Here is a 57,671-nt window from a genome sequence, read left to right on the forward strand (position 1 = left end):
CTCTCGAACGGCCCCTCCCACGAACTGACCGAGCAGACGTGGGGCGACATGATCGACATCAACCTGAGCGGAGTGTGGCGCACCTGCAAGGTCGCCATCCCGCACCTGCTGGCCACCGGCGACGGCGGCTCGCTCATCCTGGTCAGCTCGGTCGCCGGACTGCGCTCCTACTCGGGCGTGAGCCACTACGTCTCGGCCAAGCACGGGGTCGTCGGCCTGATGAAGACCCTGGCCCAGGAGCTGGCCCCGAACCGCATCCGGGTGAACACCGTGAACCCGACCCAGGTCGACACTCCCATGATCCAGAACGAGAGCATGTACCACCTGTTCTGCCCGGACATCCCCAACCCCACCCGGGAGGACTTCGGCAAGGCGTCGTCGGAGACGATCCTGCTGCCCATCGACTGGGTCGAGTCGATCGACGTGAGCAACGCCGTCCTCTTCCTCGCGTCGCAGGAGGCCCGCTACATCACCGGGGTCGCCCTGCCGATCGACGCCGGCGCCCTGGTCATCTGACCGGCGCGCCTCGGAGCGAGGCCGCTCAGCGGCGGGTTCGCGCCGGGGCAACGCGCCGGGGCAAGAGGTCAGGACAGGCTGGCGGGCAGGCGGCTCCAGCCGCGCAGGACGCGGTTCGCGCGGCGGCGGGCGCCCGGGAGCAGCGTCGCGTCCGGGTAGCGGTCGAAGAACGCGCGCAGGCCGACCTCGCCTTCCATCCGGGCCAGCGAGGCTCCCAGGCAGAAGTGCCGGCCGGCGGAGAAGGAGACGTGGTCACGGGCGTTCGCGCGGGCGACGTCGAACGTCGCCGGCTCGGCGAACACCTTCGGGTCCCGGTTGGCGCCGGCGAGGACGGTCACGACGTAGGTCCCGGCCGGAACGGTGACGCCGCGAAGGTCTAGCTCGCGGGTGCTGATGCGCCCGGTAAGGAGCACCGGCGGATCGATCCGGAGGATCTCCTCGACCGCGCCCGGCCACAGTTCCGGCTGGCCGCGCAGCCGCCCGAGCTGCTCCGGGTGCCGGCTCAGCAGGGTGATGCCGTTGCCGAGCAGGTTCACCGTGGTCTCGAAGCCGGCCGCGAGCACCAGCCCGGCGATCGACTTCAGCTCGCTCTCGTCGAGCCCGCCGTCCTGGTCGCGGGCCACGATGAGCTGGCTGAGCAGGTCATCGCCCGGCTCGTGCCGCAGCCAGGCGAGATGCCCGGTCAGCCACGACTCGAAGTCACGCATGGCGGCGGTGACGGACCGGAACTGCCGGAGACCCAGCCCGAAGTCGAGGCTCGGCGCGACGGCGGATCCCAGCGCCAGCACTCGGGGCCGTTCGCCGGGCGGGACCCCGAGAATCTCGGAGATCACGGTGACCGGCAACAGGGCGCAGTAGGTGGCGACCAGGTCAACGGGCTCGGCCGTGGCGAGGCCGTCGAGGAGCTCGGACGCTATCTGTTCGGTGCGCGCCCGCAGGTTCTGGACCGCCCGCGCGGTGAACACCCGGCTGACCAGCTGGCGGTGCCGGGTGTGCGTGGGTGGCTCCGTGACCAGCAGCGACGGCGGCTCCATGGGATGCAGCACGTCGGGCGCGGTCCGGGCCATCAGAGCACCGAGGAGGCCACCGGCCCGGGCCGGGCTGCCGGCCCGGAAGTCACCGCTGGCGAGAACCTCCCGTGTGACGGCATGGTCCACGGTCAGGAACGCGAACCGACCGCGGTACAGCGGCCCGGCGGCGCGCACCTGTTCGACGGCCTCCCAGACCTCTCCCCCGCCGGCACCCGCGACGATCAGCCGGCCCTGCAGGTCCCCCCGCCGCGCCGCCGCCCGCACGGCGACCCGGGGAAGCCCGTGGGCCGCGCCCCAGTACACGGCCGACCGGGCGTCATCACGCACCCGTCCCAACGGCCGCGGACACCGCTCGGCCGGCGGCGTCACCGCATGATCCTCGGTGGGAGTCGGTCGAATGCCCTGGTCCGTGGACATATGACCAAACTAGCCGGCACCCGCGGCTACGGGGAGGAATCGGGGCTGTCGGCGCCGGCGATCAGCGAGAACGCGCGCTCACGTCGTCTGCCCCACCGCGCGGCCCGCTCCCCGGCTCGCGCCATCTTCCCCTGGTCGTAGTGGCGCCGCGCCCACGGGCTTCCCGGGGCGGCGAGCCGCAGGACGCCCCAGATCCCGACAACGGTCACGAAGACACTGAACATCGCCACCCAGGGTTTTCCCTTGATCGCGGTCAGCACGGTAAGGGACAGATTGAACAGCACAAGTGCCACAAGGGTCCAGCGGGCGGAGCGTTCGTCGTCACTGATGTCATCCAGCCCGAAGGGTGCGGCGCGGACCAGGAGGAGCCCGGTCAAAGCCGTGGCAACGATGACGGCATCGACGGAGGAGCGGCCTTCCTTCGTCCAGTAGACGTCCTTCAGGTGGAGCAGGAGCGCGAATTCGTCGAGAACGAGGCCGGCCCCGATCCCGAAGACGAGCGCAAGGATGTCACGCCACGGGTGGACGGCGCTGGGAGCGAAGCCGATGGTGCCGGCCGCGAGCATCATGAGAACACCGAAGAACTCGTGGTGCACGTGCACCCCGCCGGCCGAAATGTTTCCCGGCCACCATCGAACGTTCGCCCGGATGAGGCGGGCGGAGGTCCTGATGAACAGGAACCCGCCGACCAAGCCCACGAGAAGAAGCAGCAACGGCTGACGGCCGGTTCTGATGAACTGCTCGTGATATGAGCCGGTGAGCCAGGACCACTCCATGCCCGGAGTCTGTCAGCACACGGCGATACCGCCGCTCGTCCCGCGCCGGGTCCGCGGACGCATCGCCGCCGCCGGCGGAGCGGAGCGGTCGCGCTCCTGCGCAGCAGCGGCTCGGCCGCCGGGCCACCCGGCTACCTGCCAGCTCCCGGGGGTTGGGTACGGGCGTCTTCGGAACCGATGCTGGCCAGCAGCGCCGGGAGCTGGCCAAGCGCCACCGCCATGCCAAGGACGTTCTGATACTCGCGCAGGTGAACGATCCGACCGTCACGAACCCTGAGGACGAGGACGAACGACGCCGAGGCCTGACGGTTGATGGTGGTTATCGTTCCGGCGAGGTCGTACTCCACGATGATCACTTGCGGGTCCGCCGTGTCGTGGATGACCACATTGCGGAATCCCTCGAACCGCACCGGCAGAGAGGCCCGGCCCGCCGCGGCGAAGGCGCCGAACACCGCTCGCCCCTCGAAGCGGCTCGGCATGCCCGGCCGGGCGAACGGGAGCTCGATGATGACGTCCTCGGCGTACAGCTCGTCCGCGCGTTCGGGGGCGTTCCCGAGAAGTGCCTCCTGGAAACGGGCAAAGGCCTCGCGTGGGGTCATCTCGGCGCTGGCGGACGGTGACACCATTCGGTTCCCTCCAGACTGGGCGCGCGACCGACCGGTCTAGGCCGTCCCGCGGAGCTAACATGAGTCGCGACTCAGAATATGATGAGTCTTGACTCATGTTGTCAATCCCAGGAGGACGCCACCCATGTCGGAAGGCAGGTCCTCAGCGGCCGATCGGGGCGTCGTGCCAGCAAGCCAGGGTCTGCGCGCCGACGCACGGCGCAACCGAGCGCGGATCCTGGATGCCGCCGAGGCGGTCTTCGCCGAGAAGGGCGCCTCGGCGTCGACGGAGGAGGTCGCCCGGCGGGCCGGGCTCGCGATCGGCACCGTCTTCCGGCACTTCCCGACCAAGGAAGCCCTGCTGCGGGCGCTGGTCAGCGACCTCGTGGTTCGGCTGGACGACGAGATCAAGACCTTGGTCGACGATGGCGATCCGGCGACCGGTCTGTTCGTCTTCTTCGCGAGCATGGTCGAGCAGGCGGCGGCCAAGAAGACGGTCGTCGATCTCCTGGCCGCCTCGGGGATCAACCTCCCGGTGGCCAAACCGATCCACACGCTGCGAGAGTCGATCGACGCGCTGCTCACCCACGCTCAGGACGCCGGCGCCGTACGCGACGACGTCCGCGTTCCGGAGGTGCTCGCGCTCCTCACGGCCGCCTGTCAGGCAGCGCTGCAGGCAGGCTGGGACGACGAGCTGCAGGCCCGGACACTCACCATCGTCTTCGACGGGCTACGTCCACCCGCACGCAGATGACGCGGGCCCCGGCCGTCCCCGCGAACAGGCGGCGACCGGTACCCGGCCCGGCAGGAACCGGCGAGCGGCCCGCCCGACGAGCGACGCGGGCTCAGGACAGGCCGGCGGCGGCGGCGGCCTCGGCCAACGTCGGCCAACCGGAGCCGATCAACACCCAACCATCGTGGCCCGCGCGCGGGCTCTTGGGGTCGTGGACCTTGACCTGCCAGTTACCAGGGCTGGTCTCCCTGGCGAACGCGGACTTGCCGTCGCAGGTGCCGTAGCGGCTACCGAGCACGCCTACGGCCGTGGATGACCCGGAGGCGGAACCGTACTGAGCGGACATGAGGTGCCTCTCCAAGGGAGTTCACCGACGTGCCCGGGCTGAGCCTGAGGCTCGTAGAGCCGCGACGCTGATGCGCGGCAGGCCGGATTGTTTCCCAGTGACCTAAGCTTACGCCGCCTCTGCCCAACTGCCGACCCGGGACCGTACTGAACCGCGACCGCCAGAGCCAGCGCCATTGGCGTGATCGCCGGTAACGCCCCGCGGCGGTCGTGAAACGGCAACGGTTACCGCCACCGGAGGACCTAAATCGCGATCAAAGGGCCGCCAATCGACCGCGGCAAAATCGGCCAGGTGCAGATCGGAATGCTTGGGCCATTCGAGGTTCGTACGGACGAAGGCGTCCTCGCTGACCTGCCGGGCGCCCGGTCGCGCGCGCGGTTGATCGCTCTCGCGCTCGATCCAGGTCACGAGGTCCCGAAGGCGACGCCCGTCGACCGGATTTGGGGTGAACGTCCGCCGTCAGAGGCGGCGAATGCCCTGCAACGCCTGGTTTCCCGGCTGTGGAGGGCGCTGCCGGAAGGGGCGGTCGAGGGCAGACGGACGGCTCCCTGCTGAGGGTGGAACCCGGCGCCGTCGACGCCGTGCGGTTCGAACGCCTCGTCGACCAGGCCCACGATGACGGGGACCCGCGGTGGGTACGACTGCTGCGTGAGGCCCTTGCCCTGTGGCGCGGTACGGCCATACAGGACGCCGGGCTGCAGGACAGCGCGGCGTTTGACGCGGCGCGCAGGTGTAGCCCGCCGACGACCGCCTGATCGGCCGAGCCCGCCGGTCACCGCACTACCGCTCCTTCGTCACCTGCCACGCCATTTGCCGGCCTCCTCCCCGTCGATCAGGAGCGAAGCGGGGTGTCGACGTGACCGGCTGACGCGGTCCGGGGAGGCTCACCCGGTATGAACGGTCGAGCAGGGAGAAGAGGCACCAATGGTACAGGTGGCGGCCGGTCTAGCAAGATCATGGTGGATCGGTCGGAGGGATTCGGTGAGCGACTGCTGGGTGTGCTGCTGGACCGCGCTCACGAGATGCCGCCACAGCTGATTGCCCCACTGGTGGCGGAAGAGATCGGCAGGATCGGCGGGCGAGACATCTCGATCCTTCTGCAGGACTATGAGCAGCTGATACTCACGCCGCTGCCGGGCAGGAGCCTCGCGGTCGGGAAGCCCGAGCCGATCGACGACTCCCCCGCCGGCACGGCATTCCTCCGCGCGATGACTGTCGAGCAGCCACAGGCTGACGGTACGCGAATGTACCTGCCGCTGCTGGACGGTAGCGACCAGGTGGGGGTACTGGCGTTTACTCTCGACACGGTCGATGATGATGACCGCCGGTTGCTGGGGCGACTCGCCGGCCTTGTCGCCGACATGTTGGTGACCAAGAGCAGCTACACCGACCAGTTCTTCCAGGCCCGGCGTCTCGAACCGATGAGTGTCGCCGCGGAGATCCAGTGGTCGCTGCTGCCTCCGCTGACCATGATCACCCCGCAGGTCGCGGTGGCCGGCATTCTCGAACCCGCCTACAACATCGCGGGCGACAGCTTCGACTACGCCCTCAACGACGACATCCTTCACATGGTCATCATCGACGCGATGGGCCACGACCTGGACGCCGCGGTGCTGGCGACGGTCGCGATCGGCGCCTACCGGCACGCCAGACGTGCCGATATCGGGCTTGCCGACCTGTACACGTTCATGGACGCAGCCATCCACAAGCAGTTCGGTACCGATCACTTCGTCACAGCGCAGATGATGCGTCTGGATATCGGAACAGGTCACTTGCAGTGGGTTAACGCAGGCCATCCGGCGGCGTTGCTGATCCGCGATCGCAAGGTTATCCAGGCGCTGGAGAGCCCTGGGACCCTGCCGATCGGCTTCGGTGGTGACATACCGCAGGTCAGTGAGCAGACGCTCCTACGCGGCGACCGGGTGCTGTTCTTCACCGATGGCCTCGTCGAGGAGCATGAGACGGGCGGGCAGCAGTTCGGCGAGGAACGCCTGATCGACTTCGTCGAGAGTGCCCACGGAAACAGTGTGCGGGAGACGGTGCGGAGTCTGTCCCACGCGTTGATGCGGGAACGGCGCGGGATCACGACCGACGACGCGACGCTCTTCCTGGTCGAGTGGTGCGGGGGCACCGCCGACCATCTCGCGAGCATAGATATCTAATCTGGCAAGAGCTGGTCCCGCCCGGCTGTCCCATGCCGGTCACCGGCGCGAGGGCTCGCATCCGGCCACCGTGGTGGACGACCTGAGGTGAGGGCCGCGGATGTCAGGCGGGGCGCAATGTGTTGGCGGTCTTCGCCGCGTCGATCCAGGCTTGAATCTGCCGCTCGGAGAGCCCGACAACCGGCCCGTGCCGGTCCTCGATCATCTTCTTCAGGTTGGCGGCGTTGCGACGCCCCAACTCCCTGATCGAGGCGACACCGATCTCCTCAAGGATCGTCCGATATCGGGCGCCGATGCCCTTGATCCTGTCGAGATCGCCTTCGCGGGCCTGGTGGCCACCGCTGTTGGTCGTGGTCATGGTGCTCCCCCTTTCCTGGGGAGTTCGGCGTGCGGGATGGACGTCGAGCACCGCGACCAGACCGGCCGCGACGAGCTGCTCGAAGACGGCGGGCCGGGCGCCGCGCACACTGATCCATTTCTGGCGGCGAGCCGCCAGGGAAGCGGCGCCGGCCAGCACATCCAGGCCCGCCACGTCGAGGACCGGCACGTCGCCGAGGTCGACGACCAGCAGCGGCTCCCCCGCGTGCATTCCATGGTCGAGGGCGGTCTGAAGCGCGGTGCCCGCGGCGCCGGCCATGCCGCGAACGTGGATGGTCGTGACCTGATCACGGTGCGAGGTGAAGATCCGGGCTCCTGCCGCGGCCGATACGACCTCACCATAAGTGACCTTGAGACGTTGAGTGTCGTTGTACGTCCCGAGCTGGGCAAGGGCGCGGGCCCGGTCAGTGTCGCCGAGTGGTCCCAGGAGAACATCGAGGAGGTCCCGTCGATACTCCACTACGCTCGCCAGATCCCATCGGACGGGCGATGGCTGGGATACAGCGGATCGACCGGCGGCAGGCCCCACGCGGACCATGGGAAAACCTCGACGGGGATAGCGATACCGAGGCACTCGAAACGTTCGGGCAGGCTCACAGGCAACGTCCCATGGACGATCACCGATGGCGCCCGAGCGTGAGCGGAACACTCGCGGTCTCGCGGCAGTTACGCGGCGTTTCCGATCCCGAGCCGGCTATTTGCCTAGCTGGTTCAGCATAGCGCGAAAATTCCTGATTGTCGACCGGCGCAAAACGCCTCGCAGGATCCCGCGGCCCTGATCCGTGCCAGCTGATCGAGAACCAAAAACCATCATCATACAAGGGCGGACGCACTGTGGTACAGTGAAGATCGGCCGGAATCCTACGAATCCGGAATTCTGCGAATGTCGACGCCAGGTTGGTGTCAGCACCGGCCGTGGCCATCCGGCGGCTCTTATCGCCGGAGTTAGGCGGCCGTCATGACGACGGGCCGAACTTCCGCACTTCTCGACGAGGTCGACGCCGCGCGCTTCGACGGCGACGGCGGCGCACCCACCAAGCTCCAGGTCACCCTCGCGGACATGCGTCCCGAGCCGGTCGGCGGCGGTGAGCTACGGCTGTCACTGGCCCCGGCCCGCGGCCGGGAATCCTTCGACGGCGCCTGGTGGCCACGGACCTGGCACCTGGCCAGCGAGCTTCCCCCGCTCGTCGCCGCGTTGTCCGCCACGGGTGAGGCGCCCGGCCGGATGTCGGTCAACGGTGACATCTGGACCGACATCCCCCGCGTGCTTCCACGACCGGGCCGCCCGCCGCTGCGGATCAGCTGGTTTCGCGCCCTCGACCCCCACACGGTCACGCTGGGCGGCGCCAACCGAACACGCCTCTTCCTTCTCGTGATACCCCCCGACGCTGCCCCGGAGGCGGGGGAAGAGGTGCTCCAGATGGCCGCCACCGGCCGGCTGTCCGGCCCAGCTGGCCAGATACTGCGCCACGCGGGCGCCGCGCCATCACCAGAATGACCACGGACCGCCCCGCCCGCTGACAACGGTCCGGTCCTCGCCGGCTGATCAGGCGGAAAAGCGCTCGCCAGACCGGCGCGACGCGACTCTCGAGATGTCATGCTCGGCACGAACCTGGGGGCAACCCATGCTGGTAACCCGACCATGACCGTGTTCGACGATGGCATCGCCAGGCCGACCCAGGAGCTGAGTTCCGAGCAGGCGCGGGCGGATGCCCTCGACCTGCGGGCGGGCCTGGCCGGTCTCGCTGGTCTGGTGTCCGGTTCCCTGGACCTTCAGGAGCTGCTGACCCGGGTGGCGAGCTTCGCCGCCCAGGCCATCCCAGGCGCCGACGGCGCCGGGGTGACGTTGCTGCGTCTCGACCGGGATGACGACCGTATCGAGGCACTGGCGGCCAGCGCGCCGTTCGTCCGGGACATCGACGAGATCCAGTATGCGGTCCTCAACGAAGGTCCCTGTATCACCGCGACCCTCGACCGGCGCACGGTCCGCTCGGGATCACTGGGCGGCGAACGGCAGTGGCCCCGCTTCGGCCCCCGGGTCGGCCGCCTCGGTGTGCACAGCGTGCTGTCACTGCCGTTGTTGCTACCCGACCAGGTGGTTGGCGCGATCAACGTCTACGCCCACGGCAAGGACGTCTTCGACGACCACGCCGCCGAACTCGGCGAGCTGTTCGCGGCCCCGGCCGCGGTCGCGGTGCACAACGCCCAGGTGCTGGCCCAGGCGCTGAACCTCACGATCCAGCTGCAAGCCGCCCTGTCGACCAGGCCGGTCATCGATCAGGCCATCGGGCTGCTGCGCGGCCGCACCGGCGGGACCGCGGAAGAGGCATTTGCCCGGCTGCGCGCGATCAGCCAGCGCGAGAACGTCAAACTCGCCGCCGTCGCCCAGCGCATTGTCGATGAGGCGGTCCGCCGGGCCCGAGCCCGCAATCGCGAGATATAGCTCGGTCCTCGGTGCCTCCGCGGCGGCGCGGCCGGCTCGACCGAGTAGCCTGAAGATGGCACCCACGGATCCGGGGCCCTGACTCGTGTCCGGTGCCCCACCAAGCACCGCGACCCGCGGTACTCGGCTTTGTGGCCGAAAAGGGCGTTCGGGGACGCCGTTTCGGAGTACCCCCGTCGTGGATATTTCCACTGCTTTGGCGGCGGACCTCGCCGCTCTCACCGAATCGCTCGACGAACCGGGCGCGGATATCTCACGAACCCTGCGACAACTCGCCGCCGACGCCAAGAGCGCCGTAGGATCCTACCTCGGTCTCTCGGCCATACTCTCCGCCGGAGAGAATTCCCTGATTTTCACCGTGCTCGAGGACGATGCCGAGCGCGAAGACATCCGTGCCTCGCTAAGAATGTCCCTTCCCCCGAGTACTCCCGCAGCTGAGGATCCGGCGGCTACGACTTCTCTGATCCTCTTCGCCGCGGCTCCCGGAGCGTTCCTCGACCTCGCGACCGACCTGAGCTGGCTGACCAACGACAGCGGCGGCCTCGGCACCACCGGATTCGTACTCGACGAGGACCTCACGGTGCCGCGCGACCCGGCCGCGCCCAGCGGGCTGAAGACCCAGTCGACAATCGACCAGGCCGTCGGCGTGCTGATCGGCAGAGGCAACACCCCCGAGCAGGCATATCAGCACCTCGACATGCTGGCCGCCGACGCCCGCGTCGGCCGGCCCACCGCGGCCGAGGCGATCCTTGCCGAGCTGGACGGGCCGAGCTGGACAGATCTGGGTGCCGACGACGGGCGCCCGGCGCACCCACAAGGGCCCGACGGCGAGGCGATACCGACCCTGCCGCCACGGGACCCATAGCGCCATCCGGCTGTCGGGACCAACTGTCATCCTCAGTCAGATGTCAGACCGTGCCGGCGGGGGCGCGGGAGACTCCTGTCGAGCCACGTCGATCGCGCGCAGCGCGAGAACAGCGATGTCGTCGGCATGGGGGCCACCGGTGAAGGCGAGCACATCCGCCTCAACGGCATCCACGAGGTCGTGCGCGCTGAGCTGCCCCGTCGCGGCGAGGAGAGCTCGGAGGCGTTCCTCGCCGTACTGTTCGCGGCCCCGTCGAGCTTCGGTGACACCGTCCGTATACAGCAACAACGTAACTCCCGGCCGCAGGGTCACGCGCACGTTCTTCAGGCCGGAGTTGTCGAACAGACCCAAGGGCAGACCGTGATGCCCGATGGCGCGCACCGAACCGGCGGCGCTTCTCAGCAGCGCGGGCATATGCCCCGCCGACGCGAGGAGCGCGCGGGCTCCACCTGGGCCGGGAAACAGCATGACGTAGGTGGCGGTGAGGAAACGCTCGCTACCAGGACTCCGGGTGAGAAGCGCCGTATTCAGGCGGTCGAGCACCCGCGACGGAGTCTTCTCGGTCGTCGCGACGGCGCGGATCGTGTAACGCGCCAACGCCGCGATCATCGCTGCTTCCGGGCCATGGCCGCTGACGTCCCCGATCACTGCATCCCACCGTTCCGACTCCGGTTCACGCCGTACGTGTACTCGGCCTGTGCTGCTCCTGGAGCCGGTGTCGCCGCGCGTCCGCACCGGGAACACGTCGTAGAAGTCGCCAAGCGCCCCCAGGCCGTCAGCCGCCGGCAGGCTACGCGCGGCGACCTCCATGCCTGGAACACCAGTCGTCCGTGGCGGCAGCAGACCCATGTGCGGGGCCAACCCCTGGGCCACAAGCACTCCTAGCCGCTCCGCCGCGCGGCCCGCGCGCGCGGTGTCCTCGCGCCGTCCCAGCTCCCCCGCCGCGACGGTCGCGAGACCTTCGGTTGAGCCGCCACTTCCTTGTGCCACGCGCGATCCGGACCGAACGGCGGCCGCACGCGCCACCGTCGCGTCGGCCCGATCATGGGGCAGCACGGCGCGGGCTCAGGTCAGGCCGGTAGCGGCCAATGCCTCGGCCAACGTCGACCAGCCGGAGCCGATCAGCAACCACCCGTCGTGGCCCACGCGCGGACTGGTGGGATCGTGCACCTTGACCTGCCAGCTGCCAGCGCTGGTCTCCCTGGCGAACGCGGCCCTGCCGCCACACCTGCCGTATCGGCTACCGAGCACGTGCGTCGGCGTGGGCATGGAGAGCGCGGATGTGGAACCGTTCTCAGCGGACATGAGGTGCCTCTACAGAAGAGATCACCGAGGCGCCCGGCGCTGAGCCTGAGGCTCGTGGGGCGGCGACACTGACGCGCGGCGACCCCAGCCCGAGCTGGCTGTTTCCCAGCGGGGTCATCGTACGCCGTCCCTATCCCGTTGTCCGGCTCCGGACGGAACGATCAGACCTCTGAAATGCCAGAGGGCGGCGGGAAATCCCGTCTCGACAGCCACGTCAATGGCCGCTCGTAGTCTTCACGTGCTCCGTGCTGAACGGATCGCCGGACGACCGCCGAAGGGCGCCGGGCGATCGTACTCGCGGCCAAGGCCAGTTCGAGTCCGCCCGGCCGGCGAGGCTGTTGCCGCCGGGGCTGCGATCGTCCGGAGGCAGCGCGGCGCATCGCCGGTCAACGCTCTGCTCGACGACGCCGCTGTCGCCGAGCAGAGCAGCTGGAGGCCGGCGGGGCCCGCACCACCGGCGAACCCGGGGACCCAGCTCGTCGAAGGTCAGGGGTACCGCGGCGCACCGTCACCTGCGTGTCCATGCTGTAGGGAGGAGCCGAGTCGGATCGGGTTCCGTCCGCCCGGAAGTGCCCGGCTACTGGCCTACGGACATTGCGGAGACCAGCCTGCGGGCCTGGCCGACGAAGCGGTGTTCGATCAGGACCTCGTATTTTGTCGCGACGACCCGGCTGATCGAGGAGAAGTCCCGGGCACCACCGTGGGTTGCGGCGCGGAATCCGATCTGGCTCCAGACCAGTCCAAAGGCCGCGCCCAGGAAAGGAGTGGTAATCAGGAATCCGATCTGGTTCTGTGTGCTGAAAAGCGCGAAGGCGATGCCGACGAACAAACCCATCCAGAGGCCGGAGACCGCACCCGCGATCGCGGCCTTGCCGTGGGTGAGGCGCCCGGTGACGCGCTCGACCGACCTCAGTTCGGTACCGACGATGACGACGTTCTCGACGGGGAAATCGTGGTCGGCCAGGTAGTCGACCACGTACTGGGCCCGGGGATAGTCGTCGTATATCCCCAGCGATATCGGATCTTCCAGGTTCAGCGCTGGACGCGGACCGTCGGGTTGGGTGGTCACTTCTTGTGCCTCATTCCGAGAGGAGATTCCGGAGCTGGCGAGATGGAGCGTCCCGTTCTCCGCCCGGCCGTCCGCCCTGGTCCCCGCGGACGGTGCAGGGCGACACGAAGACGGCTTCTCATGCGAGCCAGGGCAGGCGTCGTACCAGTGGGGTCGCTACCCAGGCGCGGCCCAGTCCCAGCGTGCGGCCGGCGCCCAGGCAGGCGAGGACGACCAGCACGGCGGCGTAGATGAGGTGCTCGTCCATGAACGGGTTGCTGGCCGACGGGAGGACGGCGCTCCACATCATGACGGTCAGGACTGCCCCGGCGGTCGCGGCCAGCCACATCCCGATGCCGAGCATCAGCGCCGCGCCGATCGCGAGCAGTGCAACCATGAACAGCACGTCAGCGAAGGCCGTGCCGGCCAAGGAATGGTAGAAGCCCGTGAACGGGCCCTTGGCGGCGGAGCCGAGGAATCCCTTGGTAGGGCTGCCGCCGTGGATCCAGGCCTTCGCCGAGGTCGTGTCGTGGCCCAGCCCGAACGCCTTGTCCAGGAACGCCCACAGGAACACCCAGCCCAACGCGAGCCGGACGACCGCCAGCAGGTAGCGGACGACCGGAGCCGAGTCTCCACCGCCGGCGGCCGTCGAGACCGGCTGTTGTCCGGGCGCGGATGGCCGGTCTGCATGGTTCTGGGATGCCATGCTGGCTGACCGGGCTTCGGCGTCATCGACGGCCGGCCGCGTCATGGTGCCAACGGGTCGGTCGATGGTCTCCACCGGGGCGTGGTGATTCTTGGCGATGTCGACCATCGCGCTCACGTTCCTTCGATTCTCGTCGATCGGGTCCGCGGGCGAGCGGCAGATGACCCTCGAAGCCCGGGAAAGACACCTTGACCCGCTGGTCGTTCCACGGAACGAAGACCAGCGGCAGGCTAAGGACGGCGACGAAAAAGATGGTCGCCGTTCAGGTTCGACCAGTGCGCGTGGAGCGCACGACATGCCGGCGAGGCGCGGGCTGCGTGTTGTCCGATGCAGGCGGCCGGAGGTCCGGCGACGCGTCGGTGGCGGTCATGACGACGCCCCGTCCTGGGCCCAGCTGGTAAGTGCGCCGGCGGGACCGCCGACCGCGGCGGGTATCAGAGTCCCCATGACCGGTGCGGGACGCACATCCAGCCGTTCAACCAGGCGGGTCAGCGCGAACAGCCGGTAGATACGGGGGCGGGCGCCGATGACCATGATCGGGATGTCGGCACGGGCCGCCCGGTTCGCCGCGTCGAACAGGACTCCCAGCCCGCAGGCGCCCAGAACCGACACGCCGCCAAGGTCGACGACCAGCAGCAGGGGCGCCCGGTCCAGGCCAGCGCTCAACGCCGCGCGGAACGCGGCCCGGGTCGCCAGGTCGATCTCACCGTGTGCACGCACGATCGTTCTGTCGGGCGGCGCGTAGATGTCGGCATGAAATCGGGAGACGAATCTGTCCGGGCGCTGCGCCAACGCCTCGGACGTGTGGGCGGGGGTTTTCATCACGATCAGCGGCGCGAGGTCGTGCGCCGACGCCGCCGAGGCGAGCGGTTCGACGCGCGCCGTCGAGGCGAGCGGCCCGACCCGCCGGTCACCAGGCGCACGGCCAGCAGCACGATGACGGCCCCGACGATCGCGGTGATCCACGTCGACAGGCTGAAGAACGTGTCGAGCGACTTGACATTGAAGATCATCTTGGCGAGCCAGCCACCGAGCAGGGCGCCGACGATCCCGGAGACACCCGCGACCACCCAGCCCGTCCGCTCTCCGGTGAGCTTCTCGGCGATCAGGCCAGCGACGAGCCCCAGTACGATCCAGGCGATGATGCCCATGTTTTCCCTGCTATTCGTTGTTGGCCGGCTGTTTTTAGTGCACCGGCGGGCACTCGCCGCGTCATCCCCAGGTTGTCGTGCAGTGGAGCGGCGTGGCGGGGTGTGGTGGTATCAGGCGGCCATGGTGGGCGACCGGATGAACCGCGGATATCAGGCAGGACGCGATGCTCCGACGGTCCTTGCCTTGTCGATCCAGGTTTGAATCTGTAGCTCGGTGAGCCCGATGACCGGCCCGTGCCGGTCCTCGATCATCACCTTCAGGTTCGCGGCGTTGCGGTGACGTAGTTCCCTGATCGACGCGACCCCGACTTCCTCCAGGATCGCGCGGTACCTGACGCCGATGCCCTTGATCTTGTCCAGATCGCCTTCGTGAGCCTGGTGGCGGTCGATGTCGGTCGCACTCATGAGACTCCCTTTCCTGGGAGTTCAGCGTGCGGGAAAAAGGAAACACCGGCGGAAACGACGACACCAAGGCGCCGGAAAAATTGGGGAAACTTCACGGGCAACGTCCCAGGGGCGATCACTGGTGGCGCTCGAGCGTGAGTAACACACTCGCGGTCTCGCGGCAGCTATGCGGCGTTTCCGATCCCGAGCCGGCTATTTCCTAGCTACTTGAGCATATCCCGAAAACGCCTGGTTGTCGACCCGGCGCGAAACGCACCGCACGATCCCACGGCCCGTACCGCGCCAAGAGCCGGTTGTTTTGACCAGCACCCGGGCTCAGGAGTCACGGAGTCCTCGACCCGAGTAGGCGCCGGGCGTGCTGCTCCGTGGAGAGCAGGGCGAGGGTGGCCGCCGCCCCCTGGTTGGCGTTGCGTCCTCCGGGTTCGAGGCCGTCGTGGCAACCGCCGGTCGTGGTGTCGACCAGCGGCGTGCCGGCGTCGTTCTCGCCGAGGAACCAGCCGTGGGCCTGCCCGAGACCGGTGAGCCAGTCGCGCTGGCCGGTCGCCGCGTGGGCCCGCGCGCAGGCGTCCGCGATGGCCGCCGCCTCGATGGGCTGCTGGTCGAAGCCAGGCCTGAGATCACCCCTAGGGCGCCGGCCGCCGACGGGGGTCAGCGACAGAATGTCGCCCCGGGTCTCCACGTAGAGCAGCCAGGCCAGCAACCGCAGACCGTTCGCACCTGCCGTCCGGTCGGACAGGCACATGCCGGCCAGGATCAGCGCCTCCGGCACCGCCGCGTTGGCATAGCGCAGCGTGGGGTCCGGCCAGGGCCATCCGGGATCATCCTTGATCGGGCCGATCTCGGTAACCGCGTCGGCGAGCAGAGTACGAGCCGGCTCGTCGTCCGGGTGGGCCAGCAGCAGCTCGCCCGCTCCGAGCGCGGCGAAGGTCATGGCCCGCGGCCAGGGGGAACGGCGGGCGGCACTGACCTGGAACCCGGCCCGGGCCCGCGCCCGCAGCCGCCGGGTGGGCGCCAGCGCCGCCGCGGTACCCAGCCCCCACAGGGCCCGGCCCCAGCAGTCACCAAGTTCGGGGTCGTCCCACCAGCGGCCTTCGCTGTCGCGCCGGTTGGCAACCATGCCGTCCGGCGCCTGCGCCGCCAGCACGAAGTCGAGATAGAGGTCCAACAGCCGGATGAGTTCCGGAAGCAGCGACGGCTCGCGGGAGAGGACCACCAGCCCGCGCGCGACGTCGTCCACGCAGTACCCGTGCTCCCGGCGCGGCGCCGAGCCCAGAGCACGTCGGAACAGGCCGATGTCGTCGCTGAGCCGGAAGAGATGAGCGAACGAGATCGCCGGCGTCACCGGGCCGCCGTGGTCTCGGCGAGCTGCTGATCGAGGTCGCGGGCAGCCGAGACGGACGGGTGCCGGCGCAGGCGGCGGCGGATCTCGTCGGCGCGCCGCGCGTTGCGCCGGGACCGGGTGACCGCCAGTAGTGGGACGGCCTGGGCGGCCAACGCGCAGCCGGTGTCGAGGTTGCCCAGGTCGATCTGCACACCCGCGCGGCGCAGCAGGTAGGTCGCCCGATCGCGCGGTTTCTCGGCCGGGTGGGCCGCCTGTGCCTGGCTGAGCCATCCGTCGGCGGACAGCAGGTTTCCTAGATCGATGTAGCAGCAGCCAATCTGAGCCTGGAACTCGGCCTCGTCGAAGTAGCACGCCCAGGCTGGCTCCTGCGTCGTCGCCTGGTCGAACGCGGCCTCGGCGATGCCGAGTTCGCGCTGGCAGGAGGCTTCGTCGACGAGCGCCGCGTGTGCCCGGGCCTGGCGCATGTGCAGCATCGCGCCGACCCGGCCGGTGGTGCCGCCCGCCGTGCGCACGGCCGCCTCCGCCAACCCGAGTGCCTCGACGGGTTGAGAGAAGTCGATGCACTGCAGCGACATGTTCTTCAGCACGTTCGCGCCGAGCAGGCGGTCACCGCCGATGTGCGCGGCGTGCAGCGCGGTCGCCCAGTAGCGCTGCGCGCCCGTCTGGAATCCGGCGTCGAAGGAGACCCAGCCGGCGAGCCGGGCGAGCTCGGCCGCCACGATGTGCAGCTCACGGCCGATCCGCTCGGAGAAGCGGCCGCGGGCGAGCAGCTCCGTCACCACCCCGAGCTCCGCGTCGACGAGCCGGCGCACGCTCCCCCCGCCGAGCCGGTCGTCCATCACCCGCAGGCCGGGGATGTTGTGCGCCATCCGGTGCACGATCTGATCATCGACAAGACCGCCGTCCAACGCGCCGGCCAGGCAGGCGGGCCCCAGCCCCAGCCACTGGTCGGCGAGCGCGGCGACGCTGGCGCCGTTGATGGCGAGGAAGCCGCGACGGTCGTTTACCGCGTCCTGGACGACATTGATCATCGAGGTCAGACTGCCGGCCTGGGTCCACGGGTAGTCGATGCGGACGTCTTCACCGGTGGGCAGCCAGGACGGCCACGGATGGGACTCTAACCGCTCGATCGGCACGCCCAACTCGGTCGCCAACGCCAACTGCGAGACCCGGTCCGGCACGACGCCGCGGTGCTCCCAGCGCCACACCTTCTGCCGCTCCGCGGCCATGTTCCCCTCGCCGAGGTCGCGAGCCCTCTTGGCGACGACCCGGGCGAGCTTCTGATAGGACCACCCCCGCTGGACGCGGACGAACGTCAGTGGATGCGCGCAGGCCTGGATGTGCTGCGTCATCATCGGTGATCCTCCATCCCAGCCGCCGCCACAGGCAGAACACGGTAGGGAACGACGGCCAGGCATAGACAGACTCCGCGGTCTGCCGTAGTCGGAGCGAGGATGACGGCAGCCACCATGCATGTCTCCTTGGACGCGCCGGAACAGGCACTCAGACAGGGAAGGCGGGGGACCGTGCCCCCGCCTTCTCCCGGGCCCGTCGCGCGCGCCGAAAGCTTCGGCGGGTCTGATCACCACCTCGGCGTGGTGATCTGTCGGCGGACACTACGCCAGATGCATACGCCTTTGCATGTGCAGTGCCACAGCCAGCCCACGAATCATCCATAAGGCCACGAGTGAATAACGACAGCGGGTCGACAGCGGTACCAAACCGATACACAACGATGTAGGGGGTGACCCGTCGGCCGACCAATCCGACATCTCAGACAAGGTCGCTATTTCGCAGCCAGAGGTTCGCATCCGGACCTGCGATCCAGAAGAACTCTTCTCCGCCCGTCGAACGGATTGAGCTGATTGAGCTGATTTTTATCAGCACGACAATGCTCTCGGCCGATGCACCGCCACCACGCGATCCCCGCAACCGGCACGCCGCAACCACGCTCCGTAACGCCGGCCGTAAAAGCACCCGGCACACCCTTACAGCAGGGGGGAGCCGGCCGGATGGGCCCGGATCCGGGGTTCCGGCCCCCGGATCCGGGGGCCGTTCATGATCTGGTGGGATCTTCGGAGTGATAGCTCCCAAAATTCCACCAGATCATGAAAGCGACACCGACCATGATCTTGAGTGACGCCCATGAGGTAGGCGAGGCCGCGTAGGTCACATAGGTCGCAGCCTCCGCGGTATTTCGGGCGCGTTGGAGCATGGGCCGTGACGGTTTCGCGGACGAGTGAGTGGGTCCGGATGAGTGGGTGAGTCCGGATGAGTTCGGGTGCGAGTCGCTCTGCCTCGCGAAGCATCGTGAGCGCGTGTGCGTCCTTCTTCCGGCATGGCAAGCTGTTCGTCGAGCCGTCCGGCCCGGGACTCGCCCACGACGTAACCGGACCCTTAACGGGCACAGCAAAATGCCGCTCGGGCTTCACCCGAACGGCATGCTGTCTTCCGAGATCCTGAGCCGCCAACGTCATGCTACAAACGTGGCAACTCTGGTGGAGCTGAGGGGATTCGAACCCCTGACCCTCACACTGCCAGTGTGATGCGCTACCAGACTGCGCCACAGCCCCGTATTTGATTTTCCTTCACCGCGCTTCGAACCCTACTACATGGTTCGCGGTTCCGGTTTGGTGCCTGTCGGTACCTCTTGCCCGCCGGTCAGGCCGGTGGTCGAGAGTGTACCGGATCCGTGTCCGGGGCCACCGAGGCGTCCTCGCCGGAGATCCTTGCCTGGCTAGGAAGGACGGTCCCGACGGTCACGTTCAGTGGGCCGGTGCCAACCTTATCAGGCCGGGCGACGCCGACATTGTGCTCCACCAGCCGGAACCGTCCGTGTTCGCGCCGCAGCAGCGACCAGCAGCAGTTGCGCAGCGGGCCGAAGTGCCACCAGGTCGCCGGCGGCAGGCCGAGCAGGTGCCCGATGAGCGACCGCGCCGTCCCGCCGTGCAGGACGAACACGACGAGGCTGTCCGGCCCGGCCGGCGGCCCCGCCGCGACGATCTCGTCGAACAGCGCGCCGGCTCGGGCCGCGACCTCGAGGTAGGTCTCGCCGCCGCCCCGGCGGATGTCCTCACCACGCCGCCAGGCGGCATCCTCCTCCGGGAACAGCCGGCCTGCCTCGGACGACGTCAGGCCCGACCAGGCACCGAGGTCGATCTCGCGCAGGCGCGCGTCCGGCCGGTACGGCAGGCCGACCGCGGCCGCGGTCGCGCGACACCGCAGCAGATCGGACGACACGACCAGGTCGGGGCCCATCGCCCGGATCACCGGGCCCACGGCGGCCACCTGGGCGCGCCCGACCGCGTCGAGTGGTGGGTCGGCCTGGCCCTGGAAGCGCCCGCGGTCGTTCCATTCCGTCCGGCCGTGCCGCAGGAGCAGCAGCCTCACCAGGAGGAGCCGGCCGGGCGGTCCGCGTCGGACGCCGCCGGAATGCCCGACGCACCGGCACCGACCGTCGCCCTGGCCTTGTCCCTGTCCTCGAAGTCGACGCGTGGGCAGTCCTTCCACAGCCGCTCGAGGTCGTAGAACTCGCGCTCCTCGGCACGCTGGACATGCACGACGATCTCGGAGAAGTCCAGCAGCACCCAGCGGCCCTCCCGCTCGCCCTCGCGGCGCAGCGGCTTGACCCCGACGAGCCGCAGCTTCTCCTCCACCTCGTCGACGATGGCGTTGACCTGCCGCTCGTTGTCGGCGGACGCGAGGACGAAGCAGTCCGTGAGGGCCAGCCGCTCGCTGACGTCGAGGACGACAAGGTCCTTCGCGAGCTTGTCGGCGGCGGCCTGGGCGGCGGTCAGAGCGAGCTCGACGGCCCGGGTGGAAGCGGTCACGCTACGGGTTCTCCAAGGTGGTGAGGTGGTCGGGCCAGGTCAGCCGGGGTTGCGGCGGCTGTCCGGCCCGGGGGCGCCGGACGTTGCCGGCCAAGTTACGGTAACCGGCACGGCACACGAGGTCACGGCAGTTTCGCGCCGTTCGTCCGGCCAGTGACCAGTCCCATGATGGCCAACAGACCCTCACAGACTGACATTCCAGTCCCGGTCCGCGCCAGTGGGCCCGTCTAAGCACCGGCATCGACCCGTCACCGACCCCCGGCACATCAGCCCGAGGCCGGCGGCATGGGAAGAGGCCGGTCGTGGTGGGCACGATAGAGGCCGCGCTTGGCGATGTAGCGCACGACGGCGTCCGGCGTCAGGTACCAGATCGGCGCGCCGCGAGCGACCCGGTCGCGGATGTCGGACGACGAGATCGCCAGCGCGGGCACCTCCAGCAGGCTGACGGAGTCCGCCGGCAGGCTCGCGTCGAACGCCAGCTGGTAACCGGGCCTGGTCACACCCACGAAGTGCGCGAGCCGGAACAGTTCGTGTACGTCGCGCCAGGTGAGGATCTGGGCGAGAGCGTCCGCGCCGGTGATGAAGAAAAGCTCGGCGTCCGGGTAGAGCGCGCGCAGGTCGCGCAGGGTGTCGATCGTGTACGTCAGGCCGCCGCGGTCGACGTCGATCCGGCTGACCGTGAACTGCGGGTTCCCTGCGGTCGCGAGGAACGTCATCAGGTAGCGGTCCTCGGCCGCGGACACCTCCCGGTCGGCCTTCTGCCAGGGCTGACCGCTGGGAACAAAGATCACCTCGTCGAGAGCGAACAGCGCGGCGACCTCGCTCGCGGCGACCAGGTGCCCGTTGTGCACCGGGTCGAACGTCCCACCCATCACCCCCAGCCGCCTGGCCGAGGACTTAGTCAGCACTGCCGGACAGTAACGCCACGCCCGACGGACGTGCCCTCCCCGGAGCACGTCCGCCAGCCGGAGTGACCGGCGCCATACCCGTCGACAGGCGCCCGAATCGGGAGCGGATGCCTGCCGGGCCGCGAACCGGAAGGGGCGGGGTCACCGGTTGGTAACCACGTCGACTCCCAAGAGACCCACCAGGACGGGTCCTGGCAGCTAGGCTCGGGGACGCCCACGGAGGTACTTGTCACAAAGGCTGGCACCGACGGGGCACCTGACCTGGCGGTACAGGACGGGCTCGCGTGGTCCGCTCCGCGCTGGTGACGAGGAGGCCGACGATGTCGGTGCCCGGTTCGCGCTTTACCGGAGGCCACACGACCAGGCCCGGTCCGGCGCGCCCCGGCGGGTCCAACCGCCCGGTGTCGGCCGCACGGCCCGACCCGGCTCCGCCGCGCCCGGCGCCCGGCTCCGGGCCGGGCCGTCCGCTCGCGCACCGGCGAAGCCGGCCGTGGCGGTGAGCCCCGGCGTCAGCCCGTTCGCGGGCAAGCCGGCGGACCCGGCGGAGCTCGTCGACCTCGACGCGCTGCTGGCCGCCTACCAGGACGTCCACCCGGACGCGGCCGACCCCGCCCAGCGGGTGTCCTTCGGCACGTCGGGGCACCGCGGCACGTCGACGAACGGCTCGTTCAACGCCGACCACATCCTGGCGACCACCCAGGCGATCTGTGAGTACCGGGCGGCGGCCCGCATCGACGGGCCGCTGTTCATCGGGGTGGACACGCACGCCCTGTCCGCCCCGGCGCTGGCGAGCGCGCTGGAGGTGCTCGCGGCCCACGACGTCGACATCCGGATCGCCCCGGACGGCGAGGCCACGCCGACGCCGGTGATCTCGCACGCGATCCTCACCCACAACCGTTCCGCCCGGCCGGGCGCGGCCGACGGCATCGTCGTCACCCCGTCGCACAACCCGCCGACGGACGGCGGCTTCAAGTACAACCCACCGCACGGCGGGCCGGCGGACACCGAGGTCACCACCGCGATCCAGAACCGGGCGAACGAGCTGCTGGCCGCGGGCCTGGCCGGGGTGAGCCGGCTGCCGTACGAGAAGGCGCGGGCCGCGGCGACCGTGCACGACTACGTCACCGCCTACGTCGACGACCTGGTCGGCGTCGTCGACCTGGACGCGATCCGGGGTGCCGGGGTGCGCGTCGGCGTCGACCCGCTGGGCGGGGCGAGCCTGGTCTACTGGCAGGCGATCGCGGAGCGTTACCAGCTGGACCTGACCGTCGTGAACGACACGATCGACCCGACGTTCGGCTTCATGACCCGTGACTGGGACGGCAAGATCCGGATGGATCCGTCGTCCCCGTACGCGATGGCCTCGCTGCTGCGCCTGACGGGGGCGACCCCGGCGGACGACCGGTTGGGGTTCGACATCGCCGTCGCCAACGACGCGGACGCCGACAGGCACGGCATCGTCACGCCCGGCGCGGGCCTGCTCAACCCGAACCACTACCTCGCGGTCGCGATCTCCTACCTGTTCGCGCACCGCACCGACTGGGCTCCGGCGGCGGCGGTCGGCAAGACGCTGGTCAGCTCGAGCCTGATCGACCGGGTGGCGGCGGGGCTTGGCCGCGACCTCGTCGAGGTGCCGGTCGGGTTCAAGTGGTTCGTGCCGGGGCTGACGGACGGAAGCCTGGGCTTCGGCGGTGAGGAGAGCGCCGGGGCGTCGTTCCTGCGGTCCGACGGCTCCGTCTGGACGACCGACAAGGACGGCCTCATCCTCTGTTTGCTGGCCGCCGAGATCACCGCGGTCACCGGCCGTGACCCGGGCGCGCTCTACGAGGAGCTGACCGCGAGGTACGGCGCCCCCGCCTACCGCCGGGTCGACGCGCCCGCCACGGTGGCACAGAAGGACGTCCTGAAGAAGCTCACCCCCCGGGCGCTCGGCGCGGCGACGCTCGGCGGCCAGCCGGTCGTCGCGACGCTCACGCACGCGCCGGGCAACGAGGCCTCGATCGGCGGCATCAAGGTCGTCGCCGACGACGCCTGGTTCGCCGCCCGTCCGTCCGGCACGGAGGACGTTTACAAGATCTACGCCGAGAGCTTCCGCGGCCCCGCCCACCTGGACTCGGTGCTCGCCGAGGCCCAGGCCATGGTCGACGCCGCCCTCGCCCGCGGCTGACGCCACCCCCGCCGACGGGCGGCCGTCGCGCGCCACCGGTTGGTCACCACCCACGTGTCATCCGCTCCAACCACCCGGTCGAGATCTGATCCGGTGCCGCCCACGGCCATGCGGCCGCGCCCATCGCCGAGGCGGGAAGGCCACCCGCACAGCCCCGAAGCCCGGGCCTCGGTCCGGGACACCCGCGGACCGAGGCCGGGCAGGCCGCGTCGTCTCAGGCGGCGGCTCTCTCAGCCGCTGGAGCCGGCCGCCGTGTCGGCGGGGGCGGCGGGGGCGGCGGCAGTCGGGGAGCCACCGCCCGATCCAGCAGTTCCGCCGGTTCCGCTCGATCCGTCCGTTCCGTCGGCGCTCCCCGGACCGCTGGTACCTCCGCCCGTGGAGCGGGCACGGGGGGCGTCGCCGCGGCGGCGCAGGGCGCGGGGCAGGCGGTAGAGGAGGTAGAGGACGGCCACGACGAGAACGATCAACGCGATCACGCCGAAGGCCGAGATGATCTTCTCCAGACCGGAGACGAAGTCGTGCCAGGCCGTGCGCAGCGCATGGACGAAGCCGTTCTCGTCCTTCGGCTCGTCCCTCGGGGCGCCCGTCTCCGCGAGGTCGATCGTCAGAGTGGCCAGGTCGCTCTGGTCCGCCAGCACCTTGCGCTGGCCCTCGAGCTGCTCGATCTGGATCTGCACCCCGTCGATCTGCTGCTGCACCTGGAGGATCTCGCCGACGGTCGTCGCCTTGCCGAGCAGCGTCAGGTAGGTGGCCCGCGACGTCCCGAGCGCGCCCAGACGGGCCTCGAGGTCGACATAGTCGGCGGTGACGTCCTTGGAGCTCATGGTCGAGGTGAGGACGGTGCCCGCGTCACCGACGGCGTTCTGCAGCTTGGTGAACGAGGCGGCCGGCACCCTGATGGTGATGGTCGCGCCCTGCCGGTCGTCGTCGCCCGTCGCGGCGGTGCCGCTGACCTGGCTGTCCGCGAGGTAGCCGCCGAACCCTTCGGCCGCGGCGCTGATCTTGCGGATCGTCGGCTCGACGGCGCCGGCGGGGACCTCGACGCTCATCGACCCGGTCCACACGATCCGTGGCTGAGCCCCTGCCGGGCGGGCGGCGCCGGAGCCGCCCGCGGGTACGGGGCCCGGCTCCACAGGCCCCGTGAGGGATGGTGCTGAGGCGGCGGGCGCGGCACGCTCCGCGCTACCCGCGCCGGCGGCGCTGCCGACGCCGGCGGCGCTGTCACTGCCGGCGAACCCGCTTCCGGCGGCGGTGTCGGGCTTGACGGCGGCCGGAGCCGGCAGGCTGTAGCTCGACGTGCGGCCGCCGTCGCCCGCGGTGCCCAACGCGACAACGATCAGGACGACGATGACCAGAACCACCGCGCCGACGAGGGCGCCGCGCCGGCTCACCCGCAGCTGGCGCCCTCCGCCGAGCGGTATCCGCGTTCCCCCGGCGTCGTCCTGACGCCTGGCGGCGTGCGTGGCGCGCGCCGCGAGCCAGCCCGCCCGCAGCGCCCCGTCACCGGCCCGTGGGGCCTGTGGAGCCGACACACCGCCCGGCGTGGCTGCCCGGGCCGCACGGGGAGCCGAGGTCTCGGCGGGGCCCTGCGCGGGTGCCTCCCTCGTCAGCGTCGCCGTGGCTCCCCCCGCGCCGCCCGCCCCCACATCGGACCCCGGCTCCACCCGGGTGCCCAGCCCCTCGTCCGCCGCCATCGCTGCCCTCCGATCCGTGCCTCGCGGCACCTCGCAGGCGTTGGACGCGCCCCGCCCCCGATCGGTTTCACCTATCCAGCGCATTCCGGCGCTGTCGGGTGGCGGACAGCGTCCGGACCGGACCAACGGGTCAGGTGGACGTCAGCAGGGCGCGAAGGTGCCGGGGCGGGGGCGAGCCGTGGGCGAGGAGCTCGTCATGGAAGGCGCGCAGGGCCGAGGGGGCGGGGCGAAGGGCCTGGCGGAGCTCGGTGATCTCCTTCCAGCCAACGAAGTAGGTGGACAGCTGCCCCGAGGTCAGCAGGGCGCGGCGCCACTTGCCGTATGCCTCGCCCTCCTCCTGCAGGCCGCGGTTCATCATCAGCGCCATCGCCTCGGCCCTGGTCAGGCCCGCGCAGTGCACACCGTGGTCGAGCAGGGCGTTGATGGTCATCCGCAGCTGCATCTTGAGCTGCATCAGCCGCACCGCCGGACCACCGAAGCCCGCCTCGGCCATGACCTGTTCCGCGTATACCGCCCAGCCTTCGATGAAGGATCCTGACTGCGCGGCGGCGCGCACCCTGGTCGGTCCCTGGAAACGGCGGTCGACGGCGATCTGCAGGTGATGGCCTGGGATGGCCTCGTGGACGGTGAGGTTACGCAGGGCGGCGCGGTTGTACTCCCGGTAGAACGAACGCTTCCGCTCGTCCGACCAGCGCTCGGGCGTCGGCGCGATCGCATAGAACGCCGGCAGCGGCGCCGTTTCCAGCGGACCGGGCGTGTCGAGGTAGGCCACCGAGACGCCGCGGGCGAACTCCGGCATGACGACGATGTCGAGCGGGTCGTCGACAGGGCTGACCAGGTCGACGTCGGCGAGAAAGGTGGTGATGTCGGCGAGCGCGGCGCGGATGTCCGCGACGACCGTCGCGTCGTCGGGCGCGTCGGCGGCGACCAGGTCCAACGCCCGCCGGACCACGTCCGCGCCCGGCCGCTCCCCGAGGTATCTGGCGGCGGCCTCGGTAATCTCCTCGGTCACCCGGTCGAGATGCTCGCGCGCCGCGGCGACCACCTGCGCGGACGTCAGATCACTCGACAGGCTGTGCGCCAGCGTCCGCTCCCACAGCGCCTGGCCGAGCCGAGGACCGCGCTCCCCCAGGCTGGTCACCTCGTCGAGGGCGGCGTCGTCCTCGGCGGGCGCCCCGGCCTGGTCGGCGGCCCCGGCCTGGTCGGGCAGCTTCGCGCGCAGCAAGTCACCGAACTCGCCGACGGCCCGCAGCGCCGCTGCCCGCGGCGGCTCGACCACCTGCCGCAGCGAAGGCTCCTCGGCGAGCGCGGCCGCGACGTCGTCGCGGATGAGGCCCGCGAGCCCCGCGGCCCGGTCCACGGCCGTCTCGAGGTGGACCCGCGGCATCGGGCCGAGGACGCGGCGGGCGGTGGCCAGCGCGTCGGGCAGCGCGGCAAGGCGGCCGGCGAGCAGGCGCAGCCGGTCTCCGGCCGGCGCGAACGGCCGCGCCAGCAGGCCGTGCAGCGCATGGCCCGGCAGGTGGACGAGCGGGTTCCATTCGTGGGCGCGCAGCTCGGCGGCGTCGAACTCCGCCGCGGTGAGCAACTCCCCCAGCATGGCGGCGTCCACCGCTGCCTCGGGCTCGAGCGCGGCGATGTCGACCCGCCCCAGCGCCGCCCGGTGCTCCCGCACCGCGGCGAGGTACCCGCGCTGCGCCTCGGGTCCGAGGTCGTCGAGCCGGTCGTCGAACCGGTGGTCGCCCAGCGCGCTCGCCCACGTCGGCCGCCGCGTCAGCAGATCTTCCAGCACTCCGTCGGCGACCACCGTGAACTCCGCCGCCGCCCCCGGACGCGTCATGCCCCGAACCTAGCCGGTCGGTCGCACCAGGCCCCATCGGTTTGTATGGCTTGCGCGGGCGGTGCCTCGTCACCGCACAGCAGGCGCCGCCCGCGGGCGATCGGACCCCAGGTCAGGCGCCGGGCTCTTCGGCGTCCGCTTTCACGGTTCCGGGCTTCGCGGTGTCGGGCTTGTCGGTCTCGGGCTTGTCGGCCAGGCCAGCGGCAGGCTCGCTCGCCCCGACCGGTGCGCTCGCCCCGGTGGGGGTGCTCCCGCCGGCCGCCGTTGTCCCGGCCGCCGTTGTCCGGGCCGGGGCTGTCCCGGCCGGAGTGCCGACGCGCGTCGGGACGGGGCCCGGGTACCGGGGTAGCGGGGCCCAGGTGCCGGCGCCCGCATCGGGCCAGCCGGGACGGCGAGCGGCGGCGCGGCGGCGGATCGCCTGGTAGCCACGAACGAGCGGGTAGCTGGCGCCGGCGATCAGGAGCAACACGACGATCACGCCGAGCGCGGAGACGATCCCCTGGAGGCAGTAGACAAAGCTGCGCCAGGCGGTGCCGAAGGCGCGCACGAAGCCGTTCTTGGATGTCGAGTTCGCGCCCTGCTCGACGACCTCGATGGTCAGCGTCGCCAGATCACTCTGGTCGGTGAGCACCGTCAGCTGTCCCTGGATCTGCTCGATCTGGGTCTGCACGGTGGTGATCTGCTGCTGCACCGTGAGAATGTCGCCGATCGTCGTCGCCTTATCGAACAGGCTCACGAAAGTGGCCCTGGTCGCGGTCAGCGCGGCAAGACGTGCCTGAAGGTCGACGTAGTCGCCGGTGACGTCCTTTGACGACGTGGTGGCCGAGCTGACGGTGCCCACGCCGCGGACGGCGGCGCGCAACCTGTCGAACGAGCCGCCCGGAACCCGGACGGTGAGTGTCGCGCGCTGGTGGGCATCGTCGGTCGTCGACGAGATGCCACTGACCCGGCTCTCGCCGACATAGCCGCCGAGTTCCTGAGCGGCGGCGGAGATCTTGCTGATCGTGCTCTCGACGGAGCCGGCCGGGACCTCGACACTCATTGCCCCGTTCCAGACGATCCTCGGCTGGACCCCGGCGGGTGACGCGCCGCCCGGACCGCCCCCGCCGCCCCCGCCGCCCCCGCCGTGAGATGGCCACGTCCACGCTCTCGGATCCGCTACCTGGCGGTTCTTCCCGGATCTCCTCCGCCTCGCCAATGGCCATGCCCCGCTCCCCTCGATCCACCGCCCCGCGGCGTCGCGTCGTCAGCCGTTTCGACGCCGCCTGGCGGCAGTTGGTTCACGGGGAGTCGCCGGAATCCACGAGCGGGGCGGATCAGGTAGGTAGCAGGCGTCCGATGAAGGCTTCGAGTTGTTCGACGTTTCGGCACTCGACCATCTCGTCGACGATGTCGGCGTAGGCCGTCGTGGCGGAGTCGCCGGAACCCCAGTAGGAGCGGGGCTCGGGGTTGAGCCAGTAGGCGTGCCGGGCCTGCTGGCAGAGGCGCCTGAACGGGACGGCCGCGGTCGCGCGGTAGTTGTTGCGGGCGTCGCCGAGGATCAGGAGCGAGGATTTCGGGCCGACGGCGTCGGGATACTTCTCGGCGAAGACCTCGAAGGCGTGTCCGTAGTCGCTGTGGCCGTCGAACCAGACCAGGTCCGCCTCCTTGGCGATCTTGGCCATCATGTCGCCGAGGTCGACGCCGCGCAGGAAACGGGTGATCTCGTCGGTGGTGTCGATGAAGCCGAACGCGCGCACCTTGGAGAACTGCTCGCGCAGCGCGTGGGTGAGCATCAGGGTGAAGTGCGCGAACGACGCGACCGAGCCGGAGACGTCGCAGAGCACGACCAACTCGGGCTTGTGCGGCTTGTGCGGGCGGTGCTTCGTCTCCAGCGGGACGCCGCCGGTTGCCAGCGAGGCGCGCACGGTGCGGCGGAAGTCGAGCCGGCCACTGCGGCCGAGGCGGCGCTTGGCGGTCAGTCGGGTCGCGAGCCGGCGCGCCAGTGGGTAGACCTGCCGGCGCAGCTCGACGAGGTCCTGGTGAGAGGCCCGCAGGAACTCGACCTGGTCGGTGAGCGGCTTGACGGCGGTCCGCTCGGTTGCCTCCAGGCCGCGTTCCTCGGCCATCCGGCGGCGGATCTCGCTCTGGACCATCTCCTCGAAGGAGCGGATCCGGTCGGTGATGGTCTGCCGGGCGATCCGCTCGGCGAGGCCGCCCTTGTCCTGGGGGCCGAGCATCGCGGCGAGCAACGCCGCGATCAGCGTGTCCGGCGACATCGCGCGCAGCACCCGGAAGACGAACCACGACTTGCCGTTCTGCCCGCCGGCAGGCGCCGAGCCGAAATTGGAGACCGCCTGGCGGGCGAGCTCACGCAGCGCGTCGTCGTCGCCGTCCAGCAGCGCCTGCTGGAGCCGGTCGCGCATCGCCTTGCGCAGCGCGTCCAGCTCCTCGGGGGTGAGGTCGCGTGACTCGTCGCTCGGCTCGCCCTCGCCCTCGCCAGGCATGCCGTCTGCCCCGCCGGCCACCCCGTCGCCGATCCGCGGCGGGAAGTACAGGTCGAACAGGGTGTCGAAGGCGTTGCGGTAGAGCGGGCGCTTGCACATCGTGGTGGCGAATGCCGCGCGGACGGCCTCCCGGTCCAGCCAGCCCACCGCGCCGACGGCGCGCGACGCGTCGACGGTCTCCGCGGTGCTCACCGGCACACCGGCGCGCCGCAGCGCCGCGGTGAAGTCGACGATGCGGTCTACCAGGTTCATCGCGTGCCCCTCACTGCTCGCGGGAACGCGGGCCGGTCAGTTGGCGCCGAGCTTGAGCTGGCTGATGGCGCGAGCTTGGTCGCTCGCGTGCTTGAGGACGACGCCGAGGGTGCTCTTGACCTCTTCCTCGTTGAGGGAGTCGAAGCCGAGGGCGAGCACCGTCTGGCCCCAGTCAATCGTCTCTGCGATCGACGGCGCCTTCTTCAGCTCCATCGCCCGCAGGGAGCGGACCGTCCGAACGAGCGCCTCGGCCATCTGCTCCGGCAGCTCCGGCACCCGGGCCAGCAGGATTTCCTTCTCCCGGGCCGCCGACGGGTAGTCGAGGTTGAGGTAGAGACAGCGGCGCTTGAGCGCCTCGGAGAGCTCGCGGGTCGCGTTCGAGGTCAGGATGACGAACGGCCGGCGCGTCGCCTGGATCGTGCCAAGCTCGGGGATCGTCACCTGGAAGTCGGAGAGCACCTCCAGCAGCAGGCCCTCGACCTCGACGTCGGCCTTGTCGGTCTCGTCGATCAGCAGCACGGTCGGCTCCTCGCGGCGAATCGCGGACAGCAGCGGCCGCGCCAGCAGGAACTCCTCGCTGAAGATGTCGTCGTGGGTCGAACGCCAGTCGGCGGCCGCGGAGCTGTCGCCGGAGGCGGCCTGGATGCGCAGCAGCTGCTTCTTGTAGTTCCACTCGTACAGCGCGCGCGCCTCGTCGAGCCCCTCGTAACACTGCAGGCGGATCAGCTCCGCGCCGACCGACGCCGCAAGCGCCTTGGCGAGCTCGGTCTTGCCGGTGCCCGCCGGTCCCTCGACCAGCAGTGGCTTGCGCAGCCGGTCGGCGAGGAAGACCGTGGTGGCGATCGCCTCGTCGGCGAGGTAGCCTGTCTCCCTCAGACGGCCGCGCACATCCGCGACGTCGGCGAAGGCGTGTTCCTGCAACGACATGGGACTTTTCCCCGCTCTACGTCCGCTTGATCCCCTCGGATCCGTTATCCGTCCGTCCTATATTGCCAGTGCGTACCGCCAGATACCTGGACTGCTACGAGTCCGGATGGTTGGGGTGCGGACGGTTATGTTTCGGACGGGTAACGATCGGCCAGCCAGAGTTCGTCAGGATGGCTCGTCCGTCGCGTGCAGCCGGCGGGCCAGCGCGATCGTGATCTCCTGCTCCGGCTCGAGGGCGACCACGGCGGCAAGGCCGTCGCACAGGGCCGTGACGCCGTCGGGGCCGAGGGTGGCCCGTAGCCGGTCGAGGTCGGCGGCCCGGGCCCGAAGGACCTGTGCGATGGCGTTCTCGGCGCGCGGTGTCAACGCGAGCAGGACCCGTCGCCGGTCGGCCACGTCGATCGACCGGTCGAGGTAGCCGGCCGCGGCGAGGGTGTCGACGGCACGGCTGACCGCCTGCTTGGTGACCGAGAAGAGGGTGGCCAACTCGCCGACAGACGCCACGCCCCCTTCGACGAGTCGCAGAAGCTGCAGATCCGCCAGCCGCAGGTCGTCATGGCCGGCCGCGGCGAGTGCCACCTCGGTGCGGGCCCGCCAGACCTGGTGGGCGGACGAGAGCCGCAGCCCGAGATCCGGCTCGCTGGATGGTTCTCCGTTGGATCCCACCGCCCCAGCCTAATAGACACCCGCCGTTGACTATCAATCTTGGTTGACTATTCTGTCGAAATGACACGCATGACGGTCACCTCGATCGACCAGGCGGGGGTGGCGGCCCGAGGCAGCGGTCCTCGGCGGCGGGTATGCGCCGCCTTCGCGGCGGCGGCGCTCGCGACGATGATCACCGCCGGCTGCGCTGGCACCCCCGAGCGGGCGGCGCCGGTGACTCGCTCCGCGACGGCGGTGGCCGGCGCCGCGACGCCAGTGGCCGGCGCCGCGACGGCGAGCTGTGCACCCGCCCGCCCGGCGCCGTCCGCCGCCGGTACCCAGGCGTTCCGTTACGGCGGGGGCGATCGTTCCTACCTGTTGGCGCTGCCGGACGGCTATCGGGGCACGACGGCCAGTCCGCTGGTGTTCGACTTCCATGGGTTCGGCGGCAGCGTGCGCGACCAGGAAGCGAGCACGCTGCTGGCGGCCACCGGCACCGCGCGTGGATACATCGTGGTCACCCCCGCCGCTCTCGGCGATCCGACCAAGTGGAACATCCTCGGGACTGACGGCGCCGCCGACGACTACGGCTTCGCGCACGCGCTGCTGACTGATCTGACCTCGCGGCTGTGTGTCGACCCGGACCGGATCTACGCCGCCGGCCACTCCAACGGCGGCGCTTTCGCCGGGCTGCTCGCCTGCCGCCCGCCCTTCCCGTTCGCGGCGGTCGCGCTGGTGTCGGGCACTCCGCCGTCGACCTGCCCGGCCGCCGCCGTCGCGGCCGGCTCCGGGCCGTCGGTACTCGCCATCAACGGGACGGCGGACACGACGGCGCCCTACGCCGACAACGTCAACCGGCTGGACACCTTCGTCCAGAGCTACGGCTGTCGCCCGGCCTCCGGACCGACGACTCTGATGGTCGGTGTCAGCCAGCGACGCGATCTTGGCTGCGCAGGGGCGGGCGCCGCGGGCCGCGACATCGAGGTGGACCTGGTGACGGTGGACGGCGGCACTCATGTCTGGCCGGGCGGACCGGCTGCGTCCAGCGACCGCCCATCGGCGGTGGGGAACTCGGCGGCCGGCCGGACCTTCCCGGCGACCCAGGCCGTGCTCGACTTCTTCGACCACCACCGCCGGTGACCGGCCCTCCCCCGAGGGTCAGATCCGGTCGTAGGCGGGCAGCGTCAGGAACTCGGCGTAGGGCTCGCCGAGCGCGGTCTGCTCGAACAGCTCGACGGCGTCCTTCCACCGTCCGGCCGCGAACGCCTCGGCGCCGCCGGCGGCCTGCAGCCGCTCGACCTCCTGGGCGAGCACGGCGCGGACCAGCTCCGCGGTGACGACCCGGCCGTCCGCGAGCTTCGCGCCCGCGGCGACCCACTGGTGGAGCTGGCTGCGGGAGATCTCGGCGGTGGCCGCGTCCTCCATGAGGTTGTCGATGCCGACGGCGCCGGTGCCGCGCAGCCAGGCCTCCAGATACCGCAGGCCGACGCTGATGTTGATCCGCACGCCGGCCTCGGTGATCTCGCCCGGGGTGGCGGCGATGTCCAGCAACTGGGCGGCGGTGACGTGGACGTCGTCGCGCTGGCGGGCGAGCTGGTTGGGCGCGTCGCCGAGCACCCCGTCGAAGACCTCGGTGCAGACGGGCACCAGATCGGGGTGCGCGACCCAGCTGCCGTCGAACCCGTCTCCCGACTCGCGCTCCTTGTCGGCCCGCACCTTCGCCAGCGCCGCCGCGTTGACCTCCGGATCCCGCCGGGACGGGATGAACGCGGCCATGCCGCCGATCGCGTGCGCGCCGCGACGGTGGCAGGTGGCGACGAGCAGCTCGGTGTACGCCCGCAGGAACGGCACCGTCATCGTCACCGAGCCGCGGTCCGGCAGCAGGAACTCCGCCGGCCGCGACGCGAACGTCTTGATGGTGGAGAACATGTAGTCCCAGCGGCCGGCGTTGAGCCCGGCCGAGTGCTCCCGCAGCTCGTAGAGGATCTCCTCCATCTCGAACGCGGCGGGCAGCGTCTCGATGAGCACCGTCGCCCGGATGGTGCCGCGCGGCAGGTCGAGCGCGTCCTCGGCGGCGGTGAACACGTCGTTCCACAGCCGGGCCTCGAGGTGGCTCTCCAGCTTGGGCAGGTAGAACGCGGGCGTGCGGCCGGCGTCGACGAGCGTGCGCGCGTTGCGGAACAGGTAGAGCCCGGCGTCGAAGAGCGACCCGGACATCGGCGCGCCGTCGACGAGCACGTGCCGCTCGGGCAGGTGCCAGCCTCGTGGGCGGACGACGAGGGTGGCCGTCTGCTCGCCGAGCCGGTAGGAGCGGCCGTCGGGATTGGTGAAGGTCAGCGTGCCGGCGATCGCCGCGGTCAGGTTGCGCTGGCCGTCCAGCAGGTTGAACCAGGTGGGGACGTTGGCGTCCTCGAAGTCGGCCATGAACAGCCGTGCGCCGCTGTTGAGCGCGTTGATCACCATCTTCGCGTCGGTCGGGCCGGTGATCTCGCAGCGGCGGTCGGTGAGATCCGGCGCCGGCGGTGCGCCCCGCCAGTCGCCGGCCCGGACGTCGGCGGTCTCGGGCAGGAAGTCGAGCGTGCCGCCGGCGGCGATCAGGGCGCGCCGCTGGGCCCGCCGGTGGAGCAGTTCCCGGCGACGGGGGCCGAACGTGCGCTGCAGGCCGGCGACGAACGCGACCGCCCCGTCGCCGAGCACCTCGCCGGCCAGCTCCGCCGCGTCGTCCGCCGCGAGCCCTCGCACGGCACGCTCGACGCTCACCCCGTCGCTCGTCGCCCCTCGCAACCCGCCCGTCACACCCATCACGCCCTCCGTCCCTGGCTACCCGCTCCAGTCTGGCCGCCCAGGACCCAAACCGATGCCCGGCGCGGAGATATATCCGCCACGCCTGGACTCGGACACGATGAAGCTGTTCGCAGGTCAGGGAAGAAGATCCACCTGCTCGTCGGGCGCAGCCCGACATCGGGAGTTCCAGGGGGTCGCGCCCCCTGGGCAGACATCGTCGTGTGGCCGCTGGGAGCCGCCCGGAGGGCGGCGAACAGGGTTCGCCGCTACACGAGGTGACCGTCGCCGATGGCGACCCAGGTGGTGGAGGTCAGCTCGGGCAGGCCCATGGGCCCCCGGGCGTGCAGCTTCTGGGTGGAGATGCCGATCTCGGCGCCCATGCCGAACCGCTCTCCGTCGGTGAACCGGGTGGAGGCGTTCACCATGATGGCGGCGCTGTCGCAGGTCGCGATGAAGCGGCGGGACGCGGCGAGCGAGCGGGTGACGATCGCCTCGGTGTGGCCGGTGCCGTAAGCGCGGATGTGCTCCACGGCGGCGTCCAGCGACGGGACGACCTTCACCGCGAGATCGAGCGAGAGGTACTCGGCGCCCCAGTCGTCCTCGGTCGCGGCCAGGGCCTCCGGGGCGACGGCCCGGACCGCGTCGTCGCCGTGGACCGTCACGCCGGCCTCGGTGAGCGCGCCGAGTACCCGGGGCAGGAACTCGTCGGCGACGTCGGCGTGCACGAGCAGGGTCTCGGCGGAGTTGCAGACCGACACCCGCTGGGTCTTCGAGTTGAGCGCGATCGCGACCGCCATGTCGAGGTCGGCGGCCGCGTCGACGTAGACGTGGCAGTTGCCGACGCCGGTCTCGATCACCGGCACCGTCGACTCCTCGACGACGGCGCGGATCAGCCCCGCGCCACCGCGCGGGATGAGCACGTCGACCAGCCCGCGCAGCTGCATGAGGTGCTTGACCGACTCGTGGTCGACGCCGGGGACCAGCTGGACGGCGTCGGCGGGCAGCCCCGCGGCCTCGGCCGCGTCGCGCAGCACGCCGACGAGCGCGATGTTGGAGTGCACCGCGGAGGCGCTGCCGCGCAACAGGGCGGCGTTGCCGCTCTTCAGGCACAGCCCGGCGGCGTCGACGGTGACGTTCGGCCGGGCCTCGTAGATGATCCCGACGACGCCGAGCGGGACGCGCACCTGGCGCAGCTCCATCCCGTTCGGCAGCACCCGGCCGCGGATCACCTCGCCGACCGGGTCGTCGAGGCCGGCGACCTGGCGCAACCCGTCGGCCATCCCGGCGAGCCTGGCCTCGGTGAGGGTGAGCCGGTCGACCATCGCGGCCGCCGTGCCGGCGGCCTGGGCGGCGGCGACGTCCTCGGCGTTGGCGGCGAGCAGCTCCTCGGCGCGCACCAGCAGCGCGTCCGCCATCCCCAGCAGCGCGGCGTCCTTCGCGGCCCGCGACAGTGGGGCCAGCGCCGCCGCGGCCCGCTTCGCGCGCACGGCGCTTGCTCGGACGTCCTCCGCGGAGACCTGCATGACCGTTCCCTTCTCACCGGGCCCCAGGGGTCACCCCTGAGCCGGCATCGCGGTCCACCGAACGGCCGACCGAAGATCAGCGAACATGCCGAACCGGCGCGGCGCTGGCGCGGCGCACCAGTCTCCGAGGCTACCTTCCCCCGCGCGGCCGACGCGCGTGAGACGGGCGCCCGTGAGACGGGCGCCAGCCAGCGTGGATGGTGCTGGACAGCCTGAGGCCGCGCGGCTGACCGCGCGGCCTCAGGTCTCCGGTTCCTGGAGCTGTGCCTGATCAGAAGCTGCGCCTGGATCAGGTCACCGCCTGTACGGTCAGTCGGCCGCGCGGGCGAGCTTGGACGGCCACCAGATCTTCTTGCCGATCTCGTGACTGAGCGACGGGACCAGGATCGACCGCACGATGATCGTGTCCAGCAGGACGCCGAACGCGACCGTGAAGCCGACCTCGGCGAGGAAGACCAGCGGCAGCACCGCCAGCACCGCGAACGTGGCCGCGAGCACGAGCCCGGCGGAGGTGATGACGCCGCCGGTGACGGACAGCCCGCGCGTGATGCCACTGCGCGTGCCGAACATCAACGCCTCTTCTCGCACCCGGGTCATCAGGAAGATGTTGTAGTCGATGCCGAGTGCTACCAGGAAGACGAAGGCGAACAGCGGGAACGCCGGATCGGCGTTGGCGAAGTCGAACACGTGGTTGAACATCACCGCCGACACGCCCAGGGACGCGGCGAACGAGAGCACCACGGTCGCGATCAGTAGCAGCGGGGCCACGAGCGCGCGCAGCAGCAGTCCGAGCACCAGGAGGATCACCAGCAGCACGATCGGGATCACCAGGTTGCGGTCGTGCCGAGAGGCCGCGTTGACGTCGTGGTTGACCGCCGTCGAGCCGCCGACGAGCGCCTCGGCGCCGGGCACCGCGCGCACGGCGTCCCGGATGCGCAGGACCGTGGCGTCCGCCTCCGACGTGTCGTACCGGTAGGCGAGCGTCGCGTCGATCGCGAGCCGGCCGTCGACCGGCTTCACCTGGATGGCCGCCGGCGGGCAGGCTCCGCCGGCCAGGTCGGCCGGCGTGACCGCCCCGGACTTCAGCGCGTCGGGGATCTTGCCGTAGTCGACCTCGACGCAGACCGAGCCCGGCTTGGTGTCCACGCCCTGGACCTTGGACACGGCGGCGATCACGGCGTTCGCCTGGTCGGCCTTCGCCGTGATGACCGCCGGGGCGCCGGCACCGGCGTCGAAGTTGGCGTCGAAGATCTTCTGTCCGACGATCGCGTCCGGCTCGGAGGTGAAGCTGTCCATCGTCGACAGGCCGCCGGTGCGCAACCCGGGCAGGAACGCGACGCAGATCAGCAGCAACACGGCGGTCGAGATCCAGCCGAGCCGGGCGCGCCGGCCGACCAGCTCGGCGATCCGCGCCCACCGGCCGTGGGTGGCGATGTCGGCCTGGTGGTCGACCTTCGGCCGGCGCGGCCAGAACACCCACCGGCCGAACAGCACCAGGAACGCCGGCAGGAAGGTCAACATGAACAGCATCGTGCAGGCGACGCCGATCGCGCAGACCGGCCCGAGGCTCTTGTTCGAGTTCAGCTCGCCGAGCGCCAGACAGAGCAGACCCAGAACGACGGTGATACCGGACGCGGCGATCGCCGGCGCGGCACCCCGCCAGGCCGCGAGCATGGCGTTCATCCGGCTGGCGTGGTCGTGCAGCTCCTCCCGGTACCGGCTGACCAGCAGCAGCGCGTAGTCGGTGCCTGCGCCGATCACGATGACCGACAGGATGCCCTGGCTCTGGCCGGTGAGCGTCAGCACGTCGTGCTTGGCCAACGGATAGATCACCAGCGAGGACAGGCCGAGCGCGAAGACCGAGCTGAGCAACGGGAAGAACCACAGAATCGGGCTGCGGTAGACGACGAGCAGGATGATGATGACGACGAGACCTGCCGCTAGCAGCAGCTGCCCGTCGAGCCCGGCGAACGCGTCGATGAAGGCCACGAGCAGGCCGCCCGCGCCGGCACTGTGAATCTTCAGGCCGTCGGGAGCCTCGTCGCGGGCCGTATCAATGATCGACTTCTCGGTGTCGCTGAGCTTCTCCCCGTCGACCTCGACGTCGCCGTTCTTGCCGATCAGCGGAACCGAGACCGAGGCGACCGAGCCGTCCTTGTTGAACTGGGTCGGCCCGATCTGGTCGGCGGCCACCCCGTCGATCTTGCCGAAGGCCGCGCGGTCACCGTCGATCTTCGTCTTGTCGCCGTCAGTCAGGCCGCCGTCGCGCTGGTAGACGATGAAGCCCGGGATCGTCGCCACGGAGCGGTACTTCTCCGACTCGGTGTCGACCTTGGTCGACTCGGCGGACCCCGGCAGGTACGAGGCGTTGTCGTTCTTCTGGACCTCACCCAGCTTGCCCTGGAAGGGCAGGCCGACGACGCCGACGATGAAGAAGACGAAGACGACGCCGACCGCTCCCACCCACCTGCGCCACGACGGGCGGCGCTGGTCCGGCGGCGCGGGCGGCGGTGAAGGCGGAGGCAGCTGGGTCTCCGAGCTGTCCTGCTCGGGGGCCACGTCCCTCATGGTGTTCTCTCCCGGTCGGTTCTCGGGCTCGCTCGTCGTCGACGGCGCAGGCGGCGGTCACTCGTGAACAGGCGTGCGGGTGTGGCGGGCGGCGCCGGCAGGCGCCCGGTGACGGCGCCCGCGAGCCACGTGGGGCTGTCGCCACCGGACGGCACCGAAGGTACTGAGCAGGTACGACAGCTCCCGTTCGAGGCGAGTGACCTCGATGATGTCGCGGCCGCCCGACGGCGCCCATCCGTTATTCGGTTGATAGGCCACTCAACCGCCCGGCCCACCCGGCGGACCGGGCCGCCCCGCACGGCGTCCCGAACCCGCCCGCGCAGGCCAAGGAACTCGGCGCGGTCATCGAGAAGACGGCCCAGATCTGAAAAACGCATCGGCCGATCGGCAAGAAGTGAGGTAGGACACAGCGGGTGCCACACCGCCTGGACACCGGCGCGCCGCCCACGCCCCAAACAGTCGTGGATGGCGGCGCGATGGTCACTGGAGCTGTCCACCGGCTTTGGGTCCAGAAAACCGGCGGCTCCTGGCGGCCCCAGACCCCCGGGGCCGGGTGGGGCTGGCCCTACCTCGGCGGCGGTCAGCCATCGCGCGGGCGAGCCGCGCGATGCCGGTCGCCATCCGCCGCCGGGCCGGTTCGTGGTGAGGTCATGGTGACCAGCCTGCTGCCTGGCGTGGCTGGCGTCGTCAGCCCGACGGCGGCATCGACGTACGTCCGCGCGCGTACGAACCGCTACGCCAGCACTCCGGCCGCGCCGAGCGGGCACGGGGTGCGAACCGGACACGAACGGATCGCCTACGCTACCGATGCTCTCGGCATCTCCACCGATCCGCCGCCCGGTGCTCGACGCCCGGCGCCCGGCGCCGCTGGACGCGGCTTTCACCGATCCGCCGCCGTGCCGCGGCGACGCGCGGGCGGGCCCGGCCCGATCGGCGGGGAGGGCTCGGACCGGCGGGAAGGGGGGACATGCTCGTCCTGCATACGTCCGACTGGCATCTCGGGCGCGGCCTGCACGGGTATGACCTCGGCGCCGCGCAGGCCGCGTTCGTCGACCACCTCGTGGACGTGGCCCGCGCCGAGCGCGTCGGCCTCGTCGTGGTCGCGGGCGACGTGCACGACCGGGCGATCCCACCGTTGAGCGCGCTGCGCCTGTTCGACGAGGCGCTGTCCCGGCTGCGCGACACCGGCGCCCGCGTGGTGGTCATCAGCGGCAACCACGACGCGCCCGCGCGCCTGGGTGACAAGGCCGGGCTGCTCGACCCTCGCGTCCGCATCCGCACCGACCCCGCCGAGCTCGCGACGCCCGTCGTGGTCGAGGACCGGTTCGGCCCAGTGCGGGTGTACCCGATCCCCTACCTGGAGCCCGCCGCCGTCGCCGACCTCCTTCCCGAGGTCGCCCTTCCCGAGGTCGACGCCCCAGGCGACGGACCAGCCGGCCAGGGCGCCGATGCTGACACCGCCGGCCACGGCACCGGCCCGGACGCCGGCCTCAGTGCTCTGGCGAACGAGCGGGGTGGCTACCGGGCCTCGACCGGTGACGCCGCGGGGGTCCCGGCCGGACTGGCGCCCCTGGCGGTCGCCGAGGGGCCGGCCGAACCGCCCTTCCCGGGCATGGTCTCGCTCTTCGACGACGACGAGCTGGCGCCTAGCCTCATACCCGCTCCGGCGCGCCGCCCGGCCGCCGCCGGCCGGGGCCGGGCGGCGCCGCTGTCCCACGCGGCGACGATGCGCCGGGCGATGGCCGCCGTCCGGGCCGACCTGGCCGGCCATCCCGGCGCCAGATCGGTCGTCGTCGCGCACGCCTGGGTCACCGGCGCCGCCGGCAGCGACAGCGAGCGCGACATCAGTGTCGGCGGCATCGCGCACGTCCCGGCGTCGCTGTTCGACGGCATCACCTACACCGCGCTCGGCCACCTGCACCGGCCGCAGCGAGTCCAGGACAGGGAGCAGGTGCGCTACAGCGGCTCACCGCTGGCGTACTCGTTCTCCGAGGCCGGTGACGCGAAGGCCACGCTGCTCGCCGAGCTCGGCCCGGCCGGCCTGACCAGGGTGGAGGCGATCCCCGTCCCGACGCGACGGCGGATGACGATCCTTCGCGGCCGGCTCGCGGACCTGCTCACCCGGCTGGAGTACGGCGAGCACGCCGACGACTTCATCGCCGCGGTGCTCACCGACCAGGCCCGCCCGATGGACGCGATGACGGCGCTGCGCGAGCGTTTCCCGCGCACCCTGGTCCTGCGCCACGAACCGGAGGACGCCGACGCCGCCGACACCGGCTCGTTCGCGCGGCGCACCCGTGGCCGCGACGACCTCGACGTCGCCGCCGACTTCGTCGGCTTCGCCCGCGGCACCTCAGCGACCGAGGCCGAACGCGAGCTGCTCGCCACCGCGCTCACCGAGGCCCGGCTCGCGGCCATGGCGGCGGAGGCCGGCTGATGCGCCCGCATCGCCTCGAGCTGACCGCGTTCGGCGCCTTTCCCGGCGTCGTGGAGCTCGACCTCGACCAGCTGGGCGCGGGCGGCCTGGTGCTGCTGTGTGGCGAGACGGGCGGCGGGAAGACGACGCTGCTCGACGCGCTCGGCTTCGCGCTCTACGGCGCCGTCCCCGGCCTGCGCGGCGTGCGCGACCTGCGCTCCCACCACGCTGCCGCGGACGCGGCCCCGCGGGTGCGGCTGGAGTACTCGGTGCCGGCCGGGCGTTTCCGCGTCACCCGCTCCCCCGGGTGGGACCGGCCGAAGCGCCGCGGCACCGGCACGCAGCGGGAGCACCCGAAGGCGACGTTGGAGAAGTGGACCGGATCAGGCTGGCGGACCGAGGCCACGCGTAACGACGACGTCGGCCTGGAGATCAGCCTGCACCTCGGGATGAAGCCCGAACAGTTCTTCCAGGTGGTCATGCTCCCCCAGGGCCGGTTCGCCGACTTCCTGCACGCCGACAACGACGCCCGCGAGGCGCTGCTCAAGCAGCTGTTCAGCGTCGGCCTGTTCGAGCGGGTCGAACAGTGGCTCGCTGACCGCGCCAAGCGCGCAACCGACGACTACAACGTCGCCCGCCAGTCCCTCGACCGCGTCCACGCGAAGATCATCGAAGCCGCCGGCCTGGAGGGCCACCCGGACGACGATCGGCCGAAGGACAGCCTGCCGGCCGACGAGTGGCGGGACGACGCGACGCCGGGCGGCACCGATGAACGGTCAGGGCCCGGCTGGGTGGCGTCCCTCGCCGAGGCCGCCCGTGCCGGGCAGATATCCGCCGCCGCGCGCCGCGACGCCGCCGCGCGGGCCCGCGAGCTCGCCGACCACCAGCTGGCCACGACCCGTGAGGCGGCGCGGCGAGCCGAGGATCGGACCCTCCTGCGCACCCGGCTCCTCCAGCTCGACGAGCTCGCACCTGAGATCAGCTCCCTCGCCGCGGAACTGGACGCGGCGGGCCGGGCCGGTGCGGTCAGCCGGGCCGTCGCCGACGCGGCCGGGCGGGCCGACGAGGCCGGCCGAGCCACCCGAGACGAGGCCGCGGCCCGCGCCGCGCTCGACGCCGCCGCCGTGCCGTCCCTTGACGTGACCCCCGAGCCGGCCGGGCAGCTGCGCGCCAGCCCCGACGCGGACGCGGACGGGCTGGGCTGGCTCGCCGCGCATGCGCATACCGAGTCAGGCAGGCTTGAGGTGCTGGCGCTCGCGCTCACCACCGCCGACGAGGCCGAGCGGGAGGTGGCGGCGGCCGACCGGGACGCCCTCATCCACGCCCAGGCCGCCGAGGTCCGCGTCACCGAGATCGAGACGACGTTCCCCGCCGTCCGCCAGACCGCGCAGGCCCGCGTCGAACGGGCCAGGCAGGCGGCGCGGATCGCCCCGGCGCTCGCGGAGCGCGCTGACCAGCTGGCCGACCTCGCCGACGCCGTCCGCGCCCGGCAGGCGGCGCTTCTCGCCGCGGGCGACACCCAGGCCGTCGCGGTCCGCGCCCGCGCCCGCGCGGCCGAGCTGCGCCAGCAGCGGTTCGACGCGATCACCGCCGAGCTGGCCGCCGCCCTCGCCGACGACGCCCCCTGCCCGGTGTGCGGCTCGCTCGCCCACCCCGACCCGGCCGAGGTCCGCGCCGACCACGTCAACAAGGACGACGAACGGGCCGCCGACGAGGACGCCTCGCGGCGCGAGGCCGCGGCGCGGGATGCGCAGGGACGCGTCGCCGGGCTGACGGGGCAGGTGCGCACTCTGCGCGCGACGCTGCTGCGCGCCCCGGAGGCGCTGCGCGCCGACGAGCCGGCCGCCGCGGGCGCGGACGCGGGCGCGGGCGCGGTCCAGGAACTGCTGGGCGAGCTGCGCGGCACCCTGCTCGACGAGGCGGTGCTGCTCGCGGGACCGGCCGACGGCGCCGACACCGCGGCCTACCCGGCCGGCCTTTCCGCCGGGGACGGCCCGGGGCCGGCCGAGGGCAGTGCCGCCGAGCTGGCGGCGGTCGCGCGCGCGTTCGCGGCGTCCGCGGCCGATGCGGCCACGACGGCGGGCGACCTTGCCGGCGCGGAGGCGGAGCTCGCCGAACTCGCGCGCGCCGAGACCGCCGCGCACGCGGACCTCGCGACCCATCGCTCCGAGGAACGCCAGGCCGGGCTGCGCGCCGCGGCGGCCCGCGACCGGGCCGCCAGGGCGCTGGCGAAGGTTCCGGACCCGCTGCGCGACCGCGCCCGGCTCGCGCAGCGAGTCGACGCCGTGGCGGCGTTCGCCGGCAGGTGCGAGGCGGCGCGGGAGGCCGTGCTCACGGCCGCCCGGGCGGCGGGTGAAGCCCGGCGGGCCGAGGCCGCGGCGACCGCCGCCGCGACGGAGGCCGGCTTCGCCGGCCCGGCGGATGCCCTGGCCGCCGTCCGTGACACCACCTGGCTGGCCGATGCCCAGGCGCGCATCCAGGCTCACCGGGAGGAACGAGTCAAGGTCCAGTCCCGCCTGGAGGCGCCGGAGCTGGCCGGGATCACCGACGACGCGCCGATCCCGCTGGAACAGCACGAGCGCGCCGCCCAGGAGGCGAGGACGGCGCACGAGGACGCGCTGGCGGCCGTGGCGACCGCGACCGAGCGGTCCCGCCGGCTCGCGGCGCTGGTCGAGGAGTACGCCGGCGCGTACGCGGAGTTGGCGCCGCGCAGGACCACGGCGGACCAGCTGCGCGCGCTCGCCGAGCTTGCCACCGGGCGCGGGGGCAACCTGCACGGCATGCCGCTGTCGAGCTACGTGCTGGCCGCTCGGCTGGAGGAGGTCGCGCAGGCGGCGAGCCGGCGGCTGTCGGTGATGAGCGGCGGGCGCTACACCCTCGTCCACGACGCCGGCGAGCGCCGCGACCGGCGGCGACGGGCCGGCCTCGGCCTGCTCGTCGAGGACGCCTGGACCGGCCGCTCCCGCCCGACGGCGACCCTGTCCGGCGGCGAGACCTTCCAGGCCGCGCTGTCGCTGGCGCTGGGGCTCGCCGACGTAGTCAGCGCCGAGTCCGGCGGCCACGCCATCGACGCGCTGTTCATCGACGAGGGCTTCGGCACCCTCGACCCCGACAGCCTCGACGAGGTCATGAACGTCCTCGACGAGCTCCGCTCCGGCGGCCGCCTGGTAGGTGTCGTCAGCCACGTGGCCGACCTCCGCCTCCGCATCCCCACCCAGATCCAGGTCCACAAGGGCCCAAACGGCAGCACCGTCGACACGACCACCTGACCGGCGGTCGGCAGCTGCTGTCGCGGTCGCCAACGTCTGCCCCGGCCTTGATCGTCGCCGACGTGTTGTCAGGGTCGTGATCTGGCCGCATCCGCGACGACGACAACACGTACGCGGTGATCACGTGGGGCGAAGGATGTCCGCAACGGCATCTACCAGTCGTCAGGCTTTCGGATCGCGCGGCCATCAGCGTCGCGGAGGATCGCTGGAAACTGGCATCGGGCCAACGTCGAGGGTCTCAGTTGCCGAAATAGGTTCCACGAAGCGCTCTACTCCGCCGCGCCGCTGGACGAGGATTCACTTCTGCTAGGCTAGCTACACCCCCCAGGGATCTAGGTCGCTGGGTCGAGGCCCGCTTCGGCGGGCCTCTGTTTTTTTGTCCTGATCCGAGGTTGGCAAGGCCCGCTTCGGCGGCCCTCGTTTTGTGCGGCCAGTCAGCGGGTGCGCAGGAGGAGGACCAGGTCGTCGCGGTGGACGACCTCGCGTTCGTAGCTGGGCCCGAGGTCCGCGGCCAGCTCGGCGGTGCCGCGGCCGAGCATGCTGGGCAGCTCCGCGGCGTCGAAGGCGACGAGGCCGCGCGCCACCGGGTGGCCGGACGGGTCGACGAGGTCGACCGGGTCGCCGGCGGAGAAGTCGCCGTCGACGGCGGTCAGGCCGGCGGGCAACAGCGACGCCCGGCGGTCGACGACCGCGGCGACCGCGCCGACGTCGAGGTGCAGCCGGCCCTGGGGAGCGGTCGCGTGCTGTAGCCAGAGCAGCCGGGACGCTCGGCGCGGGCCGGTCGGGTGGAAGACCGTGCCGACCTCCTCACCGGTCAGCGCGGCCGCGGCGAGCGCCGCCGACGTGACGATCGTGGTCACCCCGCCGGACGCGGCCATCCGGGCCGCGCCGATCTTCGTCGCCATCCCGCCGGTGCCGACACCGGCCGCGCCGGCGCCCTTGACGGACAGGCCCGCCAGATCGGTGTCCGACCGCACGTCACGCACCAGGTTCGCCGGCCCCAGCCGCGGGTTCGCGTCGTAGACCCCGTCCACGTCGGACAACAGCACCAGCAGGTCGGCGGAGACGAGATGGGAGACGATCGCGGCGAGGCGGTCGTTGTCGCCGAAGCGGATCTCCTGGGTGGCCACGGCGTCGTTCTCGTTGATGATCGGGACGATGCCGAGTTCGAGCAGCCGGTCGAGCGCGGTGCGGGCGTTGCGGTAATGAGTACGCCGGATGACGTCGGTCGCGGTGAGCAGCACCTGGCCGACCTGGTGACCCGAACGCCGGAACGCCTCCGCGTACTGGTGCACCAGCGCGCTCTGCCCGACGCTCGCCGCGGCCTGCAGGGTGGCGAGGTCGCGCGGCCGGCGCGCGAGCCCCAGCGGGGCGAGCCCGGCGGCGATCGCGCCGGAGCTCACCAGCACCAGCCGGCGCCCGGCGAGCGGGCGTACCGCCGCGACGAGCGCCTCGAGCCGGTCCGCGTCCAGCCCGCCGGCGGCGGTCGTCAGCGACGACGACCCGACCTTGACGACGACCCGTTGCGCGTGCTCAACGAACGAACGCACGCCTACCCCTCGTCCCCCGCCCCGCCAGACCGGCCGCCGGCCGCGTCCTCGTGGTTCCTGCCTTCGTCGTCCCTGTCTTCGCCGTCCGCATCCTCGTCGTCGCGCTCCTGGTCGTCGCCGCTCCAGGCGGCGTCGTCCCAGCCCGCGTCCCGCTCGCCTGCGCGGGTGACCACACCGTCCTCGTCGACGACGACGCCGCCCAGGGCGTCCTCGAACACGGACTCCACCTCGTCCACGTCGGTCAGCCGCCGGGCCGCGCGGGCGAGCCGCTCGCCGCGGGTCAGCCGGACCGAGGTGCGCAGCCGGTCGTCGCTGCCGCGCGGGCCGAGCAGCTGCTCGGCCGAGCGCCCGCGGCCGGCGGTGCCACCGATGGTCGCCACCGCGCCGGTCTCCTCGTCGGCGCGAGCCGCCGCGTAGCCGGCGAGGGCGCCGCGACCGGACAGCGTCGGTTCCCAGTCGAACGTGACATCGCCGATCGTGACCTCGGCCCCCGGCTCCGCGCCGAGCCGGGCGAGCTCGGCCTCGACGCCGAGCCGGCTGAGCCGGTCGGCGAGGAAGCCGATCGCCTCGTCGTTGGTGAAGTCGGTCTGGCGGATCCAGCGCAGCGGCTTCGCGCCGGTGACGACGAATCCGTCACCGACGGCGCGCACGGCGAAGTCGGGCTCGTCGACCGCGCGGGGGCGCAGCACGATCCGCGTCGCCGACGCCACCGGCGACGCGCGGCGATGCTCGGCGACCATCCCGGCGAGGTACAGCGACAGCTGCCGCACGCCCTCCCGGGTCGCGCTGCTGATCGAGAAGACCTCGAGGCCGCGGGCCCGCAGGTCGGCGGTGACCATCTCGGCGAGGTCCCGGGCGTCCGGGACATCGATCTTGTTGAGGACGACGATCCGCGGTCTGCCAGCGAGATCGGCCGAGTAGGAGGCCAGTTCCGCCTCGATCACGTCGAGGTCGGAGAGTGGGTCGCGGTCGGACTCCAGCGTCGCGCAGTCCAGGACGTGCACGATCACCGAGCAGCGCTCGATGTGGCGGAGGAACTCCAGCCCCAGCCCGCGACCCTGGCTAGCGCCTGGGATCAGGCCGGGTACGTCCGCGACGGTGTAGGGCGGCAGGTCGCCCGCCTGGGCGACGCCGAGGTTCGGCACCAGCGTCGTGAACGGATAGTCGGCGATCTTCGGCTTGGCGGCGCTCAGCACCGAGACCAGCGACGACTTGCCGGCGCTCGGGTAACCGACGAGCGCGACGTCGGCTACCGACTTCAGCTCCAGGACGGCGTCGAGGCTCTCACCCGGCTCGCCCAGCTCCGCGAACCCCGGGGCCTTGCGCCGGGCGGACGCGAGCGCCGCGTTGCCTCGCCCGCCGCGCCCGCCGTGGGCCAGCACGTACACACTGCCGGCGCCGACCAGGTCGACGATCTCCTCGCCGTCCGGGGTGAGCACGACGGTGCCGTCGGGGACGGGGAGCACGAGGTCCTCGCCGTCGGCGCCGCTCTTGTTCGAACCCTGCCCCGGCCGGCCGCTGGTGGCGCGGCGGTGCGGGTGGAAGTGGAAGTCGAGCAGAGTCGTCACGCTGGCGTCGACGACCAGCCTGACGTCGCCGCCCCGGCCGCCGTTGCCGCCGTCGGGACCGCCGAGCGGCTTGTACTTCTCTCGGTGGATCGACGCGCAGCCATGCCCGCCGTCCCCGGCACCGGCGTGCAGAATCACCCGGTCGACGAACGTGGGCACTGTCCCGAGCCTTTCGATCGCTTCGCGCTACCTACGGAATACGCGCTACCTACAGATGTTGCCTGAGTGTCATCGCGCCCGCGGTGTTCTCGTGAACCGCGAACATGCCGAAGGCCGCGCCGGGCATCTGGCCAGCCCGGCGCGGCTTCTGCGTAAACCCGCGCCACGACCCTGGTAAGTCGGGCGAAGCCCGACATCGGGGGTCCGGGGGTCGCCCCCCGGAGCAGACATCCTGATCTGGTCACCCGGGAAGCCGACCGAAGGTCGGCGACAAGGGTGACCCGACCAGGTCAGCCCGCGTCAGGCCGCGGCGGCTGTCTCCAGGGCGACGATGTTGATGACGCGGCGACCGCGGCGAGTGCCGAACTGGACGTGGCCCTCGGCCAGGGCGAACAGCGTGTCGTCCTTGCCCCGACCGACGAGCGCGCCCGGGTGGAAGTGGGTGCCGCGCTGGCGGACGAGGATCTCGCCGGCCTTCACGTACTGGCCACCGAACCGCTTCACGCCCAGCCGCTGGGCGTTGGAGTCACGACCGTTGCGCGAGGAGCTCGCGCCCTTCTTGTGCGCCATCTCGATCAGGCCTCTTTGGTCTCGATGCCGGTGACCTTCAGCCGGGTGAACTTCTGGCGATGACCCTGCCGCTTGTGGTAACCGGTCTTGTTCTTGAACTTGTGGATCCGGATCTTCGGACCCTTGACGACGCCGACGACCTCGGCGGTCACCGCGACGGACGCGAGCGCGTCCTTGTCGGTGGTGACCGACTCACCGTCGATGAGCAGCAGCGCCGGAAGGTTCACGGCCACGCCCGGCTCACCGGGGAGAAGCTCGACGTCAACCACATCGCCGACGGCGACCCTGTGCTGCTTGCCGCCGCTGGCAACGACCGCGTACACCAGTTCTCCCTGCTCCTGGGGCCCACGCGCACCTCGAAAGCCGCCGCGCGAGCTCATCTCCTCAGGTGCCCAGTGCCCGTGCGCTCCGGCCACACCGGTCGCGCAACCACCCCGGATCTCCCAAACGGAGTCACCCTGGGGGCCCGCGCGACGCTCAGTCGATCTTGTTGAGCTGGCCAAAGCCCGTCCGGAGTGGGCACCAAACCTACCCCGTGTCGCTCCACCCTACAGGCCCAATGGCGAAAGGTGCTGACCGGCACCGCCTCATCCACGCCGGTTGCCCGCGCGGCGTCCCGGCCGGCGCGCGGCGTCCGCCCAACATCAGGCTCGGTACCGCCTCAATACCGGCCGCTCTCCGCTGGTAGCCAGTCCGGATGGGTACACGAGGCCGGCGCGGGCGGGTGGCCCCGTGCCTAGGGCGGGATCACGGGCGGGTGATCCGGACGTGTCATGGTCACCACCCCGGCCGCCGAGGAACGATGGTTTCGGCGACGGAGACGTCCGGCGGGGGCGGGAAGGGCGGCCGGGGGATGACCGAGATGGAGTGGGAGACGGCGACCTGGGTGGCCGGCGCAGTCGCGCTGGTCGCTCTCCTGGCGGTGCCGGTGGCCTGCTGGGCGACGCTGCACGGACGGGCGCTGACGGTGCGCCTGGCGGCGGCGACCGCCGCCGCGCGTCGCAACGAGGCGGCCGCGCGCCTGGGTGACCAGGACGATCTGGTGCAGACGCTCGTCGTCGCGACCTACGCGCTGCAGCTCGGCGACCACGACAAGGCCAGGGACGCGGTGGACGGCGCGCTGCGCCGTTCACGGGTGGCCCTGGACCAGTTGCTCGTCGAAGCCGGCCGCTGCGCGCTCGCCGGCCACGACCGTGACCGGACGCCTCCGGACGGGACGGCCGGCGATGCTCGGGACACCCGCGCTGCCGCCGGCCACGACGAGCCGCTCATCCGCCAGCGGCCGGCGCGGCCGGACGCACCGATCCCCACCGGCCACCCCCGCCACGCCGCCTAGTCCCGTTCAGCGCCAGTCGGTTGACTGGCGCTGAACGCTGGCCCTACTCGGCGGAGGCGCTGGCCTCCACGGACTCCGTCGGCTTCGCCACCGGGCGGGATGCCCGCCGCGGCCGACGGCCACGGCCGCCCGCCGAGCCCGCGTCGACGGAGGCGCTGTCCGGATCGGCCGAGTTGGCGAACACGGTCGGCCCCCCCGGCGCGGCGTGCTCCGCATCCTCGGTGGCGCCGGTGGGCGCGCCGCCGTTCTGGTGGCCCTGGGGGTAGGCCGCCGCGCCGTTCACCGGCCAGCCGGTGCCAGCCGGTTCACCGACGGATGCCTGGCGGGCCTGGTCGTCGCCGGTCGCGATGGCGACCGGCCAGCCGGTGCCGGCCGCGGCCGGCACCGGCTGGGCCGACGTGCTCTGGGCCGGCTTCGGCTCCGCCTGCTGGGCGGCCGTCGGCGCCGGTGGGACCACGTCCGCGGAGATGACCTGGCTCGTCGCCCGGCGGGCCCGCCGGGACCGGCGGCCGCCTTCCCGCGAGGCGCCGGCCTCGGCGCCTCCCGTGGTCTCGACCGCGGCCTCGCCTGGCCCGGCGACCCCGCTGTGGCCGTCGGGGAGACCAGCGGCCTCGGGGATCTCCAGGTCGCTCTCAGCCACGCCTGGCTGCTCGCCGTCCCCGAGGGTCGCGGCCGCGAGCGCGGGGATGGCGCCGCGCCGGCCGGCGCGCCGGAGCGGGGGCACCGGGATGGGCGTGGGCGGCGGCGTCTGGTGGCCGTCCAGGTGGATGAGCACACCACGCCCGTTGCAGTGCGCGCAGGGTTCGCTGTACGCCTCCAGCAGGCCCTGGCCGACCCGCTTGCGGGTCATCTGGACCAGGCCGAGGCTGGTCACCTCGGCGACCTGGTGGCGAGTGCGGTCCCGGCCGAGGCACTCGGTGAGCCGGCGCAGCACCAGCTCGCGGTTGCTCTCCAGGACCATGTCGATGAAGTCGATGACGATGATCCCGCCGATGTCGCGCAGCCGCAACTGACGGACGATCTCCTCCGCGGCCTCGAGGTTGTTCTTGGTGACGGTCTCCTCGAGGTTGCCGCCCTTGCCGGTGAACTTGCCGGTGTTGACGTCGACGACCGTCATGGCCTCGGTCCGGTCGATCACCAGCGAGCCACCGGAGGGCAGCCACACCTTGCGGTCCAGTGCCTTGGCCAGCTGCTCGTCGACGCGGTACTCGGTGAACAGGTCGATCGTCCCGACGTGCCGGCGGACCCGGGGACGCAGGTCCGGCGCGACCATGTCGACGTAGTTCTCGATGGTCTCGGCCTCGCCCGAGCCCTGCACCAGCAGCTCGGTGAAGTCCTCGTTGAAGATGTCGCGGATCACCCGGACGACCAGGTCCGGCTCGCCGTACAGCAGCGCCGGGGCACTGGCCTTCTGCGCCTTGCGGGCGATGTCCTCCCACTGGGCCGCGAGGCGTTCGATGTCCCGCTCGAGCTCCTGCTCGCTCGCGCCCTCGGCGGCCGTCCGCACGATCACGCCGCCGTCCTCGGGGGTGATCTTCTTGAGGATGCTCTTGAGACGGGACCGCTCGGTGTCCGGCAGTTTGCGGCTGATACCGGCGCTCTGCCCGTCCGGCACGTAGACCAGGTAGCGGCCCGGCAGGCTGATCTGGCTGGTCAGCCGAGCGCCCTTGTGCCCGATCGGGTCCTTGGAGACCTGGACGAGCACGGACTGGCCCGGCTTGAGCGCCTGCTCGATCTTGCGCGGCCGGCCCTCCAGCCCCGAGGCGTCGTAGTTCACCTCGCCGGCGTAGAGGACGGCGTTGCGGCCCTTGCCGATGTCGACGAACGCCGCCTCCATGCTGGCCAGCACGTTCTGCACCCGGCCGAGGTAGACGTTGCCCGCGTACGAGGCGGAGCTGGCCCTGGTGACGAAGTGCTCGACGAGGACGCCGTCCTCGAGCACGGCGATCTGGGTGCGGTCGCCGGCGTTGCGCACGAGCATCCGGCGCTCGACCGACTCACGACGGGCGAGGAACTCCGACTCGGTGACGATCGGCGGTCGGCGCCGGCCGATGTCACGGCCCTCCCGGCGCCGCTGCCGCTTCGCCTCGAGCCTGGTCGACCCGCTGACCCCGCGGACGAGGTCGTCGTCGCGGCGCGTCTCACGGACGTGGACGACCGTGTTCGGCGGGTCGTCCGGAGACGACGAGGTCTCCTCCCCGCCGGGTGAGGCCCGGCGCCGCCGGCGCCGACGGCGGCGTGAGCCGGGCCGCCCGTCGTCGTCCTCGTCCTCGTCGCCCGTGTCGGCGGCGAGCTGCTCGTCGGCCTCGTCGTCCTCGGCCTCGTCGTCGTCCTCGGCGGCGGGCTGCCCCGCGTCGCCCTCACCGGCCTCGGCGGTGGCCGCCTCGGTGGTGTCGAAGCCGTCCTCGTCGCCACGCGCCCGGCCCCGGCCACGCCGGCCGCGCCGGCGGCGGCGGGTGCCGGCCAGGTCGGCGTCCTCCAGGCCCGCCTCAGCGTCGGCGGCCTCGGGCTCCTGGGTCTCCCCGGTCTCGAGCACGGCAAGCTCGACGAGCTCGTCGCCGGCCTCCGTGGCCTCCTCGGTCTCCCGGACGGCCACCTCCGGCGCCGCCCGGTCAGGGCGCTGCTCCCCGTCGCGGGGACGGTCACGATCCCGGTCGCGATCACGGTCGCGTTCGCGGCCACGGGGGGCCGGCGGCTCGTGGGCGGCCAGGTCGGGTGCCTGGAAGGTCACCGCGGTCACCGGGCGGCGGGCCACGCGCGGCGTGGACTCCTGGGTGTCGAATCCCGCCGAGAAGGTCGACCCGGCACTCCACCGCGGAGCGGCCGACCGGCCGCCTCCGCCCGTCCGTGCCGGTGCCTCGGCGGTCGGTGTCTCGACGGCGGGTGCCTCCGCCGCGGGTGCCTCCGCGGCAGGTGCCTGCGTGGCGGGTACATCGGTCTGGGCCGACGGCTCAGCCTCGGCCACCTCGCCGGCCGCGGGCTCCTCGGTGGCGCGGGTGCGCCGGCTGGCGGCGCGACGACGCGTCCTGGCCGCCGGGGCGGCCGGCTCGGCCTCGGCGGGCACCTCGGCCGCCGGCTCGGAGATCTCCGGCGTCTCGACGGGCTGGGCCACGGCCGCGGTCGGCTCGCCCACGGCGGGAGGAACGGCCCCGGTGGGCGTCCCGGCCGTTGGCGCCTGTGCCGTCTCGGCGGACGGTTCGGCCGGCGTGGACGCGCCGCGACGGGCGGCCCGGCTTCGGCGCCGTACCGGCGCCTCGACCGGGGTGGGCTCGACCTCGCCGGTCGCCTCGCCGGCAGCCGGCGCGCCGGCCTCGGCCGTCGACGGCTCAGCCGGCGCCGCGGCGACGGGAGCGGTGATCTCCGACTCGGGAAGCGGCGCGACGGGCGTGAGCACGGCCCGGACCGCGCGGCGTGCGCGCGACCGGCCGGGTGCCTTGGCTGGTGCCTCCTGGACCGCCGGGTCGGAGTCGACCGGCGGCGTATCGACCGGGGCGACGGCGACCGGCGCGACATCGACCTGCGTCGTGCTGGTTTCCGCCACGGCCTCGGTGGGCTCGCTCGCGGGCGCCGGCGGCTCGGCCTCACCGGCCGGGGCGGGTACGACCGCCCCGGCCGCCGGGTCGAGTTCGTCCTCGTCCGCGGATTCCATGTCGGTCACGGGTTCCGGGTCGGTCGTGGCCAGTACGGCCGGCGTGTCGGTCGAGTCCAGGTCGACCGGGGCCCCACTGGCGGTGGGTGGCTCCAGGCCGTCGGCAGGCTGCTCGAAGGGCAGCTCGACGGATGGCTCGCTGGGAGGACCGGCTGGTCGGCCGGCCGCGCGACGGCGTCGAGGCGAGAGGGCGGGCTGTTCCGCCGTCGTCGCTGTCTGGTTGTCGTCGCTGGGAATCTGAGTGTCGTCGGGCACGGGATATGAAGCCTCCGGGCTCCCGGGCGCGCTGCCTCAGGGCAGTCGCGGCCGCGCAGAAGCCACTGTCTCGTCCGGCGGACAAACCGCCGTAATCCTGCGACGCCCTGGCGTCAAGCTGTGAGTCGACCCGCCAACCGGCCCGTCTCGCTATGGTTCGGCACCCCGGTAGGGGCGACCAACGGGTCCGTCAGCGTCCCGCCCACACAGACCAGTCCCTGCTCGAGCCTGGTTGGCTCCGGCGGAACCGGGAACGTCAGCGGCGGAACGGCGACCACTCCGAGGGCAGTCAGCACGTCGTCTGGTCGCACAGCGGGCGTCGTATGCCGCACGACCACATCCAGTATCGCACAGTCGCGCGTCTCCGCACGGCAAACGCCGCAGATCACCGCTCGCCGCACGTCGACGAGGCCGCGGCCAGACTTGGTTTTGCGCTCGACCTCGAGACTTTCCCGAGCCAGCAGCGCGTCCAGCGCCCGGGCGACGTCGTCCGCCGGCACGCCCGGCAGGCGCACGCTCCAGCGGGACGCCTCGATCCGGTCTGCCAGTGGACCACCCTCCGCCGGCACGCAGGCGAGCAGGTCGAGCCCAGGCGGCAGGGCCGCGTCCAAGGCGACCCGCAGCGCCTCCGGGTCGACGTCCTCGACGAGCGCGAGCTCGACGTACTCGGCCTCGCTGGCCGCCCCGGTGGGCACCCCGTTGATCCACGAGACCCTCGGATGCGGGCTGAAGCCGGCCGAGAAGGCCATGGGCACGCGCGCGCGGCGCAGCCCACGCTCGAAGCTGCGCGCGATGTCGAGCTGGGAGAGGAACCGCAGCCGGCCCCGCTTGGCGAACCGCAGCCGCACCCGCGCGACCGGCGGTGGCGGCGGCGGGCCGTCAGGGCGCCGCGGCGGCACGGGCCTTCTCCTGCCCCGTCGCCGGCACCATCGCGGCCGGGGCCCCGGCCGGCGCGCGCGCGGGCAGCGGCGGCACCGGGGTCAGCGGCAGCAGCGTGCGGCGCGTCGGTCCGATCTCGATCTGTGAGCCCGTCGTCGGGCAGACGCCGCAGTCGTAGCAAGGTGTCCAGCGGCAGTCGTCGATCTCGACCGCGCCGCGCAGCGCGTCCTGCCAGTCCGACCACAGCCAGTCGCGGTCGAGGCCCGCGTCGAGGTGGTCCCAGGGCAGCACCTCGCGTTCGGGGCGCTCCCGGGTGGTGAACCAGTCCAGCGAGACGCCCAGCGGCTCGAGCTCGGCGGCCGCTGCGCGCTGCCAGCGCTCGAAGGAGAAGTGCTCGCTCCAGCCGTCGAAGCGCCCGCCCTCGCGCCACACCCGTTCGATCACCCGGCCCACCCGGCGGTCGCCACGCGAGAGCAGGCCCTCGACGATCCCCGGCCGGCCGTCGTGATAGCGGAACCCGACGGCACGGGAGATCTCCCGGTCGGCCCGGACGGTGTCCCGCAGCAGCTTGAGCCGTTGGTCGGTGACCTCCCAGGGCGCCTGCCCGACCCACTGGAACGGGGTGTGTGGCTTGGGCACGAACCCGCCGATGGAGACCGTGCAGCGGATGTCACGGTGCCCACTGGCCTTGCGACCAGCCTTGATCACCTCGCGGGCGAGCTTCGCGATGCCGAGCACGTCCTCGTCGGTCTCCGTCGGCAGGCCGCACATGAAGTAGAGCTTCACCTGTCGCCAGCCCTGCGCGTACGCGGTGCTGACGGTGCGGATCAGGTCCTCCTCGCTGACCATCTTGTTGATGACCTTGCGAAGACGCTCCGAACCGCCCTCGGGAGCGAAGGTGAGGCCGCTGCGACGGCCGTTGCGGGAGAACTCGTTGGCCAGAGTGACGTTGAACGCGTCGACCCGGGTCGACGGCAGCGACAACGACGTGTTCGTGCCCTCGTAGCGGTCGGCGAGTTGGGTCGCGAGCTCGCCGATCTCGCTGTGGTCGGCGCTCGACAGCGACAGCAGCCCCACCTCGGAGAATCCGGATGCCGACAGGCCGGCGTCGATCATCGCGCCGATCGTGTCGATCGAGCGCTCGCGAACCGGCCTGGTGATCATTCCGGCCTGGCAGAACCGGCAGCCACGGGTGCAGCCGCGGAAGATCTCCACGCTCATCCGCTCGTGCACGGTCTCCGCGAGCGGCACCAGCGGCGTCTTCGGGTACGGCCAGGAGTCCAGGTCGGACAGCGTGTGCTTGGCCGGGCGAGCGGGCACGTCGTCGCGGTTGGGGGTGACGGCGGCGATCGCGCCGTCGCTGCCGTAGGTGACGTCGAAGAACGCCGGCACGTACACGAGGCGACGCCGCGCAAGGCGGGCGAGCAGCTCCGTGCGGCCGCCGGGCGAGCCCGCGGCCTTGAACGCGCGGACCACGTCGGTGATGTCGAGGACGGCCTGTTCGCCGTCGCCGAGGACGACGGCGTCGACGAAGTCGGCGACGGGCTCCGGGTTGAACGCCGAGTGCCCGCCCGCGATCACCAGCGGGTGCCCGTCGCCGCGGTCGGCGGCGTGCAGCGGGATGCCGGCGAGGTCGAGCGCGGTCAGCAGGTTGGTGTAGCCGTGCTCGCTGGCGAAGCTGACGCCGAGGACGTCGAAGTCGCCGACCGGGCGGTGGGCGTCGACGGTGAACTGGGGCACGTCGTGCTCGCGAAGCAGCGCCTCCAGGTCCGGCAGCACCGCGTAGGCGCGCTCGGCGAGCACGTCCGGCTGCTCGTTGAGGACCTCGTAGAGGATCTGCAGGCCCTGGTTGGGCAGGCCGACCTCGTAGGCGTCCGGGTACATCAGGCACCAGCGGACGGCGGCGGACTCCCAGGGCTTGACGGTGGAGTTCCCCTCACCGCCGACGTACTGCACGGGCTTGCGGACCCTGGGCAGCAGCGGCTCCAGGCGGGGGAACAGCGACTGTCCGGCCATGGGTGCCAGCCTACCCAGTCCTCAGAGGGCATACGGGTCCGTGCGCGACCGGAGTCGGACGTTCTGCAACAGGCCCACTGCCAGCATGTTCGCGAACATGGCCGAGCCACCGTACGAGACGAACGGCAGGGGCAGGCCCGTGACCGGCATGATGCCCAGGGTCATCCCGACGTTGACGAACGCCTGGAACGCGAACCAGCACACCACCCCGGTGCCGACCAGCGCGCCGAAGGAGTCGTCGGAGGCGCTGGCGATCGACAGCGCCCGCCACAGCACCACGCCGAGCGCGACCAGGATCCCGCCCGCGCCGAGGAAGCCAAGCTCCTCGCCGGCGACGGTGAACACGAAGTCGGTCTGCTGCTCGGGGACGAACTGCCCCTGGGTCTGCTGGCCGTGCAGCAGGCCACGGCCATAAATCCCGCCGTTGGCGATCGCCGTCTTGGCCTGGTCGACGTTGTAGCCGGTGGTCGAGTTGGTGGCGGCGTCGGCCGAGACGAACGAGGTGAGCCGGGCCTCCTGGTAGGGCTTGAGCAGGTGGAACTGCAGGATCGCCGCGCCGAACAGCACGCCGCCGAGCAGCAGCCCGAGCACCCAGCGCCGCGGCGCGCCGCTGACGGCCAGCATGCCGAGGATCACGAAGACCAGCACCATGACGGTGCCGAAGTCCGGCTGCAGCATGATCAGGCCGATGGGCACCAGCGCGAGCGCGAGGACGACGAGGACGTCGACGTCACCGGGGTGGGTCGAGCGCACCCCCTCGCGGCTGTCGCGCTTCTCGCCGAGGATCATCGCCACGCCGACGATCAGCGCGACCTTGGCGAACTCAGACGGCTGCAGCTGGAAGCCGGCCGGCAGCACGATCCACGAGTGCGCGCCGTTGATCGTGCTGCCGACGAGGAGCACCGCGACCAGGCCCAGCAGCGAGCCCAGGTAGACGAACGGCGCGTAGGCCCGCAACAGCCGGTAGTCGAGCAACATCGCCCCGGTCGCGAGCACGAGGCCGATCGCCAGGTTCAGCAGGTGGCGCTTGAGGAAGACGTTCGGGTCGGCGCCCGCGTCCGCGAGCCGCTGCTTGGTCGCGGACCAGACGAGCAGCGCGCCGAGCACGGACAGCGCCAGGACGGCGCCCATCAGCACCCAGTCGAGCCGGCGCAGCGGCGAGTGCCGACCGGAGGCGCGGTCGCGCAGCTGCCCGATCCGGCCGCGCAGCGCGACCGGTGACGACCGCAGCGCGGTCGATCCCAGCTCGTCCACTGTGCCTCCTGTTCGCTCCGTCCGGGCGGCGCGCTCCGGCCCCTTCCCTTGCTTCGCGGCGGGAAGGGACCTCCGCGCGCCGTCCTCCTCCGCTCACGGGCGCTCCGGCGACCTCGCTGCGGCCCGGCCCACCTCGCTTCGCTCGTGGGCCGGGCCTCCGCGGAGGCGCGCCTCCGCGCCGCACGGTCACCCACCGCTGAACGTCACCAACCCACGAACAGCCTCTGTTTGTGGGGCACTTCGCTTCGCTCGTGGGCCGGGCCTCCGCGGAGGCGCGCCTCCGGGCCAGCGCGGTCGCGTGGCGCATGAACGGTACGAACTCAGCTAGGCGCCGAGGGAGGGCCGCTTTGCGTCGCTCGTGGGCTCGGTTTCCGCGCCGTCGCCCAGTGCCTACCTGTCCTCCTCGCGCCGTCGTGGACGGTCGCCGGCTAGCCGGCGGTGCCCGCGGGTGGCGCTCGCGGCCCGGCGGAGGGGCTGGCGGACCTTCCGGACGGGCCCGGGCTCACCGACGGCACGGGGGCGAGGACCGTCGGCGCCACGAGCGCCCCGCCCCCGCCGGACGGAAGACCGGTGCCGTCGGACGGCGGGGCCAGCGCGGCTGGTCCCGGAGTCACCGCTGCCCCACCCGTCGCGTCCGCAGGGGCGGGCGCGAGCGTCGCGTCCCGTCCCACGGCCGGCAGGTCCGCGGGCGGCAGGCCGCCGGGCAGCTCCGCCGGGCGGCCGACACCGAAGATCGCCTGGTAGATCGCCTTCGCCGCCGGCGCCGCGTAGGTGGCGCCGGTGCCGGAGTCGGGAATGTCGACGACGATGGCGTAGCGCGGGTCGTTCACCGGCGCGAACGAGGCGAACCAGGACGTGTCGCCGTGGCCCTCGACCTCGGCGGTGCCGGTCTTGCCGCCG

The 57,671-nt window shown here is 71.9% G+C and carries 47 protein-coding genes and 1 tRNA gene (2 of these 48 cut by a window edge); 12 read left to right on the forward strand and 36 right to left on the reverse strand.

Features of this window, described 5'->3' with window-relative positions:
- Nucleotides 1-516 carry the 3' portion of a mycofactocin-coupled SDR family oxidoreductase gene (locus tag FRCN3DRAFT_RS0228605; RefSeq protein WP_007513987.1) on the forward strand. 318 nt of this gene lie to the left of the window's left edge, so 516 of the gene's 834 nt are visible here — the last part of the coding sequence; its start codon lies off the left edge, out of view; its stop codon occupies nt 514-516.
- Between the two features lie 68 nt (nt 517-584).
- Here FRCN3DRAFT_RS0228605 and FRCN3DRAFT_RS0228610 read toward each other — a convergent pair whose 3' ends face one another.
- The 3 genes from FRCN3DRAFT_RS0228610 to FRCN3DRAFT_RS46810 form a co-directional block, all read right to left on the reverse strand.
- Complete coding sequence (locus tag FRCN3DRAFT_RS0228610) at nt 585-1,874, reverse strand: cytochrome P450 (RefSeq protein WP_198536047.1); 1,290 nt, start codon at nt 1,872-1,874, stop codon at nt 585-587.
- Between the two features lie 116 nt (nt 1,875-1,990).
- Entirely contained in the window at nt 1,991-2,740 is a 750-nt protein-coding gene (locus tag FRCN3DRAFT_RS0228615) for a hypothetical protein (protein WP_007513990.1), read from the reverse strand.
- Between the two features lie 131 nt (nt 2,741-2,871).
- Nucleotides 2,872-3,366, reverse strand: a complete 495-nt coding sequence (locus FRCN3DRAFT_RS46810; RefSeq protein ID WP_007513992.1) for a nuclear transport factor 2 family protein — start codon at nt 3,364-3,366, stop codon at nt 2,872-2,874.
- A 124-nt stretch (nt 3,367-3,490) separates the two neighbouring features.
- On the opposite strand from FRCN3DRAFT_RS46810, the gene FRCN3DRAFT_RS0228625 reads away from it, so the two are divergent.
- A complete protein-coding gene (locus FRCN3DRAFT_RS0228625; protein WP_007513994.1) occupies nt 3,491-4,099 on the forward strand; it encodes a TetR/AcrR family transcriptional regulator in 609 nt (202 codons plus the stop codon).
- 91 nt (nt 4,100-4,190) lie between these two features.
- Here FRCN3DRAFT_RS0228625 and FRCN3DRAFT_RS0228630 read toward each other — a convergent pair whose 3' ends face one another.
- On the reverse strand, nt 4,191-4,424 hold the full coding sequence (locus tag FRCN3DRAFT_RS0228630; RefSeq protein ID WP_007513995.1) for a hypothetical protein: 234 nt from the start codon (nt 4,422-4,424) through the stop codon (nt 4,191-4,193).
- Between the two features lie 557 nt (nt 4,425-4,981).
- Between FRCN3DRAFT_RS0228630 and FRCN3DRAFT_RS58310 the strand changes: the two genes are divergently transcribed.
- Together FRCN3DRAFT_RS58310 and FRCN3DRAFT_RS0228640 are read left to right on the forward strand one after the other, a co-directional pair.
- Entirely contained in the window at nt 4,982-5,179 is a 198-nt protein-coding gene (locus FRCN3DRAFT_RS58310) for a BTAD domain-containing putative transcriptional regulator (protein ID WP_027141031.1), read from the forward strand.
- Between the two features lie 201 nt (nt 5,180-5,380).
- Nucleotides 5,381-6,586 (forward strand): PP2C family protein-serine/threonine phosphatase, encoded by a 1,206-nt coding sequence (locus FRCN3DRAFT_RS0228640; protein WP_035925336.1) that lies wholly within the window; start codon nt 5,381-5,383, stop codon nt 6,584-6,586.
- A 103-nt stretch (nt 6,587-6,689) separates the two neighbouring features.
- Here FRCN3DRAFT_RS0228640 and FRCN3DRAFT_RS57940 read toward each other — a convergent pair whose 3' ends face one another.
- On the reverse strand, nt 6,690-7,502 hold the full coding sequence (locus FRCN3DRAFT_RS57940) for a DUF4332 domain-containing protein (protein ID WP_007514001.1): 813 nt from the start codon (nt 7,500-7,502) through the stop codon (nt 6,690-6,692).
- Nucleotides 7,503-7,922: 420 nt separating this feature from the next.
- Here FRCN3DRAFT_RS57940 and FRCN3DRAFT_RS0228650 point away from each other — a divergent pair, with 420 nt between their 5' ends.
- From FRCN3DRAFT_RS0228650 to FRCN3DRAFT_RS0228660, 3 genes are all read left to right on the forward strand, one after another.
- The gene (locus FRCN3DRAFT_RS0228650; RefSeq protein ID WP_007514003.1) at nt 7,923-8,462 is read left to right on the forward strand and encodes a DUF5994 family protein; all 540 of its coding nucleotides are present in this window, start codon (nt 7,923-7,925) and stop codon (nt 8,460-8,462) included.
- Between the two features lie 144 nt (nt 8,463-8,606).
- Nucleotides 8,607-9,407: a GAF and ANTAR domain-containing protein gene (locus tag FRCN3DRAFT_RS0228655; RefSeq protein ID WP_035925339.1), complete on the forward strand. Its 801-nt coding sequence runs from the start codon at nt 8,607-8,609 to the stop codon at nt 9,405-9,407.
- Nucleotides 9,408-9,765: 358 nt separating this feature from the next.
- Entirely contained in the window at nt 9,766-10,272 is a 507-nt protein-coding gene (locus FRCN3DRAFT_RS0228660; protein WP_157845273.1) for an ANTAR domain-containing protein, read from the forward strand.
- A 36-nt stretch (nt 10,273-10,308) separates the two neighbouring features.
- Here FRCN3DRAFT_RS0228660 and FRCN3DRAFT_RS46825 read toward each other — a convergent pair whose 3' ends face one another.
- The 13 genes from FRCN3DRAFT_RS46825 to nadD form a co-directional block, all read right to left on the reverse strand.
- Entirely contained in the window at nt 10,309-11,082 is a 774-nt protein-coding gene (locus tag FRCN3DRAFT_RS46825; protein WP_051466397.1) for a PP2C family protein-serine/threonine phosphatase, read from the reverse strand.
- Between the two features lie 255 nt (nt 11,083-11,337).
- Nucleotides 11,338-11,577: a hypothetical protein gene (locus FRCN3DRAFT_RS0228670; RefSeq protein WP_007514009.1), complete on the reverse strand. Its 240-nt coding sequence runs from the start codon at nt 11,575-11,577 to the stop codon at nt 11,338-11,340.
- A gap of 577 nt (nt 11,578-12,154) precedes the next feature.
- The gene (locus tag FRCN3DRAFT_RS0228675) at nt 12,155-12,646 is read right to left on the reverse strand and encodes a YflT domain-containing protein (protein WP_007514011.1); all 492 of its coding nucleotides are present in this window, start codon (nt 12,644-12,646) and stop codon (nt 12,155-12,157) included.
- Between the two features lie 118 nt (nt 12,647-12,764).
- The gene (locus FRCN3DRAFT_RS0228680; protein WP_007514013.1) at nt 12,765-13,439 is read right to left on the reverse strand and encodes a DoxX family protein; all 675 of its coding nucleotides are present in this window, start codon (nt 13,437-13,439) and stop codon (nt 12,765-12,767) included.
- A gap of 258 nt (nt 13,440-13,697) precedes the next feature.
- Nucleotides 13,698-14,153 (reverse strand): STAS domain-containing protein, encoded by a 456-nt coding sequence (locus FRCN3DRAFT_RS49945; RefSeq protein WP_007514015.1) that lies wholly within the window; start codon nt 14,151-14,153, stop codon nt 13,698-13,700.
- Between the two features lie 5 nt (nt 14,154-14,158).
- Entirely contained in the window at nt 14,159-14,482 is a 324-nt protein-coding gene (locus tag FRCN3DRAFT_RS46835) for a GlsB/YeaQ/YmgE family stress response membrane protein (RefSeq protein WP_007514017.1), read from the reverse strand.
- Between the two features lie 150 nt (nt 14,483-14,632).
- On the reverse strand, nt 14,633-14,887 hold the full coding sequence (locus tag FRCN3DRAFT_RS0228695; protein WP_007514019.1) for a DUF4332 domain-containing protein: 255 nt from the start codon (nt 14,885-14,887) through the stop codon (nt 14,633-14,635).
- Nucleotides 14,888-15,209: 322 nt separating this feature from the next.
- Complete coding sequence (locus FRCN3DRAFT_RS0228700) at nt 15,210-16,229, reverse strand: hypothetical protein (RefSeq protein ID WP_007514020.1); 1,020 nt, start codon at nt 16,227-16,229, stop codon at nt 15,210-15,212.
- Nucleotides 16,226-17,584, reverse strand: a complete 1,359-nt coding sequence (locus tag FRCN3DRAFT_RS0228705; RefSeq protein ID WP_007514022.1) for an NsdA family TPR-like regulatory protein — start codon at nt 17,582-17,584, stop codon at nt 16,226-16,228. Before FRCN3DRAFT_RS0228705 ends, FRCN3DRAFT_RS0228700 begins: the two co-directional genes overlap by 4 nt.
- 1,141 nt (nt 17,585-18,725) lie before the next feature.
- Nucleotides 18,726-18,802, reverse strand: a tRNA-Ala gene (locus FRCN3DRAFT_RS0228710).
- A gap of 88 nt (nt 18,803-18,890) precedes the next feature.
- On the reverse strand, nt 18,891-19,619 hold the full coding sequence (locus FRCN3DRAFT_RS0228715; protein WP_007514023.1) for a histidine phosphatase family protein: 729 nt from the start codon (nt 19,617-19,619) through the stop codon (nt 18,891-18,893).
- Nucleotides 19,616-20,059, reverse strand: a complete 444-nt coding sequence (gene rsfS / locus FRCN3DRAFT_RS0228720) for a ribosome silencing factor (protein WP_007514025.1) — start codon at nt 20,057-20,059, stop codon at nt 19,616-19,618. The genes FRCN3DRAFT_RS0228715 and rsfS overlap by 4 nt, the downstream gene beginning before the upstream one ends.
- A 266-nt stretch (nt 20,060-20,325) precedes the next feature.
- A complete protein-coding gene (gene nadD / locus FRCN3DRAFT_RS0228725) occupies nt 20,326-20,931 on the reverse strand; it encodes a nicotinate-nucleotide adenylyltransferase (RefSeq protein ID WP_007514027.1) in 606 nt (201 codons plus the stop codon).
- A 526-nt stretch (nt 20,932-21,457) separates the two neighbouring features.
- On the opposite strand from nadD, the gene pgm reads away from it, so the two are divergent.
- Nucleotides 21,458-23,134: a phosphoglucomutase (alpha-D-glucose-1,6-bisphosphate-dependent) gene (pgm, locus tag FRCN3DRAFT_RS0228730; protein WP_007514029.1), complete on the forward strand. Its 1,677-nt coding sequence runs from the start codon at nt 21,458-21,460 to the stop codon at nt 23,132-23,134.
- A gap of 230 nt (nt 23,135-23,364) precedes the next feature.
- Here the strand turns inward: pgm and FRCN3DRAFT_RS46840 are convergent, their stop codons facing one another.
- The 6 genes from FRCN3DRAFT_RS46840 to FRCN3DRAFT_RS49955 form a co-directional block, all read right to left on the reverse strand.
- On the reverse strand, nt 23,365-24,828 hold the full coding sequence (locus FRCN3DRAFT_RS46840; RefSeq protein WP_007514031.1) for a DUF4349 domain-containing protein: 1,464 nt from the start codon (nt 24,826-24,828) through the stop codon (nt 23,365-23,367).
- A gap of 130 nt (nt 24,829-24,958) precedes the next feature.
- Nucleotides 24,959-26,665 (reverse strand): DUF885 domain-containing protein, encoded by a 1,707-nt coding sequence (locus FRCN3DRAFT_RS0228740; RefSeq protein ID WP_007514033.1) that lies wholly within the window; start codon nt 26,663-26,665, stop codon nt 24,959-24,961.
- Nucleotides 26,666-26,777: 112 nt separating this feature from the next.
- Nucleotides 26,778-27,863 (reverse strand): DUF4349 domain-containing protein, encoded by a 1,086-nt coding sequence (locus FRCN3DRAFT_RS49950; RefSeq protein ID WP_083401613.1) that lies wholly within the window; start codon nt 27,861-27,863, stop codon nt 26,778-26,780.
- 118 nt (nt 27,864-27,981) lie between these two features.
- On the reverse strand, nt 27,982-29,403 hold the full coding sequence (locus FRCN3DRAFT_RS0228750) for a vWA domain-containing protein (RefSeq protein WP_007514036.1): 1,422 nt from the start codon (nt 29,401-29,403) through the stop codon (nt 27,982-27,984).
- A gap of 36 nt (nt 29,404-29,439) precedes the next feature.
- Complete coding sequence (locus FRCN3DRAFT_RS0228755) at nt 29,440-30,330, reverse strand: AAA family ATPase (RefSeq protein WP_007514037.1); 891 nt, start codon at nt 30,328-30,330, stop codon at nt 29,440-29,442.
- A gap of 165 nt (nt 30,331-30,495) precedes the next feature.
- Entirely contained in the window at nt 30,496-30,996 is a 501-nt protein-coding gene (locus tag FRCN3DRAFT_RS49955; protein WP_007514038.1) for a MarR family winged helix-turn-helix transcriptional regulator, read from the reverse strand.
- 60 nt (nt 30,997-31,056) lie between these two features.
- On the opposite strand from FRCN3DRAFT_RS49955, the gene FRCN3DRAFT_RS0228765 reads away from it, so the two are divergent.
- Nucleotides 31,057-32,115 (forward strand): CE1 family esterase, encoded by a 1,059-nt coding sequence (locus tag FRCN3DRAFT_RS0228765; protein ID WP_269799839.1) that lies wholly within the window; start codon nt 31,057-31,059, stop codon nt 32,113-32,115.
- Nucleotides 32,116-32,133: 18 nt separating this feature from the next.
- Here FRCN3DRAFT_RS0228765 and aceB read toward each other — a convergent pair whose 3' ends face one another.
- From aceB to FRCN3DRAFT_RS0228780, 3 genes are all read right to left on the reverse strand, one after another.
- Nucleotides 32,134-33,777, reverse strand: coding sequence for a malate synthase A (aceB, locus tag FRCN3DRAFT_RS0228770; RefSeq protein WP_007514040.1), 1,644 nt, complete (start codon nt 33,775-33,777; stop codon nt 32,134-32,136).
- A gap of 248 nt (nt 33,778-34,025) precedes the next feature.
- A complete protein-coding gene (locus FRCN3DRAFT_RS0228775; RefSeq protein ID WP_007514041.1) occupies nt 34,026-35,282 on the reverse strand; it encodes a glutamate-5-semialdehyde dehydrogenase in 1,257 nt (418 codons plus the stop codon).
- Between the two features lie 309 nt (nt 35,283-35,591).
- The gene (locus FRCN3DRAFT_RS0228780; RefSeq protein WP_007514043.1) at nt 35,592-37,850 is read right to left on the reverse strand and encodes an MMPL family transporter; all 2,259 of its coding nucleotides are present in this window, start codon (nt 37,848-37,850) and stop codon (nt 35,592-35,594) included.
- 967 nt (nt 37,851-38,817) lie between these two features.
- Here FRCN3DRAFT_RS0228780 and FRCN3DRAFT_RS0228785 point away from each other — a divergent pair.
- A complete protein-coding gene (locus FRCN3DRAFT_RS0228785; protein ID WP_007514045.1) occupies nt 38,818-40,287 on the forward strand; it encodes an exonuclease SbcCD subunit D in 1,470 nt (489 codons plus the stop codon).
- A complete protein-coding gene (locus FRCN3DRAFT_RS0228790; RefSeq protein ID WP_027141038.1) occupies nt 40,287-43,535 on the forward strand; it encodes an AAA family ATPase in 3,249 nt (1,082 codons plus the stop codon). Before FRCN3DRAFT_RS0228785 ends, FRCN3DRAFT_RS0228790 begins: the two co-directional genes overlap by 1 nt.
- Nucleotides 43,536-43,969: 434 nt before the next feature.
- Here FRCN3DRAFT_RS0228790 and proB read toward each other — a convergent pair whose 3' ends face one another.
- The 4 genes from proB to rplU form a co-directional block, all read right to left on the reverse strand.
- The gene (gene proB / locus FRCN3DRAFT_RS0228795; protein ID WP_007517664.1) at nt 43,970-45,085 is read right to left on the reverse strand and encodes a glutamate 5-kinase; all 1,116 of its coding nucleotides are present in this window, start codon (nt 45,083-45,085) and stop codon (nt 43,970-43,972) included.
- A 2-nt stretch (nt 45,086-45,087) separates the two neighbouring features.
- On the reverse strand, nt 45,088-46,812 hold the full coding sequence (gene obgE / locus FRCN3DRAFT_RS46855; RefSeq protein WP_007517666.1) for a GTPase ObgE: 1,725 nt from the start codon (nt 46,810-46,812) through the stop codon (nt 45,088-45,090).
- A gap of 300 nt (nt 46,813-47,112) precedes the next feature.
- Nucleotides 47,113-47,382, reverse strand: coding sequence for a 50S ribosomal protein L27 (rpmA, locus tag FRCN3DRAFT_RS0228805; protein ID WP_007517668.1), 270 nt, complete (start codon nt 47,380-47,382; stop codon nt 47,113-47,115).
- A gap of 5 nt (nt 47,383-47,387) precedes the next feature.
- Nucleotides 47,388-47,705 (reverse strand): 50S ribosomal protein L21, encoded by a 318-nt coding sequence (gene rplU, locus FRCN3DRAFT_RS0228810; protein WP_007517669.1) that lies wholly within the window; start codon nt 47,703-47,705, stop codon nt 47,388-47,390.
- 479 nt (nt 47,706-48,184) lie between these two features.
- Here rplU and FRCN3DRAFT_RS46860 point away from each other — a divergent pair, with 479 nt between their 5' ends.
- Nucleotides 48,185-48,718, forward strand: coding sequence for a hypothetical protein (locus tag FRCN3DRAFT_RS46860; RefSeq protein WP_007517671.1), 534 nt, complete (start codon nt 48,185-48,187; stop codon nt 48,716-48,718).
- Nucleotides 48,719-48,761: 43 nt separating this feature from the next.
- Here the strand turns inward: FRCN3DRAFT_RS46860 and FRCN3DRAFT_RS0228820 are convergent, their stop codons facing one another.
- From FRCN3DRAFT_RS0228820 to mrdA, 5 genes are all read right to left on the reverse strand, one after another.
- Entirely contained in the window at nt 48,762-52,622 is a 3,861-nt protein-coding gene (locus tag FRCN3DRAFT_RS0228820) for a ribonuclease E/G (RefSeq protein ID WP_007517673.1), read from the reverse strand.
- Between the two features lie 113 nt (nt 52,623-52,735).
- Complete coding sequence (locus FRCN3DRAFT_RS0228825; protein ID WP_007517675.1) at nt 52,736-53,521, reverse strand: TIGR03936 family radical SAM-associated protein; 786 nt, start codon at nt 53,519-53,521, stop codon at nt 52,736-52,738.
- Nucleotides 53,502-55,517 carry a TIGR03960 family B12-binding radical SAM protein gene (locus FRCN3DRAFT_RS0228830; RefSeq protein WP_007517676.1) on the reverse strand — a complete coding sequence of 672 codons (2,016 nt, stop codon included), beginning with the start codon at nt 55,515-55,517 and terminating at the stop codon, nt 53,502-53,504. Before FRCN3DRAFT_RS0228830 ends, FRCN3DRAFT_RS0228825 begins: the two co-directional genes overlap by 20 nt.
- Before the next feature lie 21 nt (nt 55,518-55,538).
- Nucleotides 55,539-56,771: a rod shape-determining protein RodA gene (gene rodA / locus FRCN3DRAFT_RS0228835; RefSeq protein ID WP_007517678.1), complete on the reverse strand. Its 1,233-nt coding sequence runs from the start codon at nt 56,769-56,771 to the stop codon at nt 55,539-55,541.
- Between the two features lie 428 nt (nt 56,772-57,199).
- Nucleotides 57,200-57,671: the 3' portion of a penicillin-binding protein 2 gene (mrdA, locus tag FRCN3DRAFT_RS46865; RefSeq protein WP_007517680.1), read on the reverse strand. Its footprint extends 1,853 nt past the window's final position; only the last 472 of its 2,325 coding nucleotides appear in the window; its start codon lies beyond the right edge, outside the window — the gene reads right to left on this strand; its stop codon occupies nt 57,200-57,202.

The organism is Pseudofrankia saprophytica, assembly GCF_000235425.2.
Classification (GTDB): Bacteria; Actinomycetota; Actinomycetes; order Frankiales; family Frankiaceae; genus Pseudofrankia; species Pseudofrankia saprophytica.

Excerpts from the sequence above, each read along its gene's own strand:
- FRCN3DRAFT_RS0228615 (WP_007513990.1), bottom strand. The coding sequence starts at position 2,740 with ATGGAGTGGTCCTGGCTCACCGGCTCATATCACGAGCAGTTCATCAGA.
- FRCN3DRAFT_RS46810 (WP_007513992.1), bottom strand. The coding sequence starts at position 3,366 with ATGGTGTCACCGTCCGCCAGCGCCGAGATGACCCCACGCGAGGCCTTT.
- FRCN3DRAFT_RS0228625 (WP_007513994.1), top strand. The coding sequence starts at position 3,491 with ATGTCGGAAGGCAGGTCCTCAGCGGCCGATCGGGGCGTCGTGCCAGCA.
- FRCN3DRAFT_RS0228630 (WP_007513995.1), bottom strand. The coding sequence starts at position 4,424 with ATGTCCGCTCAGTACGGTTCCGCCTCCGGGTCATCCACGGCCGTAGGC.
- FRCN3DRAFT_RS0228640 (WP_035925336.1), top strand. The coding sequence starts at position 5,381 with ATGGTGGATCGGTCGGAGGGATTCGGTGAGCGACTGCTGGGTGTGCTG.
- FRCN3DRAFT_RS57940 (WP_007514001.1), bottom strand. The coding sequence starts at position 7,502 with ATGGTCCGCGTGGGGCCTGCCGCCGGTCGATCCGCTGTATCCCAGCCA.
- FRCN3DRAFT_RS0228650 (WP_007514003.1), top strand. The coding sequence starts at position 7,923 with ATGACGACGGGCCGAACTTCCGCACTTCTCGACGAGGTCGACGCCGCG.
- FRCN3DRAFT_RS0228655 (WP_035925339.1), top strand. The coding sequence starts at position 8,607 with ATGACCGTGTTCGACGATGGCATCGCCAGGCCGACCCAGGAGCTGAGT.
- FRCN3DRAFT_RS46825 (WP_051466397.1), bottom strand. The coding sequence starts at position 11,082 with ATGGAGGTCGCCGCGCGTAGCCTGCCGGCGGCTGACGGCCTGGGGGCG.
- FRCN3DRAFT_RS0228670 (WP_007514009.1), bottom strand. The coding sequence starts at position 11,577 with ATGTCCGCTGAGAACGGTTCCACATCCGCGCTCTCCATGCCCACGCCG.
- FRCN3DRAFT_RS0228680 (WP_007514013.1), bottom strand. The coding sequence starts at position 13,439 with ATGGTCGACATCGCCAAGAATCACCACGCCCCGGTGGAGACCATCGAC.
- FRCN3DRAFT_RS49945 (WP_007514015.1), bottom strand. The coding sequence starts at position 14,153 with ATGAAAACCCCCGCCCACACGTCCGAGGCGTTGGCGCAGCGCCCGGAC.
- FRCN3DRAFT_RS46835 (WP_007514017.1), bottom strand. The coding sequence starts at position 14,482 with ATGGGCATCATCGCCTGGATCGTACTGGGGCTCGTCGCTGGCCTGATC.
- FRCN3DRAFT_RS0228695 (WP_007514019.1), bottom strand. The coding sequence starts at position 14,887 with ATGAGTGCGACCGACATCGACCGCCACCAGGCTCACGAAGGCGATCTG.
- FRCN3DRAFT_RS0228705 (WP_007514022.1), bottom strand. The coding sequence starts at position 17,584 with ATGATGACGCAGCACATCCAGGCCTGCGCGCATCCACTGACGTTCGTC.
- nadD (WP_007514027.1), bottom strand. The coding sequence starts at position 20,931 with ATGGGTGGGACGTTCGACCCGGTGCACAACGGGCACCTGGTCGCCGCG.
- FRCN3DRAFT_RS46840 (WP_007514031.1), bottom strand. The coding sequence starts at position 24,828 with ATGGCGGCGGACGAGGGGCTGGGCACCCGGGTGGAGCCGGGGTCCGAT.
- FRCN3DRAFT_RS0228740 (WP_007514033.1), bottom strand. The coding sequence starts at position 26,665 with ATGACGCGTCCGGGGGCGGCGGCGGAGTTCACGGTGGTCGCCGACGGA.
- FRCN3DRAFT_RS0228750 (WP_007514036.1), bottom strand. The coding sequence starts at position 29,403 with ATGAACCTGGTAGACCGCATCGTCGACTTCACCGCGGCGCTGCGGCGC.
- FRCN3DRAFT_RS0228755 (WP_007514037.1), bottom strand. The coding sequence starts at position 30,330 with ATGTCGTTGCAGGAACACGCCTTCGCCGACGTCGCGGATGTGCGCGGC.
- FRCN3DRAFT_RS0228765 (WP_269799839.1), top strand. The coding sequence starts at position 31,057 with ATGACACGCATGACGGTCACCTCGATCGACCAGGCGGGGGTGGCGGCC.
- aceB (WP_007514040.1), bottom strand. The coding sequence starts at position 33,777 with ATGGGTGTGACGGGCGGGTTGCGAGGGGCGACGAGCGACGGGGTGAGC.
- FRCN3DRAFT_RS0228775 (WP_007514041.1), bottom strand. The coding sequence starts at position 35,282 with ATGCAGGTCTCCGCGGAGGACGTCCGAGCAAGCGCCGTGCGCGCGAAG.
- FRCN3DRAFT_RS0228780 (WP_007514043.1), bottom strand. The coding sequence starts at position 37,850 with ATGAGGGACGTGGCCCCCGAGCAGGACAGCTCGGAGACCCAGCTGCCT.
- FRCN3DRAFT_RS0228785 (WP_007514045.1), top strand. The coding sequence starts at position 38,818 with ATGCTCGTCCTGCATACGTCCGACTGGCATCTCGGGCGCGGCCTGCAC.
- FRCN3DRAFT_RS0228790 (WP_027141038.1), top strand. The coding sequence starts at position 40,287 with ATGCGCCCGCATCGCCTCGAGCTGACCGCGTTCGGCGCCTTTCCCGGC.
- rpmA (WP_007517668.1), bottom strand. The coding sequence starts at position 47,382 with ATGGCGCACAAGAAGGGCGCGAGCTCCTCGCGCAACGGTCGTGACTCC.
- FRCN3DRAFT_RS46860 (WP_007517671.1), top strand. The coding sequence starts at position 48,185 with ATGGTTTCGGCGACGGAGACGTCCGGCGGGGGCGGGAAGGGCGGCCGG.
- FRCN3DRAFT_RS0228830 (WP_007517676.1), bottom strand. The coding sequence starts at position 55,517 with ATGGCCGGACAGTCGCTGTTCCCCCGCCTGGAGCCGCTGCTGCCCAGG.